The organism is Subsaximicrobium wynnwilliamsii, from assembly GCF_007997225.1.
Lineage (GTDB): Bacteria > Bacteroidota > Bacteroidia > Flavobacteriales > Flavobacteriaceae > Psychroserpens > Psychroserpens wynnwilliamsii.
This window is the reverse complement of the sequence record NZ_VORM01000007.1, coordinates 57,672-115,342: the sequence shown is the minus strand read 5'-3', so window position 1 is coordinate 115,342 and position 57,671 is coordinate 57,672. Positions and strand designations below refer to the sequence as shown.

45 protein-coding genes (1 of these 45 only partly in view) are annotated in these 57,671 nt (G+C 39.9%); 19 read left to right on the top strand and 26 right to left on the bottom strand.

All coding sequences use genetic code 11. From position 1 onward, the window contains the following. The 6 genes from ESY88_RS08600 to ESY88_RS08575 all read left to right on the top strand — a co-directional run. Positions 1 to 1,452, top strand: partial view of a hypothetical protein gene (locus ESY88_RS08600; RefSeq protein WP_147086469.1) — the 3' portion only. 312 nt of this gene lie to the left of the window's left edge; the window shows 1,452 of its 1,764 coding nt (coding positions 313-1,764); its start codon lies off the left edge, out of view; the stop codon is at positions 1,450 to 1,452. Positions 1,453 to 1,864: 412 nt separating this feature from the next. Beyond that, the gene (locus ESY88_RS08595; protein WP_147086470.1) at positions 1,865 to 2,812 is read left to right on the top strand and encodes a glycosyltransferase family 2 protein; all 948 of its coding nucleotides are present in this window, start codon (positions 1,865 to 1,867) and stop codon (positions 2,810 to 2,812) included. A gap of 429 nt (positions 2,813 to 3,241) precedes the next feature. Then, a complete protein-coding gene (locus ESY88_RS08590; RefSeq protein WP_189702557.1) occupies positions 3,242 to 4,114 on the top strand; it encodes a GNAT family N-acetyltransferase in 873 nt (290 codons plus the stop codon). Further along, positions 4,111 to 5,235 carry a DegT/DnrJ/EryC1/StrS family aminotransferase gene (locus ESY88_RS08585; RefSeq protein WP_147086472.1) on the top strand — a complete coding sequence of 375 codons (1,125 nt, stop codon included), beginning with the start codon at positions 4,111 to 4,113 and terminating at the stop codon, positions 5,233 to 5,235. The genes ESY88_RS08590 and ESY88_RS08585 overlap by 4 nt, the downstream gene beginning before the upstream one ends. After that, positions 5,236 to 6,534, top strand: coding sequence for an O-antigen translocase (locus ESY88_RS08580; protein WP_223270772.1), 1,299 nt, complete (start codon positions 5,236 to 5,238; stop codon positions 6,532 to 6,534). Continuing rightward, positions 6,527 to 7,375, top strand: a complete 849-nt coding sequence (locus ESY88_RS08575; RefSeq protein WP_147086473.1) for a phytanoyl-CoA dioxygenase family protein — start codon at positions 6,527 to 6,529, stop codon at positions 7,373 to 7,375. The genes ESY88_RS08580 and ESY88_RS08575 overlap by 8 nt, the downstream gene beginning before the upstream one ends. Positions 7,376 to 7,552: 177 nt before the next feature. Here ESY88_RS08575 and ESY88_RS08570 read toward each other — a convergent pair whose 3' ends face one another. Continuing rightward, the gene (locus ESY88_RS08570) at positions 7,553 to 8,692 is read right to left on the bottom strand and encodes a glycosyltransferase (protein WP_147086474.1); all 1,140 of its coding nucleotides are present in this window, start codon (positions 8,690 to 8,692) and stop codon (positions 7,553 to 7,555) included. A gap of 36 nt (positions 8,693 to 8,728) precedes the next feature. Here ESY88_RS08570 and ESY88_RS08565 point away from each other — a divergent pair, with 36 nt between their 5' ends. After that, complete coding sequence (locus ESY88_RS08565) at positions 8,729 to 9,808, top strand: glycosyltransferase (RefSeq protein ID WP_189702556.1); 1,080 nt, start codon at positions 8,729 to 8,731, stop codon at positions 9,806 to 9,808. A gap of 9 nt (positions 9,809 to 9,817) precedes the next feature. Continuing rightward, positions 9,818 to 10,234 carry a sugar 3,4-ketoisomerase gene (locus ESY88_RS08560; RefSeq protein ID WP_147086476.1) on the top strand — a complete coding sequence of 139 codons (417 nt, stop codon included), beginning with the start codon at positions 9,818 to 9,820 and terminating at the stop codon, positions 10,232 to 10,234. On the opposite strand, the gene ESY88_RS08555 is transcribed toward ESY88_RS08560, so the two are convergent. The 4 genes from ESY88_RS08555 to ESY88_RS08540 all read right to left on the bottom strand — a co-directional run bounded on the left by ESY88_RS08555 (position 10,211) and on the right by ESY88_RS08540 (position 17,074). Then, the gene (locus ESY88_RS08555) at positions 10,211 to 11,152 is read right to left on the bottom strand and encodes a glycosyltransferase family 2 protein (RefSeq protein WP_147086477.1); all 942 of its coding nucleotides are present in this window, start codon (positions 11,150 to 11,152) and stop codon (positions 10,211 to 10,213) included. The genes ESY88_RS08560 and ESY88_RS08555 overlap by 24 nt on opposite strands. Further along, a complete protein-coding gene (locus tag ESY88_RS08550) occupies positions 11,149 to 12,039 on the bottom strand; it encodes a glycosyltransferase family 2 protein (RefSeq protein WP_147086478.1) in 891 nt (296 codons plus the stop codon). The genes ESY88_RS08555 and ESY88_RS08550 overlap by 4 nt, the downstream gene beginning before the upstream one ends. Before the next feature lie 211 nt (positions 12,040 to 12,250). Next, a complete protein-coding gene (locus ESY88_RS08545; protein ID WP_147086479.1) occupies positions 12,251 to 13,972 on the bottom strand; it encodes a TonB-dependent receptor domain-containing protein in 1,722 nt (573 codons plus the stop codon). Between the two features lie 78 nt (positions 13,973 to 14,050). Then, entirely contained in the window at positions 14,051 to 17,074 is a 3,024-nt protein-coding gene (locus ESY88_RS08540) for a tetratricopeptide repeat protein (protein WP_147086480.1), read from the bottom strand. Positions 17,075 to 17,154: 80 nt separating this feature from the next. Here ESY88_RS08540 and ESY88_RS21695 point away from each other — a divergent pair, with 80 nt between their 5' ends. After that, the gene (locus tag ESY88_RS21695) at positions 17,155 to 17,283 is read left to right on the top strand and encodes a hypothetical protein (protein ID WP_262713095.1); all 129 of its coding nucleotides are present in this window, start codon (positions 17,155 to 17,157) and stop codon (positions 17,281 to 17,283) included. Positions 17,284 to 17,452: 169 nt separating this feature from the next. Here ESY88_RS21695 and ESY88_RS08535 read toward each other — a convergent pair whose 3' ends face one another. The 6 genes from ESY88_RS08535 to uvrA form a co-directional block, all read right to left on the bottom strand. Next, entirely contained in the window at positions 17,453 to 17,824 is a 372-nt protein-coding gene (locus ESY88_RS08535; RefSeq protein ID WP_147086481.1) for a DoxX family protein, read from the bottom strand. Between the two features lie 206 nt (positions 17,825 to 18,030). Then, a complete protein-coding gene (locus tag ESY88_RS08530) occupies positions 18,031 to 20,442 on the bottom strand; it encodes an alpha-ketoacid dehydrogenase subunit alpha/beta (protein WP_147086482.1) in 2,412 nt (803 codons plus the stop codon). Positions 20,443 to 20,894: 452 nt separating this feature from the next. Then, the gene (locus ESY88_RS08525) at positions 20,895 to 23,732 is read right to left on the bottom strand and encodes a gluzincin family metallopeptidase (protein WP_147086483.1); all 2,838 of its coding nucleotides are present in this window, start codon (positions 23,730 to 23,732) and stop codon (positions 20,895 to 20,897) included. A gap of 444 nt (positions 23,733 to 24,176) precedes the next feature. Next, on the bottom strand, positions 24,177 to 24,866 hold the full coding sequence (locus ESY88_RS08520; protein ID WP_147086484.1) for an LOG family protein: 690 nt from the start codon (positions 24,864 to 24,866) through the stop codon (positions 24,177 to 24,179). Between the two features lie 121 nt (positions 24,867 to 24,987). Further along, a complete protein-coding gene (locus tag ESY88_RS08515; RefSeq protein WP_147086485.1) occupies positions 24,988 to 25,155 on the bottom strand; it encodes a lmo0937 family membrane protein in 168 nt (55 codons plus the stop codon). Between the two features lie 323 nt (positions 25,156 to 25,478). Next, the gene (uvrA, locus tag ESY88_RS08510; RefSeq protein ID WP_147086486.1) at positions 25,479 to 28,340 is read right to left on the bottom strand and encodes an excinuclease ABC subunit UvrA; all 2,862 of its coding nucleotides are present in this window, start codon (positions 28,338 to 28,340) and stop codon (positions 25,479 to 25,481) included. Positions 28,341 to 28,526: 186 nt separating this feature from the next. On the opposite strand from uvrA, the gene ESY88_RS08505 reads away from it, so the two are divergent. Beyond that, positions 28,527 to 29,054 carry a hypothetical protein gene (locus ESY88_RS08505; protein WP_147086487.1) on the top strand — a complete coding sequence of 176 codons (528 nt, stop codon included), beginning with the start codon at positions 28,527 to 28,529 and terminating at the stop codon, positions 29,052 to 29,054. Positions 29,055 to 29,119: 65 nt separating this feature from the next. On the opposite strand, the gene ESY88_RS08500 is transcribed toward ESY88_RS08505, so the two are convergent. Continuing rightward, positions 29,120 to 29,848, bottom strand: coding sequence for a hypothetical protein (locus tag ESY88_RS08500; RefSeq protein ID WP_147086488.1), 729 nt, complete (start codon positions 29,846 to 29,848; stop codon positions 29,120 to 29,122). Between the two features lie 114 nt (positions 29,849 to 29,962). Continuing rightward, the gene (locus tag ESY88_RS08495) at positions 29,963 to 30,868 is read right to left on the bottom strand and encodes an ATP-grasp domain-containing protein (RefSeq protein ID WP_147086489.1); all 906 of its coding nucleotides are present in this window, start codon (positions 30,866 to 30,868) and stop codon (positions 29,963 to 29,965) included. Between the two features lie 325 nt (positions 30,869 to 31,193). Between ESY88_RS08495 and ESY88_RS08490 the strand changes: the two genes are divergently transcribed. From ESY88_RS08490 to ESY88_RS08460, 8 genes are all read left to right on the top strand, one after another. Further along, positions 31,194 to 31,961 carry an alpha/beta hydrolase gene (locus ESY88_RS08490; protein WP_147086490.1) on the top strand — a complete coding sequence of 256 codons (768 nt, stop codon included), beginning with the start codon at positions 31,194 to 31,196 and terminating at the stop codon, positions 31,959 to 31,961. Positions 31,962 to 32,213: 252 nt separating this feature from the next. Next, on the top strand, positions 32,214 to 33,623 hold the full coding sequence (locus ESY88_RS08485; RefSeq protein WP_147086491.1) for a leucyl aminopeptidase family protein: 1,410 nt from the start codon (positions 32,214 to 32,216) through the stop codon (positions 33,621 to 33,623). Between the two features lie 117 nt (positions 33,624 to 33,740). After that, positions 33,741 to 33,917 carry a hypothetical protein gene (locus tag ESY88_RS20950; protein ID WP_189702555.1) on the top strand — a complete coding sequence of 59 codons (177 nt, stop codon included), beginning with the start codon at positions 33,741 to 33,743 and terminating at the stop codon, positions 33,915 to 33,917. After that, positions 33,918 to 34,490 carry a hypothetical protein gene (locus ESY88_RS08480; RefSeq protein ID WP_223270771.1) on the top strand — a complete coding sequence of 191 codons (573 nt, stop codon included), beginning with the start codon at positions 33,918 to 33,920 and terminating at the stop codon, positions 34,488 to 34,490. It begins immediately after the preceding gene. Positions 34,491 to 34,653: 163 nt separating this feature from the next. Continuing rightward, positions 34,654 to 34,908 (top strand): hypothetical protein, encoded by a 255-nt coding sequence (locus tag ESY88_RS08475; protein WP_147086492.1) that lies wholly within the window; start codon positions 34,654 to 34,656, stop codon positions 34,906 to 34,908. A 101-nt stretch (positions 34,909 to 35,009) separates the two neighbouring features. Further along, positions 35,010 to 35,399 (top strand): hypothetical protein, encoded by a 390-nt coding sequence (locus tag ESY88_RS08470; RefSeq protein ID WP_147086493.1) that lies wholly within the window; start codon positions 35,010 to 35,012, stop codon positions 35,397 to 35,399. Positions 35,400 to 35,607: 208 nt separating this feature from the next. Then, positions 35,608 to 36,513, top strand: a complete 906-nt coding sequence (locus tag ESY88_RS08465) for a hypothetical protein (protein ID WP_147086494.1) — start codon at positions 35,608 to 35,610, stop codon at positions 36,511 to 36,513. A gap of 1,113 nt (positions 36,514 to 37,626) precedes the next feature. Next, entirely contained in the window at positions 37,627 to 38,826 is a 1,200-nt protein-coding gene (locus tag ESY88_RS08460) for an ATP-grasp domain-containing protein (RefSeq protein ID WP_147086495.1), read from the top strand. 302 nt (positions 38,827 to 39,128) lie between these two features. Here the strand turns inward: ESY88_RS08460 and ESY88_RS08455 are convergent, their stop codons facing one another. The 6 genes from ESY88_RS08455 to ESY88_RS08430 all read right to left on the bottom strand — a co-directional run bounded on the left by ESY88_RS08455 (position 39,129) and on the right by ESY88_RS08430 (position 45,969). Next, entirely contained in the window at positions 39,129 to 40,448 is a 1,320-nt protein-coding gene (locus ESY88_RS08455) for an alpha-amylase family glycosyl hydrolase (RefSeq protein ID WP_223270770.1), read from the bottom strand. Positions 40,449 to 40,647: 199 nt separating this feature from the next. After that, positions 40,648 to 41,850: a hypothetical protein gene (locus ESY88_RS08450; RefSeq protein ID WP_147086496.1), complete on the bottom strand. Its 1,203-nt coding sequence runs from the start codon at positions 41,848 to 41,850 to the stop codon at positions 40,648 to 40,650. Between the two features lie 6 nt (positions 41,851 to 41,856). Further along, positions 41,857 to 42,675 carry a type 1 glutamine amidotransferase gene (locus ESY88_RS08445; RefSeq protein WP_147086497.1) on the bottom strand — a complete coding sequence of 273 codons (819 nt, stop codon included), beginning with the start codon at positions 42,673 to 42,675 and terminating at the stop codon, positions 41,857 to 41,859. Positions 42,676 to 42,734: 59 nt separating this feature from the next. Beyond that, on the bottom strand, positions 42,735 to 43,832 hold the full coding sequence (locus ESY88_RS08440; protein ID WP_147086498.1) for a carboxylate-amine ligase: 1,098 nt from the start codon (positions 43,830 to 43,832) through the stop codon (positions 42,735 to 42,737). 59 nt (positions 43,833 to 43,891) lie between these two features. Beyond that, the gene (locus ESY88_RS08435) at positions 43,892 to 45,232 is read right to left on the bottom strand and encodes a histone H1-like repetitive region-containing protein (protein WP_147086499.1); all 1,341 of its coding nucleotides are present in this window, start codon (positions 45,230 to 45,232) and stop codon (positions 43,892 to 43,894) included. Between the two features lie 32 nt (positions 45,233 to 45,264). After that, complete coding sequence (locus tag ESY88_RS08430) at positions 45,265 to 45,969, bottom strand: esterase family protein (protein ID WP_147086500.1); 705 nt, start codon at positions 45,967 to 45,969, stop codon at positions 45,265 to 45,267. A 382-nt stretch (positions 45,970 to 46,351) separates the two neighbouring features. Between ESY88_RS08430 and ESY88_RS08425 the strand changes: the two genes are divergently transcribed. Continuing rightward, positions 46,352 to 47,005, top strand: a complete 654-nt coding sequence (locus ESY88_RS08425; protein WP_147086501.1) for a TrmH family RNA methyltransferase — start codon at positions 46,352 to 46,354, stop codon at positions 47,003 to 47,005. Positions 47,006 to 47,129: 124 nt separating this feature from the next. Here ESY88_RS08425 and ESY88_RS08420 read toward each other — a convergent pair whose 3' ends face one another. From ESY88_RS08420 to ESY88_RS08390, 7 genes are all read right to left on the bottom strand, one after another. Then, positions 47,130 to 47,912, bottom strand: a complete 783-nt coding sequence (locus ESY88_RS08420; protein WP_147086502.1) for a carboxypeptidase-like regulatory domain-containing protein — start codon at positions 47,910 to 47,912, stop codon at positions 47,130 to 47,132. A gap of 749 nt (positions 47,913 to 48,661) precedes the next feature. Further along, positions 48,662 to 48,874, bottom strand: a complete 213-nt coding sequence (locus tag ESY88_RS08415) for a hypothetical protein (protein WP_147086503.1) — start codon at positions 48,872 to 48,874, stop codon at positions 48,662 to 48,664. 158 nt (positions 48,875 to 49,032) lie between these two features. Next, a complete protein-coding gene (locus ESY88_RS08410; RefSeq protein ID WP_147086504.1) occupies positions 49,033 to 50,880 on the bottom strand; it encodes a DEAD/DEAH box helicase in 1,848 nt (615 codons plus the stop codon). Between the two features lie 1,074 nt (positions 50,881 to 51,954). Next, the gene (locus ESY88_RS21800; RefSeq protein ID WP_147086505.1) at positions 51,955 to 55,704 is read right to left on the bottom strand and encodes a T9SS type B sorting domain-containing protein; all 3,750 of its coding nucleotides are present in this window, start codon (positions 55,702 to 55,704) and stop codon (positions 51,955 to 51,957) included. Between the two features lie 67 nt (positions 55,705 to 55,771). Then, complete coding sequence (locus ESY88_RS08400) at positions 55,772 to 56,674, bottom strand: hypothetical protein (protein ID WP_147086506.1); 903 nt, start codon at positions 56,672 to 56,674, stop codon at positions 55,772 to 55,774. 64 nt (positions 56,675 to 56,738) lie between these two features. Beyond that, positions 56,739 to 57,011 carry a non-canonical purine NTP pyrophosphatase gene (locus tag ESY88_RS08395; protein WP_223270769.1) on the bottom strand — a complete coding sequence of 91 codons (273 nt, stop codon included), beginning with the start codon at positions 57,009 to 57,011 and terminating at the stop codon, positions 56,739 to 56,741. 42 nt (positions 57,012 to 57,053) lie between these two features. Continuing rightward, positions 57,054 to 57,629, bottom strand: a complete 576-nt coding sequence (locus ESY88_RS08390) for a non-canonical purine NTP diphosphatase (protein ID WP_147086508.1) — start codon at positions 57,627 to 57,629, stop codon at positions 57,054 to 57,056. Positions 57,630 to 57,671: the final 42 nt, after the last annotated feature.

Genomic DNA, 57,671 nt, shown 5'->3' with positions numbered 1-57,671 from the left:
CCAAAGACCTATTTATTGTTTGCGTTGGTCATGGTGCTGTTCCAGAATAATTACGGTTTTACAACGTTTTACCACAATCATCTTACCGCGCTACTTTGCCTGCTAACTGTTTTTACGCTCTTGAAAGCGATTGAAAAAGAATCTGTTATTTTGTATGTGCTCACAGGCATCATCATCATTTTTAACACCTTTACACGATTGCCAAATTTGGTGCTATTGAGTCTTTTGCTTGTCATACCCTTTTTCTTTCTTCTTTCTAAAAAACCGTTTGTATCAAAATCGATTCGGCCAATTGCTTTGGTTGTTTTGGGATGCTTGCTGGGTTTGCTTTCGGTTTATGGGATACTTATGGCAACAGGGCAATTTCAAGTCATGAAATCCATGTTCGTCATGTTGTTCGATTTGGGCAATACCGATGGTAGCGCGCATAATGTGGGAGACATTTTAAGGTCACAAGTTTTCAATTACAAGCAAATCGCTCGAACCTTCTTCGAGCTTGCGTTTATTTTGGGACTAGCGGTTTTGATCAAACACTTTTTGCCCAAACGCAGAGTGTTGGCTGTGGTTTTGAGTGTTTTTTTCGTGTCGTTGCTCATTGTTTGGTATGAAAAGCAAGGGATTGGCGCGGCTTATACCCTGAGCTATATTGGGTGTATTTGGACATTATTCAGTAGAAAAAAAGCTATTCATCTTAGGCTGATTGCGCTCTGTTCATTTTTGATCCTATTCACTTTGACTTTAGGTACTACAGGTGGAATGAAAAATAGTGGTTACATGGCCATTTGGTTGGGTCTGCCTTTGTTTTTTCTGGTCTTGCCTGAGATTTTTGGTTGTATTCAGTGCATTTTAAATAAGATATTCTCTACGGAAAAATTCAAGGTAAGCAAACCAGTATTCAGTCTATTATGGTGTTTTATCATTGCTTTTTTACTCTTGAAAACCTACCATATTTCCAACGAGGCTTATTTTGATGAAGGCAGCCGCTTAGAGAAAACCTATGCCATCAACAACAAATTTGCAAAAGGGATTTATACGAAACAGCGAAGGGCCGAAATTGTGAACGATTTATTGGCAGGATTGTCTAACTATGTCCAGCCCAATGATTATTTGTTTAGCTACGACCATATTCCCATGATTCACTTTTTGACCGAGACCCGACCTTATCCCTATAATTCCTGGGTGGGGATTTATGACGAAAATTCCTTCAGAAAAAAAATCGCTAAGGCCGAGCAGGAGATTTCCGTATTGCCAATCGTGGTGCAGCAAAAGTTCAATACCATCCATCGCTTTGCAGAACCTGATCCAAATTATATGGACGCTTCCAGCGCAAATACCATTTTGCACGCTGCTGCTTCGGTGTCGACCATGAACTCGTTTTTGGAGCGGCACAATTACCAAATCGTTTGGAGCAATGCGTATTTTAATATTTATAAAGCAAAGCAGGGTTTTTGAATTGACTTAGGACGAGATGACTTATGACCAATTATTTTATTGTTGACTTAGGACGAGATGACTTAAGACTAATTGTTTTTTTTGTTGACTTAGGACGAAATGACTTATGACGTATGACTAAAAAAATCTGTGGCTACTTTTAAAAATTCCAAATTCCAAAGACCTACACCCTAAATCCTACGTCCTACGTCCTACGTCCTACGTCCTACTGCCTACATCCTACATCCTACATCCTACATCCTAAGTCTTACAACCTTCGTCCTACGTCAAAAAGTCTTATGTCAAATAATTATAATTTTAGTCCACAATATGAGGCTGAGCATGAGCATGAAATTATTTCCGACATTTCCCCTGAACTTTTAATCCATAACTTATATCTTGTGCGCTTATTCATCCATCGAAAGTGCAGCACATGAAACCCACAAAAGACATCGCAGTGGTGATACCCGTTTTTAATGAAGCGGATAATCTTGACGAACTCTACAAGCGCTTAGTGGTTTCTGTATCTAAAATTTCTGAAAACTACGAATTGCTGTTTGTCAATGATGGCAGCAGTGATGCATCAATTCAAAAATTACAGGCCTTCTCTGAAGCGGATGCGCGTGTGTTTTACATCGATTTGAGCCGGAATTTTGGGCATCAGGTGGCGGTTTCGGCTGGTTTGGATGCTTGCCAGTCTAAAGTTGCCATCATCATCGATTCCGATTTACAAGACCCACCAGAGTTGATTCCGAAGCTGTATGCCGAATATCAAAAAGGCTTCAACGTGGTCTATGCCAAACGAGAAACCCGGGAAGGCGAGACCTATTTGAAGAAGCTCACTTCAAAACTTTTTTACCGATTGCTGCAACGGCTTACCAATTTTGATATTCCTTTAGATGTTGGCGATTTCAGATTGTTGGATGCTAAAATTGTTAGGGAATTACGCAAAATGCCAGAGCACAACAAATTCCTTCGCGGCCAAATAGCCTGGTTGGGCTTTAAGCAAACCCACGTCACTTTTAAACGCGAAGCTCGAAAGCACGGGACTTCTGGCTATTCTTACAGCAAGATGTTCAGCTTGGCCTTTGATGCGGTCACGGGCTTTTCAGATAAACCCTTATTATTGGTCACGCGCATGGGTTTTGTCATTTCATTGGTCTCCTTTGTTGTGATTTTGTTCGCTATGTTCTCGCATTTCATTCTCAAGGAAACCATTACGGGGTGGACGTCACTTATTATCAGCTCTTTGTTTATTGGGGGCATACAACTGCTTTCCATTGGTATCATTGGCGAGTATATTAGCCGAATCAGTACCAATGTGAAAAACCGACCGATGTACGTGGTGCAGGAGACGAATTTGGATAGAGGTGGAGAATAATGATTTATAATCAGATTATAGACCCTACCTACCGGCAGGCGCTACGCTGCTAGAATCTAGAATCTAGACTATTTGGAACTCATTGAGAAAAATAATGGATTTTTCATTTAGTTTGCTGCAATATTTATTTACATCCCAAAAAAAGTAAACTTTAAAATTTCACAAAACAGCTAAGCATTTACTAAAGTGGTGCTAATTAGAATTTTTAGAATTTCATTTGACATAGCCGAGACCGAATTAAATATCCCGAAAATTACTTTCGGCTCAAAACAGAATATGCTCCCACTAAATTCTTATTTTTGAAGCGCTAATCCTTAATCCGTCCTTGCCATTTTCACTGTAAAAATATATCTGCCAGAACAGCATCGAGTTTGGAACGACTTTGCAGCTCAGGCTAAGAATGCGCCATTCTTGTTTCAGCGGGGTTTCATGGACTACCATAAAGACCGCTTTGAAGATTTTTCGTTGATGGTCTACCGTAACGGTAAATTGGTGGCGCTTTTGCCGGCAAATAGAGTGGAAGCAACGCTATACTCACACCAGGGCCTCACTTATGGCGGATTGCTGCTGAAAGAAACCACCAAATTCCGGGATGTTATTTTTATGTTTAAGTCCGTTTTAGAGTTTTTGTCGGCACAAGCCGTAGAAACCTTAGCGCTTAAATTATTGCCTTCCATGTATAGCGCACAACCGAACGATGAGCTGAACTACCTTCTGTTTTTAACCGAAGCCCAATTGACGCGACGCGATGCGCTTTCCGTTTTAAATATGAATAACCGACCAAAAATCTCAAGAAACCGAATGGAAGGCGTTTCGAGAGGGCAAAAATACAATTTGATTATAAGGGAAGTCGATAGTTTTGATGAGTTCTGGAATGCTATTCTTACGAAAAACCTTCAGCAGAAACACGCTGCAACGCCGGTGCATTCTTTGGAAGAAATTTCAGCATTGAAAAAAAGTTTTCCCAAGCAAATTCGTCAGTTCAACGTGTATCAGGACAATCAGATTGTTGCGGGAACCACTATTTTTGAAACCGAAACACTTGCCCATTCGCAATATATTTCAGGAAATGAAGACAAAAACACTTTGGGCAGCCTTGATTTTTTACATTGGCACTTAATCGAAGACGTCTTTAAGCATAAGGCTTTTTTCGATTTTGGTACGTCTAATGAACATCAGGGAAAAAAAATTAACGAAGGCCTCCAATATTGGAAGGAAGGTTTTGGGGCGCGAACCATTACCCAGGACTTTTATAGCGTAAACACAAAAAACCACAAGCTTTTAGATACCGTAATGCTATGATTCCGTTTTTGGATTTACATAAAATCAATGCACGATTTGAAGATGCTTTTACAGCTAAATTCAAATCCTTTCTAGATTCTGGTCATTATATTTTAGGTCAGGAGGTAGAAACCTTTGAGCAAAATTTAGCCAACTATTGTGGGAGCAGGCACTGCATTGGCGTGGCCAATGGGCTCGATGCCTTGACGCTTATTTTTAAAGCCTATCTGCAATTGGGCAAATTAGCAGAGGGCGATGAAGTACTCGTCCCTTCAAACACCTATATCGCCAGTATTTTGGCGGTCATCAATGCGGGATTAAAACCCGTGTTTGTAGAACCCGATGCGCAGACATTTAATATGGCGCCTTCGGAAATTGAGAAACACATAAGCCCAAAAACAAAAGTGATTTTAGTGGTGCATCTTTATGGGCAATTGGCCGATATGGACGTTATCAATAGGATTGCAAAAGAGCAGGATTTGCTAGTGGTGGAAGATGCGGCGCAGGCACATGGTGCGGTAGCAAATTCCAAAAACGAAATTCCAAATTCCAAAATGGAAAAGGCGGGGAATTTGGGGAATGCTGCTGGGTTTAGTTTTTATCCGTCCAAGAACCTTGGTGCTTTGGGCGATGCGGGTGCCATAACGACCAACGATGGGGCTTTGGCCATTGCGCTACGTTTGCTTCGGAATTATGGCAGCTCCAAAAAATATGTCAACAGTACATTAGGCGTTAATAGCAGGTTGGATGAGCTACAGGCTGCGTTTTTAAATATCAAATTGAAACAGTTGGATGCCGATAATGAAAGACGACGTGCTATTGCTAAACGTTACTCTTCAGAAGTGAAAAACGAAAAAATCAGTTTACCTTTTTATGACGGTTCAAATAACCATGTGTTTCATTTGTATGTCATTCAGGTAGAAGATAGAGCGCATTTTATTAAGCATTTGGAGACAGAAGGCATTGGTTATCTTATTCATTATCCCATTGCGCCACATCAACAAGAAGCGCTTTCAGCTTACCAACATTTGAGCTTGCCAATCGCTGAAAAACTACAGCAAACGGTTTTGAGTTTGCCCATGAGCCCAGTAATGAGTGAGATTGAAATCGAAACCGTGATTGCATCCATAAACCGATACTAAGTGATCAACCTAAAAGCCCTTATCAAAAAAAACACCATCTTAAAGATGACCTCGTTTAACGCGGTGGTTATTGTGATTAGGTTGGTGATTTCGTTTTTTATTATGCGTTTTTTGGCAGTGACTTTGGGTGAAGCGGGTATTGCAAAAATCGGTTCGCTCCGTAATGTGGTTCAAATTTTGACCAGTACCTCGTCTTTGGGGACTTTTAATGGGATCGTAAAATACGTCTCAGAAAATGAGCAAGATCAAAATCGAATCAGTAAATTATTTTCGGCTGTCTTTATTTTTGGCGTGATTGGATCGGTTTTGTCTGGTGCTATCTTGTTTTTTAGTGCAACATATCTTTCAGTCAATTTATTTGGAGACGACAGTTATGTGACTTTGATTAGATGTTTGGCATTTTTACCACCGATTATTGGATTGAACCGTATTTTTTACGGTGTCATCAATGGTTTGTCCGATTATAAAAAATACGCGAAGATTGAGCTGGTCTCTTATCTTTTTTCCGCAGCATTACTTTTGATTTTCCTCTATTCTTTCAGCTTAAAAGGCGTGTTGTTCTCTATTATTTTGACACCCATTTTAAGTTTTGCCGTTATTTTAATGTTTTTCTACAAAAGACTTAGAAGTTACATTCATCTTAATGAGCTGAGTTTTGATCTGTCTTTTGCCAAACCCTTATTGGCCTTTACCCTAATGTCTTTTATATCGAGTGTGTTGATTAATTACATTGAGCTTGATATTAGAACCACCATTACCAACCGAATCAACATTTCTGAAGCGGGCTATTGGACCGCCATAAACTATTTATCTAAGAATTACATGGTGTTCTCATCCAGCATTTTTACCTTATATGTGATTCCGAAATTTGCTAAAATCCATACTGGGGTTGCTTTTAAAAAGGAAGTTTTTCATATTTACAAAACCATTTTGCCCTTGTTTGGTTTGGGAATGTTGTTGGTGTATCTATTTCGAAATGTAATCATTCAACTTGTATTTCCTGGTTTTGATGGTTTAGAACCGCTTTTTAAATGGCAATTGCTGGGTGATTTCGTGCGCTTGGCAACCCTAGTGATTTCCTATCAGTTTTTAGCTAAGAAAATGGTTTGGAGTTTTGTCGTTACCGAGTTGATCTCACTCGGACTTTTTTACGGATTGTCGAAATATCTTGTAGATATTTATGGTGCAGAAGGTGTGGTTATGGCGCATTTTTACAGGTATGCGATATACTTCTTTATAGTCATATTCGCGGTTTGGAATTATTTTAAAAATCAAGATAAAAAACAGAAAGATGCATAAAACATGTGAACTTTTTTTAGACGGAGAATCTTACCAATTTGAGGTTGAAGGTCATTTTTTTTGGGGAGAGAATGAGCTTCTTTTTAAGGCAGAAGATAATGTGATTTCTAAAATGCCTTGGAAAGGTGAGGGTTATGCCGTAGTTGATGCATTTTCAGAAGCGGAATTTGAGCGTTTAAAGGCCTCAATTACTAAAAACATAACAGACGCGATTTCTGAAAGCTTGCCAGATTTTGAGCCCAAGAATTTCAAGCTGGAACATTACCACAAAATCGTCACAAGCAAGGAGCTGCATAATAAAGTGATTGACCGCACTCGAAATCTTGAAAACAAGGATTTTGATTTTGATATTGACGCACTAGCCAAGCGATTCGGAAAAATCTTAGGCTATGAGTTGACCTCTTGGGTTGAAGAATTGCAGAAATCCCATATTCAAATACGATTGAGCAGGCCAAACTCTCTGGATATTAATCCACCCCACAGAGATGGCTATTTGAGCTATTGGGAAAATATCATTAACGTTTGGATCCCTATTGTTGGTTGCGATAAAAATTCCTCATTGCCTGTATATCCCAAAAGCCATTTAATTCCTGAGCATCATATTTTGAGGACGGCAAGCAAGGGGGCAAAAATAAACGGCAATACTTACTATGTGCCTTGTGTCTTAGAAACAAAAGAGGGTAAAATTAAAATGATAAGACCAAATCCCTCTCAGGGTAAAGCTTTGATTTTTTCTCCATTCTTGATTCATGGGGCGGCCGTCAATAAAAACGAAGATGTCACAAGAATCGCATTGGAGTTACGGTTTCCTAAAGTGAGGAATGGACTTAAGATGAATTAAACTAAGCCCAAAGTGTTACAATGAAGAACAAAAAATTATATTTAAAGTTAGCAGTCTTGAAAAAATCGAAACCTAAAATCACCAAATTCTTCCGTTTTAAACAGTCCTATTTATTAAGTCACATTGAATGAGATTAGGTGTTGCGCACTCACAACAGTAATGATAAGACCGAAACTTTCAACTTCCCTGCCATTTGTCCAAATACTGTTGTGCACAAGTAACATGACCGTGTTCTTTTCTAACAAATTCTCGGGCGTTTTTCGAAATGTTGAGCAGCTCTTCTGGGTTTAAAATCAACCATTCCAATTTTTTTGCGATCGCTTCGGCATCGGGAAGGGCGTTAATAACGATGCTATCTTCGGGCACTCCGTAATACTCCAACCATTCGTGTTCCGCTCCTGAGAACACCACCTTGCCCTTGGCCATTGCTTCGAGTGCATTATAACCTTGATCGTAAGAGAATACTTGATCCAATAAAATATGAGCAGCGTCAAAAGCCTTGATATAGGTTGCATAAGGTACACTTTCAACCCTAATGATTTCTATTTTTTCTGAATGCTTAGCCTTTATTAACTCTAAGGCGGCTTCAAAAACATCATTCCCTTTTTTATAATAATTGTTTCTATTGATTCCGTGGAAAATAACGATTTTGTCTTTAATCTTTAATTCAGAAAACGGAATCTGATCTGTATTGATGGCATGAGGGATCATCCCTAAATGTTTTGGATGATCTTTGAGCGGAATGTAATAATCCAGGTCAGATGAAATAACACCGTCAATTTGGTTATAGATATGATCGTGTAATGCTTTGAAGGCTGGTGTTATGTATTTTAGCCCCAATGAAAAATTTGATTCTGCTAAACGATTTTCAAAAAAAGGAGTCAAAATGGAATATTTGAATTTCTTTTCCATAGCATATTGAACGCTTGGATAGTCTGTGCCGCAGGACAACAAAAAGGATTTGCCATTCCAGGAATTCAATAAATCAAAAATGGCTTTCTCGGTTTCGGGTTGACAAATAAATGAAGATTCACTTATGAACTGAACTATATCATAACCGCTCAACTTGGGCTTTAACTTTAGAATTTGATTTTTTACGCTATTGGAATACAGGTCTATCTTGAAAATTTTGAATAGAGCAGTTCTTGTTTTTTTTAAAAACCAACCTGAATACTTATGCTTAATTTCAAGATCCACATCAACCTTTTTAAAACCATCGCTCAAGCCAACAACCAATGCCTCGTGTCCCAATGCTACAAGGCCTTCTTTAATAAATTTATGAGACCTATTATATTCGCCCACCAATAGTACTTTCATTTAAACTATATTTGGCATAAAGATAATTATTTGAGAATGTCTGGCACGAAAAAGATCTGTATCGTAGTCACATCTTTAGCAAAAGGTGGTGCAGAGCGCTCTTCCGCTATGTTGTCAAAGATGCTTTCTCAATTGGGTCATGAGATGCATTTGGTGTCTATTGTAGATGCGATTGTATATGAATTTGAAGGTCAGCTTCTTAATTTAGGGGCTTCTGAAAACCCGTATCCAAATTTTTTGTCCAGGGTCAATAAATTCTTGGTTTTCAAAAAATACTTAAAGAAACATCGTTTTGATTATGTGATAGACAATCGATCAAGACCCGCTTTTATTCGGGAGATCATCGTGTCAAGATGGCTTTATAATCCCAAAACCACTATTTATTGCGTGCGTAGTTTTCATTTGGAGACTTATTTTATCAATCCTAATTTTTTAGCAAGATGGATTTATAAAGACGCGTTTAAAATAGTGGGTGTGGCTAAAGAGATTGGACTAGAGATTGAGAACACTTACAATTTGCAAAATGTGACGAGCATTTATAATCCCATAGAATCGCTTCCTAAGCCATCTCAAGAGAATCCAATTAATGGCGATTATATTTTATTCTACGGAAGGCTGGACGATAAGGTCAAGAATATAAGCTTACTACTTGAAGCCTACCGTATATCGCAACTTCCTAAAAATGATATTAAATTGATGATTCTTGGTGATGGAAAAGATCTTGAAAACATCAAGGAAAAAGTTAGACAATTGGATTTTAATGGAATGGTTGAATTTCAACCTTTTTTGGAAAGTCCGTTTAACTATGTAAAACATTCAAAGTTTACGGTATTGACCAGCCGCTATGAGGGATTCCCTCGAACGCTTATTGAATCTTTAGCGCTGGGAACTCCTGTGATTTCAGTAGATTGCCAGTCGGGACCTAAAGAAATCATTACTCATGAATATAATGGTCTTTTAGTAGAAAACCATAATCCCACAGCCTTGGCACATGCTATGAATCGATTTGTGAATGATGAACATTTGTATCAAACCTGCAAGCAAAACGCCAAAAAAAGTGTCGAAGCTTTTTCCATGGAAAACATTGCCAAACAATGGCAGGAATTACTAAATTGAAAACCTACAATGAAAACTACTTTAAAGCATATTAAATTTGTTGGTATCCCTAATGTCCACGACCAACGTGGTAAATTGGCGGTTATTGAGAAGCATGTTATTCCGTTCAAAATGCAGCGTATTTATTATCTCTTTGATGTGCCAAGCGACGCCTATCGAGGTGGCCATGCACACAAAATACAGGAATCTGTGGTAATTGCCTTAAGCGGAAGCTTCGAGGTTGTTATAAAAGATGGTAAGGATGAACAGCGCATTATGCTCAACAAGCCCGATAAAGGCTTGTATATTCCTACAGGCATCTGGCGGGAAATCGAGAACTTCTCTTCGGGATCAGTGTGTTTGGTCTTGGCTTCAACGGAATTTGAAGAAGCCGATTACATCCGGGATTACGAGGAATTTCTTTTATCTAAACGCGCTAAAATATAAGCCATATCCAATGAGTTGCTGTTGCGATTTCTTCAATAAATTCAATAGTGGTTTTGGCAATTTTAAGAGTAATCGTTGTTTCGCATTTAAATTATCAAGATTAATCTCAGCTTTTAGTTGTTTGAAAGTACTAGAGTCTCCTTGACATTTGCGCTCTATGGCCATTGAAAACCGGTTGTAATCCATGTATTTTTTTAAGCTTTTACTGGATTTTTCTGCCTCCTTAAATTTGTTCAATAACTTTAAGCGATCTACTCGATGCTTAGATTGCGACAAATGATGTTCCTGTCCCGTTAAAACGTGAATGGCACTAATGTTTTTTGAAAATGCAATGGGTTCGTTTAAAGCCACGCGCATCCAAAGATCAGTATCTTGACCAGATTTCAAATTTGTATCGAATACACCATAAGTTTTGAATACTATTTTTGGTATTGCAGTGGCAGAGGTCCAAGCGATCGCATCAATCAAACTATTTTCGAAATAATCTGGGACGATGCCTTCAAAATCGCTTTCTAATCCGTTGAATTTTGCGGCTACGATGTGCCTTCCTAAATAACTTTTTTCATAAGCTTTGCAATACATCCCGCAATTGGGGTAGGTTTGATAAAGCTGCTTTAAATTTTCCAAATGATGTGGGTACCACAAATCATCAGCATCTAAAAAGGCGATGAGTGGGGCTTTGGCTTTTTCTATGCCGAAATTACGAGCGTGTGAAACGCCTTTATTTTCCGTAGTAAAAATGGAGATACGTTTATCTTCAAACTTTTGGACTTCCAATAAACTATTATCGGTAGAGCCATCGTTTACAATAATGATCTCAAACTCCTTTAATGTTTGCTTAAAAACACTTTCCAAGGTTTGGGAAATCTCGTTGGCTTTGTTGTAAAGTGGGATAACAATCGAAAATAACGGACTCATAGCTTCAAATCTTGCTCACAAATGTAACCCAATTTATAATATTGCAAGAGTGTAATATTTGGACGAGCACTCAATAAATTGATCGTCAATTGCTTTTTGCTGCGTCTAAATGTCCAAGCAACATAGTGATTCAATTTACAATATTTGAGCCTTTCGAAGGTATTCAATAAACTGTTTTCGGTTTTTTTTAGTTTGCCTTCTTGATTCAACTTTAGTAAGTTGTCAACTGCTTCTTCCACCTTGTTGAGATACGTGGCATTTGGTTCTAATCCCAAATGGTAAACTTCATTATCTATATGGAAGACCTTGAAACTATTAGATTTTAATAGTGCGCCTAAATAAATGTCGTAACCATAACCTTTATATTCGATTTTGGAATTTAATTTTAAGAATATAGTCTTCCGAATCATAAAATTTGCCGTGACCAACATTTTATAAGGCTTCCGATTTCTTGCCGATGCAGGCACGTTTTCCTTGGCGTTTCCGTATTCCCATCGCAACATCAAATTGGATTCTGGCTTCTCAGGTTTATAGGTAATACCACCATAAATGGCATCATATTCAGAAGTAGTGAACTTTAAATAATTACTGATAAAATCTTCGGAAACTGGCATGACATCAGCATCCAAAAATATTAGCCAATCGTAATTTGCCCATATTGCCAAGGTTTGTCTGGTAGCGTCGCATCCAGCATTACGGTTGGAAATCTCATAAGTAGTATGCGGAAGTTGAACGATTTCAGCATTGATCTGACTCATTTCAGGGTCGGAAAAATCATCAATGCAGATAATTTCAAAGCGAATCGCAGCCAATGCCAATTGCTTGTGCAAGCGCGTGACTAATGCGCGTACATCGTAATTATAAACCGGGATAAGAACTGAGAGCATTTGGTTGGTCTTAAAATTTAAAGGTAAAAAAAAGTATTAAGTATTAAGTACGAAGTATGAAGACAACTTTACAACTTCACGGTTTCAGTCTCAGTCTAAAGTCGTCTAGACGATAAATAACAAAGAAATTAGATGTGCTTTTTAATATTTCTCCTAGAATCTTCAGTATAATATGAATTCAAAAGTTCCCCTTCGGGGGATTTAGGGGGGCTCAAAAATCAAACTGATACGTCGCTCCTGCCAAAAATTGAATGCCTTGCACCGGATAATTCAACCAGCGCTGGTAATTAGTTCCCACCAAATTATTGCCCTTAACGAAGGCTGAAAGTCGGTCGCTTATTTTGTAACCTGCATGCACGTTGGCATCAAAGTAGCTGTCCAACGTGACGGTTTGGGGTTGGTTCAAACTTAACTGCGGATTTCTGCCTTCCGAGATTTGGTCTTTGCGCTCGCCCACGAAAAACAGGTTGGCACCTGCAAACCAATGTGCATCGATTTGATAATCCATAAAAACGGAAGCCTTGAGATCTGGCAAGTTCCAAGCTTCCGCTTCGCTATCGGTACTGTAGGCAAAAAAGGCGGCTTTGGCACCGAGTTTAAAGTTGCGGTTAAGGTCCACGTTCAATTCGCCTTCAAAAGAGAAGGTTTTAAGGTCATCGTAAACGACTCCGAAGGAATTGCCAAATTGATAATTCTTGCGCTCTGTGAGTAAATCTGGATTCGCCTTGAACAAGGCTCTGTTGTTTTCCGATAGGTAATGTCCCGTAACGATATAGCTCATGCTGTTGGACAATTTCCCCTTGATGCCTGCGGAAACGTCATAGGATTGATCGGTGGGTTGTACGAATAGGGTAGGTGCTACGAAGCGGTTTTCATCGGCAAAACCGAAGTAGGAATTTTGTTGCAATCCGCCCTCAATACCGCCAAAGCCAATTAATAGTTCATCAACCAAGCGATAGCTTGCAGTTACATTCGGATAGAAATGCAACTTGCTCTGGCTAGCTTCCGTATCATTAAAATAGACCAATCTAACCCCTAGATTCAAGGTCAAATCATCTTGGATAAATTGATAGCTCGGTGCGACGCCTAATTGGAAGTTGCCGTAGTTCAATTCGGTTTCAGAAAAATAAGTATGGTCAAAACCACCGCTGAGGTAATCGATGTTTACTTCTGTAGTAATGGTTTGGTCGTTCACGGGCACATCAAATTCCGAAGTGACCAAAAAGCGATTTTCTGCGGAATTCCTGCTGTCACCAAAACGTCTGAACAATACGGTTGCCTTATTGAAAATCCCATCCTCAAAATCGATATTGCCTCCAATGTTGGCATTGTAAAATGAATGGCCAACATCAAAAAACGGAAGCGTTTGGTCTGGCAGTCCGTACCAATTGTAACGCTGCAGTTCGTAACCACCTTCAAGTTTCCAAGTAAAATCCCGCTGTTGTTGGGTGTAATTGGCGCCCAATTCGGTTTCTCGAAAATTGTTATCGTAATTGATGCCATCGATATCACCTTGAGAAGAATGATGGCTAAAATAACCGCCAACACGCTCGTTTCGGCTCAATTGATGGTTGAGATACACCTCGCCAAGAATTGTGGCGTAAGTGCCTAAGCCCACCGAGGCGTAATTATCGTAAAGTTTTACAGATTTCTCCTTGTTCACGCCCGCAGCTTTACCCTTGGCAGGTGTGAATGTGGAAGCCACAGGAATCGAGAAAATGTTGTATTTGATGTCCTTTTTCTTCAAGTTCGTGGAATCGTTCAAATTAGGCGTTTCCTTAATCTTGAAAGCATCAGAAATGGTTGGTGTGTAGGCCTTGACCACATTGACCGTTTCGGTATCTATGCTGTCTTTCTCACGTTCTTGGGCGAAGGTGGTAGCGCTAACTACTAAAATAAGGGCTAAGAGTTTATGCTGGAGTCTGTTTGGCATCTGTTTTAATTCAATGTTCAAAGTTCAAGATTCAAGGTTGTGGTTGCGGTTGTAATTTGGAATTTGTTTTTTTGGAATTTAGTCGTTCTCCGTTTGTACTGAGGCATTGGTTTTTGCTTCTTCGGTCTTGATTTTGCTCAATTCTTGCTGTGCTTCGGTAACGACCTCCTCAAATTCAGTAAAGTTGGAAATCACACTTTCCAAAATATAGGTGGCTTGAAACGCATCTTTCAAGGCGTAAAAGTTTTTCGCCATGAGCACCAGACCTTTGGCGCTGTAATATTTATAGCTGCTATAATCTTTGGCCAGCTTTTGTACTGCGGTATTGGAAGCTTCAAAGTCGGCCTCCTTATTTTTGAAGTAGGCGTTGTAGTACAGGGCTTCCGCAGCTAAGGCACCCGTAGCGATTTTCTCTACTTTGGCATAGGCGTCCTTGGCTTTGCTTGGGTTGTTCGTTTTTATGGCCGAGCGCGCAATGATGATCTGTGCATCACTTTTGACCTTGTTATCGATTTTAGAGTTTTGCAGCGCTTTTTCTGCATAGGTCACTGCTTGGTTGTAATCGTTCAATTGGTAATAGGCATTCATCAAATTGGATTGCGCGTAGGTCACGTTTTGCGGATAATCAGCTTCCGTTTCCAAACGCTTCAATAGCGCTATGGCGTTTTTCCATTCCGACTTGTTCAAGTAGATATTAGATAATTTAACGATGGCCTGCTCGGTAAACTCGCCTCTGCTTGCTTTCACGACAGCTTCATAATGTGGTTTTGCGTTTTCTGGAAGTTGTTTTTTGTTGTACAATTCCGCTAAATAAAAATGGGATTTCGTAGCATGGATGCCGTTGGGAAACTCATTGATGTATTTATTGAACTGCTTGATGGCAGCATCGGTATTGTCGTCCAGATACTGTTTTTCGGCAGCGAGGTAAGCGGTATTGTCTAATTCGGAATCACTCACATTCACGAAATCCAAGGTTTTTACCCAAGTGGCATACTCATCAACCCGTCCCAAATCGATGTAAATCAAACGCGCCGTGGAGACCGCTTGATTGGCGTCTTCGGTATTGGGAAAATCGCTGGCCACTTTCTTGAATTTTGTCAATGCCTTTTCGTTGTCGTTGCTATTGTAAAACGATAAACCTTGTCGCAACAGGGCTTTCGAGACAAAAACACTTGAAGGATATTCTGCATTTAAACGGTCGTACAGCGCCAAGGCCTTGTCGTTTTGATTGGTTTTTATATACGAATTTGCCAATTCATACATGGCATCGTCCCGTAAAGCAGATTTTGGAAAATTATGGATAAAGGCGTTGAGTTCTTTCATTTTGGTATCGCCTTCACCTGTAAATCCGTAACTCACTGCTTTTTGGAAGGTCGCATAATCGGCTTCCACCTTGTTGAGCGCAATGGCTTTTTCATAGGCTTTGATGGCGTCTTTGTAATCGCTAGACACAAAATGACCGTCTGCCAAACGCAGGTAGGCATCGTTGAGTCGCAGTTGGTCTTTGGTCTTGGAATTGACAAAACTTTGGAAATGGGTCACAGATTTGCTATAATTTTTCAGCTTAAAATAAGTGTAACCTAAATTGTAGTCGAGGTTCTTGAATTCCTCTGCTTCGGAAGCTTCGCCATTCTGGGCAAATTGCTTAAAGCCTATGAGTGCATCGTTGAAATTACTGAGGATGAAATCGGTCTCTGCTTTCCAAAATGTAGCTCTTGTCGTAAAGATTGGTGTTTTAGCTTCTTTCATCGCTTTCTCAAAGAACGAGCGCGCTTCGTTATAATCGCCTTCATTGTAAAGTTCAATACCTCTAAAAAAAGCGACTTTTTGAAAGGCGACCCGGTTTTCGAAACTGTTTTTGTTTTCCAAAAGTTTGAGCGCTTCCTTGTAGTTTTTTGAAGTGATGTAGGAATCAATAAGTAAGGTTTCTACCTCATCTTTGAATTGGGTATTGGGGTATTTGGTCAAGTAACTGGTCAATACCTGTGGTACGGATTGGTAAGGGTTTCCAATCTCGTAACTAATTTTGGCATAATTTAAATAGGCATCCTCTTGGATTTTAAGATCATAATCCATTTGAGAGGCATTTCGAAAAGCGTTTAAGGCTTCCTGTTTCTTGTTGAGGTTGATGTAGCTTTCGCCCAAATGGTAATAGGCATTTTGTGCCACGCTGTTGTCACCACCAATGATCTTGTTGAATTCTGAAATCGCTTTTTCAAAATCGTTTTGTTTGTAATAGGCGTAACCCAGTTGGTAATAATCGGTGTTGTTCCATTTGCCCTTTTTGCCTTTGTATTCCTTGAGATACGGAATCGCCTCATCGTATTTTTGAAGGTTGAAATAACTCTCACCAATGATTTTTGAAAGTTCCGATTTCTCTTGCGGACTCCCTTTTACCGTCTGTGCTTTGGCCAATTGAATGGCTTCCTCGAACTTGCCCAATTTGAAGTTTAAATCGGCTTGGTAATAAGACAGTTTTTCCTTGTATTTTTCTTGGTCGCTTACTTGATCAAAATAAGTATTGGCCTTTTCATAATCGTCACCTTCATAAGCCATAAAGCCAATGTAATACTTGGCTTGGGAACCATACTCGGTGGAGGTTGTGACTCGGTTTAAATATTTTTGGGCGGCAGTTTCATCCTTTGTGGCATATAAGCTATAGCCATAATTGAAGTTGAAACGGTCACGTTCAGACCTGGCGATGCTATTTTCATCGACCTTATCGTACCATTTTCTAGCATAGGCATATTTGCCATTCGCGAAATAATAATCGGCCACGTCCAAAAACGCGGTATTGCGTTTGGTGCTGGTTGGGTAATCATTTACAAAATCTTCAATAAGCGCATCGGCGTTTTGCTGATTCAAGCGCACTGCACAGTTGGCAATATAATAGGCGCAGTCAGATTCCAACGTTTTGTTGGGCGCGTCTTCCTTGATGTTTTCAAAGAGCGATTGTGCCGCTTGGTATTGTTTGTTGTTGTATAGCGTTAGTGCTTTTTGGTAGTCTACCAATTCGTTGGTATAGGTTGCTGATTGTTGTGCAAAACTGAAATTATTCAGCATAAAGAAACACAATGTGAAGAAGATTGTTCTGATTGCCATTAAGCCCGATTTTTTGTTAACGAACCCATTGGGATGAGTTCAAGGTCAAAGATAATTTATCTCTTAGCATAACGAAAAAATTGGCAGATAATTATGAAGGGAGGGGGAATGAAGTTGAAATGGAAGTTGAAGTTGAAGTTGAAGTTGAAGTTGAAGATGAAGATGAAGATGAAGATGAAGATGAAGATGAAGATGAAGATGAAGATTAAGATGAAGATGAAAATCTCGCAGATCTGCCTGCCGGCAGGGGCGCAAAGTGCAACGCTATATAAAAAGCGGTTGAAATTTAATTCAAGTCCATTTGTTAAATTGTAGATGATTTTGTTGTCTTAATACTTAGTACTCCCTACTTAATACTATTATACCGAGACTGAGAACTCACTTTCTATCCACCGAAAACTTTCCAGGTCCGGCCAAGAAAATCACGATAAAAGCAATTAGATACAACAAGGCCATTTCTTTTTTCGCCAATGGATCGGCGGCATGCACCATAAAAGCGGCGACTGCCATGGTTATGATTGAAGGAATCGCTGCCCACTTGGTCTTAAGACCAATGATGATTAAAATAGGGGCAAGGACTTCACCAATCAAGGCTAAAATCAAGGAGCCGGTGCCGCCAATTCCCAAAGGATCTGGAAAACCTGAAGCATCGGTAAGCATGCTAACTTTAGGGATGCCATGGGTTAGCATTAGGCCTCCAAAGCCAACGCGTAAAATCAATAGCGCTAAATCGTTGAAATTCTTATTCATATTATAGTTAAGATGGGTTGGTGGTCAAAAATACACTATTTTTCGAGTTGTCTAGTTTCAGAAAAATCTTTACAAATTTGATTTTTTATCAGATTTAGGTAGCTATTTCCGAAACATTGAATTTCAACGTTATCTTCTCCCGACAGTTATCGGAATCAAATTCAAATTCTCCCGATAAGTTATCGGGATTGATTTTGGATTCATCTTTATCTCAATTTCGGAAAATCATTAGGATTTACTTCGTGCATGACCTCATAAACCGCTTCAAACATATCCTCTGCGGAAGGTTTTGAGAAATAATCGCCATCAGTACCATAAGCGGGACGATGTGGTTTTGCAGTTAATGTTTTAGGTTTGCTGTCTAAATAGCGATACGCATTTTGTTTATTGAGAATAGCATCCAGCAAATACGCTGAAGCACCTCCAGGCACATCTTCGTCAATAATCATCAAGCGATTGGTTTTGGCCACACTCTTAACGATATCATGGTTGATATCTAAGGGTAACAGGGATTGTACGTCAATCACTTCCGCATCGATGCCAACTTGCAAAAGATCCTTGGCAGTTTGAGTTACCATATTCAAGGTAGACCCGTAGGAGACCAAAGTAATGTCTGTACCTTCCTTAACGGTTTCAACAACACCAATTGGGGTTTTAAAACGTCCTATATTATTCGGCATTTTTTCTTTGAGACGGTAACCATTTAGACATTCGATAATGATAGCAGGTTCATCGCCTTCTAATATGGTGTTGTAAAAACCGGCAGCCTTGGTCATGTTTCTAGGTACCAAGACGTGAACGCCTCTTACAAGATTAATAATGCCACCCAATTGTGACCCAGAATGCCAGATGCCTTCCAAACGGTGCCCACGGGTTCTTATAATCAATGGTGCTTTTTGCATCCCTTTGGTACGGTAATGCAGGGTCGCTAAATCATCACTAATGATTTGTAATGCGTATAAAATATAATCGAGATATTGTATTTCGGCAATGGGTCTCAAGCCTCGCATGGCCAAGCCAATGCCTTGTCCTAGAATGGTTGCTTCCCTAATGCCAACATCTGCCACGCGAAGTTCGCCGTATTTTTCCTGAAGGCCTTCTAGCCCTTGGTTGACATCCCCAATATTACCTGCATCCTCACCAAATACCATGGCATGCGGGTAGGTATTGAAAATCGCATCAAAATTATCCCGAATTATGATTCTACCATCAACATCTTCCGCATTGTCGTTATAGGTTGGTTTTGTGCCTGCAATATTCAAGGCCGCTTTTTCGGAGCTGCTGTGTAAATGTGAGCTGTATTTAGGCTGAAGGCTTGCTATATAAGCAGAGATCCAATCTTGTAATTTTGTTTTTTCGGCGGAAGTTTCGTTGAGCACATAGCGCAAGGTCTTTCTAGCAGTCGATAGAATATCACGTCTTATGGGTGCATCAATACTCGTTAAATCGGAAATATACTTGTCTATAAAGGCCTTATTTGCACTTGTGTTTGCTAAAGCTTTCAGTAATTTAACGGCTTCTGCCCGGTCTTTTACAATGGGATCCAAATAGGCGTCCCATGCTGCTTTTTTGCCTTCTCTAACTTTTTTCTTGATGTTTTTGTCTAAGGTGTCCAATTCCTCTTCAGTGCCTATGTTGTTTTCAATCATCCAATGGCGCATCTTAAGGTTGCAATCGTGTTTGGCTTCCCAATCTAAGCGCTCCTTGTTCTTGTAGCGTTCGTGTGAACCAGATGTGGAATGCCCTTGTGGTTGGGTCAATTCCTGCACGTGAATCAATACGGGAACATGCTCTTCGCGCGCAATTTTTTCAGCAGTCTCATAAGTGTTTACCAGCGCTGTATAATCCCAACCTTTCACACGTAGGATTTCATAGCCATTGCCATGCTCATCACGTTGAAAGCCTTTTAATATTTCTGAGATGTTTTCTTTTGTGGTTTGGTGTTTGGCGTGTACCGAAATACCGTAATCGTCATCCCAAATGCTAATGACCATGGGGACTTGAAGCACACCTGCTGCGTTGATGGTCTCAAAAAACAGACCTTCACTGGTACTGGCATTGCCTATGGTTCCCCAGGCGATTTCATTGCCATCGTTGGAGAATTTTGTGGTATCGATGCCTTTGACGTTTCTGTATATTTTTGAAGCCTGTGCCAGACCCAAAAGTCTCGGCATTTGGCCAGCAGTAGGGGAAATGTCGGCACTGGAGTTGCGTTGTTCGGTCAAATTTTTCCAAACGCCGTTTTCATCCAAACTGTGGGTGCCGAAGTGACCGCCCATTTGACGTCCAGCACTCATAGGATCGGCATCAATGGACGCATGACCATATAAGCCAGCGAAAAATTGCTCAATGTTGAGCTCATCAATGGCCATCATAAAGGTTTGATCCCGGTAGTAGCCAGAACGAAAATCGCCATTTTTGAAAACTTTTGCCCAGGCCAATTGCGGAACTTCCTTCCCATCACCGAAGATGCCAAATTTAGCCTTGCCTGTCAAAACTTCGCGACGACCCAAAAGACTACATTCCCTGCTGGTGACAGCAATCTTATAGTCGTTTAAAATTTCGCTCTTGAAATCTTCAAAAGTGATGTCTTCGGTAGTCTTGAGTTTTGTGGACATGGTGTGGATTCTTGTTTGCAAATTTAACTAATCTTTACAGATTCTACAACCTTGTGAAATGTTATAGAACCGACAAAATAGTAAGAATAAGTCGGTTTTTCATGATTACGCTTGCGAATTCTCAATTATTGAATATAATGTTAAGAATATCTTAATGATTTTTGAGTACGAAGAACGAAGTGTAAACTACAGATAACAGATAACAGGGAACAGGGAACAAAGAACAAAGACTTGATGGAGCGAGTCGATGCGCATTTTACTGAAACCAGAAATTTTTGCTGTTGGATGGAACTTAAAGAATTGAAAATTCTCAGAACCAAATGCTAAGAATTTTGAACTTTCAGAACATAAAGACCCTTCAGTTGAAAACCGATTAACAATACCGCCCTTCAATTAGTTGAAATCTAGTCTTAATACTTGATACTAAAAGCACAGCGTTCTTAATTCCATTTTCAATACCATTTTCTGCGGAATAGCCCCAACAAGGCCCCAGGATCTAAAGTGAATTTAATACGTATTTTCTGGTCGTAATTGGGCTGTCCAATTTCCCAACCTAAGTTGGAGTAGATAGGGAAATAAAGTTCAAAATAATCGGTTACCAAATCGAGCTTGATGCCAGAATCATAAACAAACGCCGGGTTGTCGCCTTTGCTTTTTACCAAACCAATGTCGCCATAACCTTCGATGTATTTCCAAATGGTGGTGCTGGCGTTTCCGGTGACCATCCATTGGTTGGCAAATGGCGTTTCAAGCCTTGATTTGAAACCCCCTTCTGCAATGATAATTTGCTGACTGAAGATTCCAGAATCTTCCGAGCGCCCTAAATAATTGTAATCAAACAAATAATCGGTTGGCCGGTCTAATGCAAAGCTGAAATAATTGGAACTTAAATCGGTATTGTTGTATAAAAATGTGCCTGCGAAAAAACGAAGGTTTAATTGACGGTTGCTTTCTGATAGTTTACGATATTCATAATTGATGGCGACTTTACCAAATTTTTGAGCAAATTGCACATCGTAATACCATTTTGAGAAATTGACCAATCCAGGATCCGATTTGACGAATCTAATATTGAGCACGCTATAATCAGGTTCATCCAAATCCTCAATAATGGCATTTTCGCCAATGGTTCTGGAAATGCTCAAATAACGAAAATTCAAATAACTGGACTCATTAGACCTAAAGTCGTCCTTGTTGCGAAAGCCAAAACTGAGGCTGGGTGTAAATACCGTAACGAAAGCGTCTTCCGCGAAAGCGTTATATTTTCCACCAAAACCATAATTTATATAATAAAGACTGGTGTTCTCTACATTGTGGGTGAAAGACACAGATCCTCCACCCGTTAAGGATTTGGATTTTGTGGCGTACTGGGGAGAAAGTTTATAGTTCAAACGTTTCCGCAGTAAGGTTTTATTGTAAAATTTCGCGCCTAAGGTAAGTCCGTCATAAATATTGTTGAATTCGACCAAGGGCATCAAGAATACTTGGTTGTAATATGGGTCTTCGATATCTTGGATCACCCGAAATTGAAAGGGTTTGTTGTTAAACGGAAAGCCTTTGAGCGATTTGTAATTATCCCGAAGGTTGAGTTCTGGGATGCTGTTGTCAAAATTGAGCGCTAATCGATCAATGCTATCTCGGGCAATGGTAATGGTCTTTTTATGGTCTATGTTCTCAATCCAGGTTTTGGATAAAATGGAATCATTATTTAATGCAAAAAGTGAGACTGGCATGCTGTTGTCTCGCTTATTGTGAATGGTTAAGGTCACAGAATCCTTGGTTTTTTTGAGGTCTTGGATTTTGTAATCTAACTTCTTACTCGTGGCCACATAATCTGTGAAGAACCAATTGACGTCTTTAGGGGTGTTCTTTTTGAGTTGGTTTTCAAACTTTTTAGAACTTGTGATTTCAACCTTGTTGTTTTTCAAAAAATCTGAAATAGTGCCTTCTACCACTTCAGAATTCACAAAATCATCTAGGTAACGCAGCCCAATCCCAGCTTTGTATTTGTTGGCGATGTTGGCATTGAATTTTATGAGCGAATCCTTAGACATGGTCAATGGTTGGTCACGGTTGGTGCGCACCATTTGCATGTAGAACAGGTTGAACTGGTCGTTATATTCTAAATCGGCCGCGTGAAAGGAGCGGATGCCCCAGATATCGGCCAAGGTGCCTATAAGTTTAGTGTCGGGATAAAAACCTTCCACATACTTCATGAGGTAATAGATTTGAACGCCATCGCGCAACCAATAATCTTTTCTGGGGTTAATGAGCAGTGTGTTTTCCAGGTAATTGTTCAAAGCGGTTTTGAGTAGTTTCAGCTCATACTGGAAACGGTCTGGAAAGGGACGTATAAAATCGGGCAGCTGATTTAAGCCATAAAGCGGGTCTTTTTTATAATCGTTTTTGGTGATCAATAAACGCTTGTGTGGGTAAGTGCCAAGATTTTCAGTGATAAATTGCGTGATTTTATCAGTGGCCAAAGCTTTTTCCTCTATGGAGATTCCTTTGGTGGCCATATTTGAAACGATCGTGAAATCATCGGTCTGCACGAATTTGTATTCTGAAAATTTACTGAGGATCAAGCTCGTGTTAACGCGTTGCTTCCCAGATAGTTTGTAAGTCTGGCGCAGAATGGTTTGTTGGATATCTTCAGTATCAAGCTCAGAAATCAACTGATATTCCAAAGGAAAAGAGATTTCGAGATTAATATCTGAAGGCGGGATATAGAGATCATCCAGGTTTTTGTTGCTATAGGTTTGCCAAGCTCCATCGTAAACCGCAGGGGTAAGGTACCAATATTTAAGATGGTAATTGTTGAGGTCGTCAACACCATAACCTGTAAAGGTGGCATCTGGCACAACAACGGTATAATTTAAAAAGAGCTCATAAAAGCCATTGGGGGCCAGCGGTGTTTGCAGCGCTACCTTAATCACGTCTGGATGCTCCCTTTCACTAGAATAATCTAGGCTGTTCCCGAGGCTATCTTTTAAAACGGTCAGCACCGTGTAGCCGCGTTGATCACTTTTTGCAAAATGAAACTTGTCGTTGAATTCTTCTGTGAATCGTTCGGCTAACGGTGTTTTTTTGGTGGCGTAGGCGCTATTCCAATCATTGAGGTAAATAAAGTTGAGCGTATCATTAGACGTATTTTCATACCTGATTTTCTGAGCTATCTGAATGGTTTTCTTAGAAACATCAAAATCGGCTTTAAGGTCGATACGGTTTTGAGCGCCCACAACGGACGAGCAAATGAACACGGTAATAATGAGGGCAAACTTGAGTTTCAATGCGCTTTTAAAAGATTTAAAGGATTCTGTTTTTGATTTTGCATGGCAATGTAATATAATCTCTTCGCTTAAGAAGATGTATTAACATATCTATGTAACGAAATTTTGCTGGCTTTGGTTTTTACAGGTAAATAAAAATGCGGGTTGGTTTTGGTCAAGGGTAGTAGCTTCAAATGCTCTTAACAAGAGTTTTTTGTACGTTAATTTTTTTCACTTCTGAATTATTCATCTCATCAAAAACCATTGTCTACGCTAAGCAGATCCCGTTGTTAGACCTCAATTGAGAATGTTGGCATATAACGGAAGACTCTAGTTTAAGAATAAAAGACAGATCAACTTGAACACGATAGTTCCACATCGGAGTTGCTTTTAAGCTTGTTCACAGGCATCGAGTTTTGGCGATGATCTTTTAGAACTCACGACAACATAGAAACGGACTTGGTTTTAGAAGTTCGGACTCAATCCGTATTCTTTATAGAAATCGTCTAGAATGGTTATAATTTCATCGGCTGTATCCACGACATGTATAAGCTCAAGATCCTTGGCGCTCACGTTATTGTTCGCTTCCAAAAGTGTGCTTTTTACCCAATCCATTAAACCGTTCCAAAAATCGCTACCCACTAAAATGATAGGGAATTTTTCAATCTTGTTGGTTTGGATGAGCGTGATCGCTTCAAAGAGTTCGTCAAGCGTGCCAAAGCCTCCAGGCATAACCACGAAGCCTTGCGAATATTTCACGAACATGACTTTTCTTACAAAGAAGTAATCAAAATCAAGACTTTTATCGCTATCAATATACGGGTTGTCATGCTGTTCAAAAGGCAAATCGATATTTAGTCCTACGGAAGTTCCTCCGGCGATGTGCGCACCTTTATTTCCAGCTTCCATGATGCCTGGTCCGCCGCCCGTGATGACACCATAACCGTGCTCAACGATTTTAGTGGCCACTTCCTCAGCCAGTTTGTAATATTTATGGTCGGGTTTGGTCCTTGCAGAACCGAATATTGAAACGCAGGGTCCAATCTTGCTCAGCTTCTCGTAACCATTGACAAATTCGCCCATGATCTTAAAGATTGCCCAAGAATCATTGGTTTTTATAAGGTTCCACGCTTTGCTCTGTTGTTCTTTTCTCATTATAATAAGGATTGTTAAAGTCTATGCAAAGTGGCAAATTTAAGCAGATTGTATTGAATAGGCACAAAAAAAGGCAAGCTATCTAAAGCTCACCTTATTAATTTTAAAGTTTAGTTTCTTATTACATTGCACTGCGTCCTGAAATGATATTGTACAGGATAATAATTACCGCAATGACCAATAAAATGTAAATTAAATTACTCGATCCCAGACCAGGGATAACGCCTAATAATCCGAGTAGCCAAACTATTATACAAACAGCGGCCACTAACCATAGAATACTTCTCATAATTGATCGTTTTTAATGTTAGAGACCAAGGTAGCAAAATAAATTTAACATTTGCACATTATTAGTATTTGAACAAAAAAATTATTTAAAAAAGGACATTTTAACTGAATTATTCTAAAAATTTTAAGAATTCAACTTAAATAATGTTTCAAACAACAATTACAAGACATTGGGTTAAGGCCTAATTCTTAGTTCATTAGTATCGAGTTTCAAGACGCATCAATTATCACAATCAAGTCTATTCTCTTTTGTCTTTTTTCTAACCTCTAACTGTCTATATTCTAGTATCTAGCATCTAGCATCTAGCATCTAGCATCTAGCATCTAACGTCTATCCTCTATCTCCAGTTTTCTCGATTTCAATTCCTTCTTTAAATATTGTGCGGTGTAGCTTTTCTTGTCTTTAATGAGTTCTTCCGGCGTGCCTTTAGCAACTACTTTTCCGCCTCCTTGCCCGCCTTCGTAGCCAATATCGATAAGGTAATCACACATTTTGATGACATCGAGGTTGTGCTCGATAATAAGAACGGTATTGCCTTTGTCGGCTAATTTATTCAGCACCAACATCAAGACTCTTATATCCTCAAAGTGCAGTCCTGTGGTTGGTTCGTCAAGAATGTAAAAGGTGTTGCCTGTGTCGCGTTTGCTCAATTCCGTGGCCAACTTTATGCGTTGTGCCTCACCGCCAGATAGCGTGGTGCTTTGTTGCCCTAAAGTAATGTAGCCTAAGCCAACATCAACGATGGTGCTTAGCTTTTGATGGATTTTTGGGATGTGCTCAAAGAATGCCACCGCTTCATTCATGGTCATGTCCAAGACGTCGCTAATGGATTTGCCTTTATAGCGAATTTCCAGGGTTTCCCTGTTAAAGCGCTTCCCTTGACAGGTTTCGCACTCGACGTAAACGTCTGGGAGGAAATTCATCTCAATAACCCGAACTCCAGCACCTTGGCAGGTTTCACAGCGTCCGCCCTTGACGTTGAAACTAAATCGGCCTGGTTTGTAGCCGCGAATCAGCGCTTCTGGAATCTTGGCAAATAAACTTCTAATCTCGTCAAAGGTCTTCGTGTAAGTCGCGGGATTGCTTCGTGGCGTTCTCCCAATTGGCGATTGGTTGATGTCAATGACCTTATCAATATGCTCCAAGCCCTTGATGCTCTTATAGGGCATGGGTATTTTAACACCATTGAAATAGTGCGCATTCATGATGGGGTACAAGGTCTCGTTGATGAGTGTCGATTTTCCGCTACCTGAAACGCCGGTGACGCCAATCATTTTTCCCAAGGGTATTTCTATGGAGACATTTTTAAGGTTATTTCCCGTGCAGCCTTTCAGTACGATTTTTTTTCCGTTGCCTTCCCGTCTTTTCTTTGGCACAGGGATTTTTCGTTTTCCGTTGAGGTAATCGGCAGTGAGCGTGTTGTGTTCCAACAATTCCTTTGGTGTGCCAGTGCTGATGATCTCACCACCATATTTCCCAGCTTTTGGGCCAATATCAATGACATAATCGGCACGTTCAATCATGTCTTTGTCGTGTTCTACCACAATAACCGAATTACCGATATCGCGCAACGCGGTTAAGGAATTGATCAGTTTTTCGTTGTCACGCTGATGCAATCCAATGCTGGGTTCGTCTAAAATATAAAGCACGCCCACCAATTGGGAACCAATTTGTGTGGCCAATCTAATGCGTTGGGCTTCGCCGCCTGAAAGTGATTTTGAGCCTCTATTTAAGGACAGATAATCCAACCCGACATCCAGTAAAAATTGGATTCTGCTTTTGATTTCCTTGATGACCTCTTCCGCGATTTTGAATTGCTTATCGCTCAAATGCTTATGTAAATCCTTAAACCAGGCGGAAAGATCTACAATGTCCTTCTGCGCCAATTCAGCAATATTTAAGCCGTTGACTTTGAAATACAGGGATTCCTTCCGAAGTCTTGCGCCTTCACAATCTGGACATTTCACTTTATCCATATAGTCTTTTGCCCAACGTTTTAGCGAAGTGGTATCGGCATTTTCGTATTGGCTTTCTATAAAATTGGCAACGCCTTCAAAATCTATTTTATATTCCCGCGTGACGCCTAAAGTTTTACTTTCTACGGAAAACTTATCCTTGCCACCAAATAAAATCATCTGTTTGGCTTCCTTCGGGATGTCCTTATACGCATCGCTCAATTTGAAATCGAAGCGTTGCGCAATGGTTTCGAACTGCTTAAAAACCCAACTATTCTTCTGTGGGCCATGAGGCGCGAGTGCCCCGGCTTTGATGGAGATGGAATCGTCTGGCACAATTTTATGCTCGTTCACTTTATAGAGCGTTCCTATTCCGTTGCAATTGGGGCATGCGCCTTTAGGGGAATTGAATGAAAAATTGTTCGGCTCTGGATTTGGATACGAAACACCAGAACTTGGGCACATCAAATTCCGACTAAAATACCGCGCTTCGTTGCTGTCCTGGTCCAAAACCATGAGCACATCGTCACCGTGGTACATGGCTGTGTTGATGCTTTCTGCCAAACGCTTATCGTTATTTTCGGTATCGTCGATTTTAAGTCGGTCGATCACGATTTCAATATCATGTATCTTGTAACGGTCAAGCTTCATGCCTTTGACGATGTCTTTGACCTCCCCATCGGTGCGCACTTTCACAAAACCCTGTTTGGCGATTTGTTCAAACAACTCGCGGTAGTGTCCTTTTCGCGAACGTACCACGGGTGATAGCACGTTGATGCGTTTGCCTTGGTAGCTTTCCTTGATGAGGTCCTTGATTTGCTCATCATTATAACTTACCATCTTTTCGCCAGTATTATAACTATAGGCATCACTGGCACGTGCATAGAGCAGGCGTAGGAAGTCATAGATTTCGGTAATCGTGCCTACTGTGGAGCGTGGTGATTTGCTGGTCGTCTTTTGTTCTATGGCAATTACAGGGGAAAGTCCGTCGATCTTATCAACGTCGGGACGTTCCAATCCGCCAAGAAACTGACGCGCATAAGCCGAAAAAGTTTCGATATAACGTCGCTGGCCTTCCGCATAAATCGTATCAAAAGCCAAGGAGGATTTTCCGCTACCAGATAAGCCTGTAATCACCACCAATTTCTCACGTGGGATACTTACATCAATGTTTTTAAGATTATGCACTCTGGCACCTCTTACCTCAATAGCGTCGTCAAATTTGCTCATAAAATGTCTTGAAAATTGCGTGTTTTCTTGGCAAAACGGCTGTTTTGTTTTGCGAGGTTGCAAAGATACTGATTTAGATGTTAAAGTCTTGTGAAGTTTAATCTTGGATTTCTTATACTTGTGTGACGAATAAGATGAAATACTAACCCATTTCTCAAATTATTGGGAACCTCAATTACGGCTAACATGCAACTATTAGGAATAGGCTCAAGAATAAACCACAGCGACTTTGGAAAAGGCGTGGTGACGAACATTACCTCCAAACATTATTGGGTCACTTTTATGGAAAACGGACTCGAAACCATTGATATCGACAGTGACTTTGAGGTCATTGAAGCTTGTGAGGATGAGGTGGATTCAGTAAGTTTTGCTGAAGTGGAAAGCAGTCTGGTTCAAATTTTAAAGCGTTGGAGCGATGTCTCAGAAGTGGTGCCAATTGCAGATAAATGGAAAGGCGGAAAACTCATCCTGGAGCCGGGCGAAGCAGGTTTACAAGCGAAAGAGCTCCCAATTGACAGTTTTTTCCATAAAATAACCATGGTTCGCGACCGATTGCGCGTGATGGAACAAAAAATCAACGCCAGTAAAAATCTTGACGAACAGGAAAAAATAGATCTACAGCAATACTTGACAAGAAGCTACGGCAGTTTGACCAGTTTTAATGTGTTGTTCAAGTTGAAGAATCAGCAGTTTGTGGGACAGAAAACGAAATAGTTTTCAGTCTCAGTTGAATGGTATTAAGTATTAAGACAACGCAACAACAAACAACATAAAACCCGTTACTCAATATTCCGTGTCGTCTTAATATCATCGATCTCGATACCAAACACAAGAAATTTATGAAAGGTTGGGAGTTGCGCGCCAGTACTGGTTGTGGTCCAGTTGCCCCAAGAGGCTTCGAGTCCGTCGATGGGGAGAATATCCACCCACATTTGAAAGCTTTGCGGTTTTCCGGAAGCGTCTAAATGCCAGAGATAAGAATCGCCAGGAGTGCTGCCTCCGTTGGTGTAGGTTACAAGCAGCGCATCATTTTTACCTTCAGATTTAACCAAGCGACGCTCGGTGCCAGCATCAAAGACTTTGTAGGGTGCGACCAGCCAAAAGCTATCATTGTTAAATAAGTTGACTGCTTTTTCGATGAGTTCTTGTCTAGCTTCGCCTTCAGTTTGGCTTTCACCCTCAAACGCTTTACTGTTGTTGTGATTATCAAGATCGAGATTGACTTTGAAGTTTTTCCAATACACCTCGCACGTGTTTTCAGCCTTGTTCCATTTGAAGTGCTGCCTTTTTTTGAAAGTAAATTCAATATAATCTGTTGCCATGTAAGCTTCGGCATTCAAACTTCCCAACATTTTTTCAGCCAATGCATCTGCTGCTACACCTTCTTTTCCGATGGGTAAATCTTCGTTGTATTTGAAATACATAAAGGCAAAAAGCAGCAGCGTTGGTAGTGTGAAAAAGAGAATAACGCCTCCAATGATTTTTAGGACTTTTTTTGGTTTGGCCATGAAATGGATTTTTTTGATTTACGATTTTACGATTGACGATGTTTGATTTTTGATTTGCATCTCAAATAGCAATAGGCAACGAAAACAAAAGGCTCCTTTTGTATTTAGGAACGTTTAGGCGCCTATGCGTTGTTTTATTCCCTTTGCTAAGACCATCGCAGCATTAGGATGGTACCTAAACCAAAGCTCGGGCTCGATGAGCTCAAGTTCCGATAGGGCGATTTTGCCTGAATTGTCCTCAAAAACGTCCACTCTGGCGTAAATGGGCAACTCAGGGCAAGCTTTTACACATGCTTCGGCGAAGTCAATTTCAGCTTCCGATGGGGTGTAATTTATCACACTTCCACCAAAATCATCTTGAACCCTAAAATCACCCGCTTTGGCTTTTTTCAAAACCGCATGTGAGAAGCTTCCGTTGAATACCATCATGGAAATTTCGCCTTTCTCAACGATATTATGTTGAAATGGCTGCAATAGCATCGCTTCATTGGCGATGAGCTCCTGAAAAATAGCCTCGTGAGCGGCTAATGTTTCCGAAGTTAATTTATAAGTATGCCTTGCCGCTCCAGAAATACAGGGTTTTAATACGGTTTCGTTCCAGTCGAGAATGTCATGCAATTGGCTCAAGCTTACCTTGGCGCCTTTTTCAATAAAATGACTTTCAGCAATAGGAACGTTGTTTTTCTGAAGCTCCAATAGATAATGTTTGTCAATATTCCATCGGATAATGGCGCCAGAATTCATCAAAAGCGTCTGTTTGGAAATGCTTTCCACCCACTGAGAAAATTCGGCAAAGCGTTCAAAATAATCCCAAGTACTTCTAAACAAGACCGCCTTGGTGCTGCTCCAATCAAAAAACATATCGTCCCAAGCGAGCCGCAGCGTTCTGAGCCCCAATTGTTCCAAAGCGTGATAGACCAAGCGGTCTTCATAATACACATTGCGTGTGTAGGTATCGGTTTTTGAATCGCTGAGGTAGCGATGGTCGGTTAGGATGACGACGTCGTAAATTGGGTTCATGCCTTGGTGATTTCGGTAGTTCTTCTGTTGGTTTTAAGCTGAAAAACACTTTTTTCGTTCCTGCTTAATTCCAAATCAAATTTATGACAAAGGAAGTTCTTATCATCATTTTGGCCTCATTTTAGTCTCTATAGATTCTGGAGTTGCAATTAATAAAAGCCTAAAAAAGATAAAAACTTGAAAACAATGTTTATCATTGAGTTGATGTCTGGTCTAGATTCTTTTATAACCATGCTAATTATCAACACTAAGTTGTTAAAATATATATGCATTTTGTTATTTAATGCCATAAAACACTAATTTCGTTGACCCTAAAATTTTATACATGACAGTGATGGAATTTGATCCTATCATCGAAGTGCTTGAAGAAGCTTACGAAATCCCGCAACTCAACGCGACCCGAAAAATTTCGGCACTCTTGCCCTATGATTATCATTATACCGATAAGCGCTACCCGGTGCTTTATTTACAGGACGGTCAGAATTTATTTAATCCACAAGCGCCTTACGGCGATTGGGCGATTGATAAATCCATGGCAAAGCTGGCTGAGGAAGGCTTGAGTGATATGATCATCATCGCAATAGATCATGGCGAAGAGGAACGTGTCAACGAGTATTTGCCCTATTACCACCCGCGATTTGGTCAAGGTAAAGGCAATTTCTACATTGAGTTCATGGTGGAACGTTTGATCCCCTACGTGAACAAAAATTTTAGAACGCTTCCCAACTTTGAAAACACCGGGATTGGTGGCAGCTCCATGGGCGGTTTGATTAGTTTACATGCCGGACTTTCAAATCCAGGGGTGTTTGGGAAGATGATGATTTTTTCGCCGAGTTTATGGATTTCAAAAACCATTTTCAATAACACCAAATCCTTTACACCGCTGCAGAAGTCGAAGATTTATCTATACGCAGGCGCCAAGGAAAGCCTTGAACATCTGCCAAACGCGCAAAAATTGAGTGGCATCATCAAGGAGAAAATGGTCAAGGGGCATCACATTGATTTTCATTTTTCAATCAACGACTTGGGCAACCATGCCGAAGTGCACTGGCGTGAAGAATTCCCGAAAGCCGTGAAATGGCTTTACTTTTAAATCCCGTTGTTTGTTTGAAATCCTGGAGACAACTCAAGAATTAATATAGTATTTCATCGTAAGTTTTGATGATGGCTCTTAGTTTTGTTAAACTGATTAGACACGGTAATTTGATCTATTTATAAAACTTTGATTGTTTAACAATATTCGTCTTTCCCGAAAGCATTTGGGGTTGACTCTAGAGTCGCAGCGCCTGCCGATAGGCAGGGTCTTGGTTCTCCTTTTAGATACTAAAAATTTTAAAACAAAAAAATGACATACACACAACATAACAAATTAGACGACTCAAAGGATTTTATTGTAACCTGCAAAAAGGCAGATCTCACAAGTATCCAAAAATTTCTACCCATTGAAAAACCAGATTTCGACGGAAGTTTTGCTAACTATCAATTGCTCTACGGAAGCAAAGGCAACCGTATTTATATTTTGGGATTGGGCGAGGAAAAGCAGGCTGCACAATTGGAAAACGCCTTTAGAAAATTGGCTTTCGAAACCCAAAAACATTGGGGTAAACACATTCAGGTGTATGCGGAAGGATTTTCTACGGAAGCCATCAAGAAGGCCGTCATAGGTCTTGAAATGGCACAGTATGCCATTGGCGAATTCAAGAGCGAAAAAGAGCCGCAACGCAAAACCGCCTTGACCTTCGTGTCTTCAGAAGATATCAAAACCAGCTTAGCAGAAGGTAAATTCACTGGTGAAACCATAAACAGCATCAAACATTTGGTCGATGCACCACCAAACATCAAAACGCCAGAATTCTTAGCCGAATGGGCTGAGAAATCGGCCAAAACAGAACATTACAAATGTACCGTTCTGCATGAAAAAGAGTTGAAAGACCAAGGTTTTGACGCGGTGCTTTCCGTAGGAAAAGGGAGCGTGAATAAACCCGTGGTCATCATCAATGAGTACCAGGGCAAACCTGACACGGCGGTTGATATTGCCTTTGTAGGCAAAGGGATTACCTTTGATTCTGGAGGCTTGTCCATAAAACCATCCACCAATCTGCACTATATGAAAAGTGATATGGGTGGCGCAGCAGTGGTGTTGGGTGTGGTGGAATTGGTAGCGAAATTAAAACTGAACATCAATATCGTAGGCATCGTCGCTTCCGCAGAAAATGCGGTGGACGGCAATAGCTACCGACCTGGAGATGTCATTAATTCCTATTCCGGGAAAACCATTGAAATCATTGATACCGATGCCGAAGGACGCTTGGTTCTCGCCGACGGTCTGAGTTATGCCGTAAAAAAGATCAAGCCAAAGTATCTCATCGACCTCGCTACCTTGACTGGAAGTGTGGTACGGACTTTAGGCTATTCCGCCGCAGGCATGTTTACCAAGAATCAGGAGATGGCGCAGCAATTATCCGATTTAGGCACTAAAGTACACGAACGCGTTTGGCAACTGCCACTATACGAAGATTTTGAGAGTGATTTGCATTCCGATATTGCCGACATTCGCAATCTCAGCGGAAAGCCCATAGCGGGCGCCATCAACGCCGCCAAGTTTTTGGAGTTCTTTACCGAGTCTCATGAGAATTGGATGCACTTAGACATTGCCGGTGTTTCTTTTGGAGATTCGCCCTATGCCAAAATGAAATCGGCCTCAGGTTATGGGATTCAATTGATGGTTGAGTTTGTGAAGGCGAAGGCGGAGTGAGATTGAAAGATTTTATTATTTTTACGAAAGGATAAAATGTGGGTAATCGAGAAAAAATTAAAAGACTAAATTATAAATACTAATAAATATTTATTTTTGAGACTAATTCAGTTGATTATGGAGAAAAGACAAACAAAATTGCTTTTAGGCTTAGCAAAAAAACTTAATAGTCAGAAAAGAAGTAAAGAGGTTGCTTTAAATTCTCTTAAATCTGCTGGTTTATTAACTTCATCAGGAAAAGTAACAAAGAATTTTCCTAATTTGAATCGAGTTCTCTCGAATTCCGCTCAATAAATGTATAGCTCTAAATCCAACTTAATTATTGGATTTCACGGCTGTGACGAATCTGTAGCCAATAAACTTCTAAATAATCCTAATAATATAAAAATAAGCGACAAGCCGTATGACTGGCTTGGCCACGGAGTTTATTTTTGGGAAAATAATTATCAACGCGCACTAGAATGGGCAAAGTACAAACAAAAACAAGGCAAGCTTGAGAAGGCATCCGTAATTGGTGCTGTCTTAACTTTAGATTATTGTTTGGATTTAGTGGACAGTGAGTTTATAAATGCGCTTTCAGTTTATTACAAAGCAATGGAAGATGATTTTGAAATGAATAATAAAGATTTGCCAAAAAATTCAGATGTCGCCAAAGATGAGCATAAAGATAAGCTTATTAGAGAATTGGATTGTGCAGTTATAGAATATATGCATCAAAAAATCGATGAGCAATATTCTTCTGATATTGAAACCAATGGATTTAGTGATTTCAAAATTTTGATTCTGCGAGAGGAGTTTTCACGGAGGGTGGTCCAGCTTTTCCGGGAGCTGGTATTCAGAAAAGAAGCCATATTCAAATATGCATAAGGAATATGAAATGTATCAAAGGTATATTTGTTCCAAGAAAAGAACTAATCATTTAGGTGCTTACATAATATAGTGGCTATAGATTTTTGTTTGTGCAGGTCTTTGCTGAAAGTTCCCATGGAATTTGCAACCTTATTACAAGATGAATTAGCGCGTTTGGCAACTGCCACTATACGAGGACTTTGAGAGTGATTTGCATTCCGACATTGCCGACATTCGCAATCTCAGCGGAAAGCCCATAGCGGGCGCCATCAACGCCGCCAAGTTTTTGGAGTTCTTTACCGAGTCTCATGAGAATTGGATGCACTTAGACATTGCCGGTGTTTCTTTTGGAGATTCGCCCTATGCCAAAATGAAATCGGCCTCAGGTTATGGGATTCAATTGATGGTGGAGTTTGTGAAGGCGAAGGCGGAGTGAGATTGAAATTATTTGTTATTTTTGTTCAGATTGACTGAGTTGGGCAACTGTTAACCAAAACTGCACTTTAATAATCCGGATTCTAAAAACTGACCTGAATTATGATAATAGCAATTGCAAAAGGGGTTGTAATAGTGTTCGGTGTTTTTATAATTTTTATGGGGTTTATAATGCTTTTTTATCCAAATCAAGCGAGGAGCACCTTAAGAAAAGCCGGTAGTACAAATTTCATAAATTACACTGAAATAACAATCCGACTTATCCCAGCGATTTCGTTGATATTATACGCTGATTTTTCTAAATTCCCTGGTGCATTTAAAATTTTAGGATGGATCATGGTTATAACTTCACTAATACTGTATGCTGTTCCCAGAAAGACCCATCATGGATTTTCAATGAAAAGTGCAGATATACTCAAACCGATTTGCTTTCAGTTAATTTCACCCTTTGCTTTACTTTTTGGCGGATTAATTCTCTATAATGCATTTTGAGAGAAAGTTATTGGTTGCCATTTGAAAGTAAAAACGGAAGGTCTTTTTGCTTAATGCTCAAGGTTAACTGATTTATGGCCTCTTCTAACCCACTTGAGAATTCTGGAGCATCCAAACTCATAGATTTTATATTCGGTTTTTATTCACTAAATTAGTTGCACAATCAAGTAACTATTTTAATACTACATCTTAGGCAGCATATAAGTGAATGACTAAAACAAAGAATATTATTTCCGCCCTTTTCAATAGCCTTCTGTCTGAGCACACCCGAGAAAAAGTAGAAAATGTAATTCTTTACATTGCGCTCGCTAGTTTCTTTATTCACTTAGCAGCAATCTACTTATTAAAATTTGATATCATAAATCTGCCGTTTGATTCAGAATTGCTAAAAAGTCCTATATCAGCGGTTTACACCCCGTTTTCATTTATTCTTATTTACGAGGTTTATCTCTTAATTTACTATTTACCAAAGTCCTTCACGACTTATATCACGAAGCAGTATGAAATTATCACACTCATTATCATACGTAAGTTGTTTAAGGATTTATCGGCATTGGAGCTTACTGAAAACTGGTTTGAAATCAAAGGAGACTTGCAATTTACCTACGATATAGTTGCTTCGCTTTTACTCTTTTATTTAATATATCTATTTCAAAAACAAGGACAACAAAAAGCAGTGCAAGAAGCAGATAATAAACCTTTTATTGAAACATTTGTTAAAAAGAAAAAGCTGATTGCTGTTATTTTGGTGCCACTGTTTTTCTTCATGGCGCTGTACACGCTTATTGATTGGTATATTGGAATCTCGCTTTCCGCTAATGAATTAGAGCCGTTTGAAAGTATAAACAACCTCTTTTTTGACGAGTTTTTTACCATACTCATTTTGGTGGATGTTGTACTGCTCTTGATTTCTTTCTTTTATACCAACCAGTTTCATAAGATCATTAGAAACTCGGGATTTGTTATTTCAACTATTTTAATCCGAATGTCGTTTAGTGTAAGCGGCTTAATTAGTACCATTTTAATTGTTGTGGCTGTTTTGTTTGGATTGGCAATTATCGCCATCCATAACAAATACGAAAAAAACGCGCTACCCAGCAAAGAGATGACTTAAAAAACCAGCATTTTTAAGCGAATACAGTAACGAGGTTTTCATACTAAACTAACCCGGATTTAGCTTTTGAAGTCGCTTCCTTTAGCGAGGTATTTGCGATAGCTATCAATGCCAGTTTTCATGCTTTTTATTGGTAACTAAGCAGCAAAAAGCAACAGATTCCCTAATTTATAATTTTGACATCAATACTTCTTTTGCAAATGTTTAAGAGGTTTTTCATTGGATTATAAAGTGCTTTAGACGGTATTTCCAAGAATCCCTTTTACGTATTTTTATACTTTTTCGCTTTCCGTTTTGGTTCTTTCTGATGATTATATGAATCTATAAAAATCAAACTTAAGGGGTATGTAATTATTGCTTACATTTATACCAACCAAAATTCAAAAAACAATATCATGGCAAAAAGTCAAGACGCAAAAAAGAATGTCAAAAAGGAAGCTACTAAAACTCCTAAAGAAAAAAAGGCAGAAAAGAGACTAAAGAAATCTAAGTAATCGCTTTCTCAAAAACAGCCACAATAGTCTGTATAATAGACAATGTGTCCCTACAAGTCCCGATGCGTCGGGACTTTCGGGTTTCATCTTCCTGTCTATAGGCGGGTGAAGTAATTTTATTTGCATAAATCCTGCCTAACCTTAAGAAAGACCGCTGTTGTAAAACAAGTTTTCTTCATTCAATATTTCGACAGAAAAAACTCAAGGCTGACTCAATACTACTGGCTAAAATACTAAGAAGCGCAAGCAAATTAGAGTTGTGGGAATTAAAGACCGCTGTGAGTTCGTTTACTCTAAAAGCCGTGATGGTCATCAATCGATTAAGTGCCTAGCTTTTACCTCAATCAATACTGAAATTTAGGACATTTCAAAATTTGAAATTCTGAGTTTATTGCTTGCTTCTAGGAGCAAAAAAAAGCGTCTAATTAGCGCCGTCTTTTTGACATTGCCTGCTCAGATAAAACCCTTTTCAAATAAAAAATAATATCTTTAGCTTGAAGAATTTTGTAAAAACTAAAATTTTAACTTTTTTTATACAACCCACAACCCACAACCCACAACCCACAACCCACAACCCACAACCCACAACCCACAACCCACCAACCACAAATCAGAAACCATGTCAAAACAAGCACTAAATTTCCTCTGCATCACCACCTATTTTAAAGGCGAAGATTTTCTAAAAAGCTGCAAGGCCGATGGCAATAAGGTGTTCTTATTGACCAAAAAGAAGCTCGAGCATAAAGCTTGGCCATGGGAAGCGATTGACGATGTGTTTTATATTGACGACTGGGTCCAAAGTGATATTACCAAGGGCATTGCTTATAAATTGAGAACTTTAAAGTTTGACCGTTTTGTGGCTTTGGACGATTTTGATGTGGAAAAAGTAGCCTTGTTGCGGGAGCATTTTAGAATGCCAGGCATGGGCCGAACCACCGCGCATTATTTTAGGGATAAGTTGGCCATGCGCATGAAAGCCCAAGAGGAAGGGGTTAATGTACCAGAATTCACTTCGTTGTTCTATAATGAAGATATCAATGCTTACGCCGAACGCGTGGAAGCGCCTTGGTTATTGAAACCACGCATGGAAGCCTCTGCCACAGGCATCAAGAAAATCTATTCTAAAGACGAATTGTGGCCCATTATCGATGCACTAGGCGACGAACGCGACAATTATCTCATCGAAAAATTTGCACCTGGAGACGTTTATCATGTTGACGGACTAAATTTGGAAGGTAAAGTGATTTTCTCAAGAGTGAGCAAGTATTTAGACACGCCTTTTGAAGTCGCACATGGTGGCGGCATTTTTAGATCGGCCAGCTGCGAGGTGGGCACAAAGACCGAAAAAGGACTGCAAAAAATGAATGCCCAAGTGATGAAAGCCTTCGGGATGCAGTTTGGCGCGTCGCATACCGAGTTTATAAAATCCAAAGCCACGGGCGAATTGTTCTTTTTAGAAACCTCGTCTCGAGTGGGAGGTGCCAATCTTGCCGAAATGGTGGAGGCTGCGTCGGGTATCAATTTATGGGGCGAATGGGCAAAAATTGAATCGGCAAATCTGCGGAAAACCACCTATAAACTTCCAAAACTGAAGCATAAATATGCAGGTATCGTAGTGTCATTGAGTCGCTATGAACACCCCGACACCTCGAGTTTCAATGATGATGAAATCGTATGGCGCATGCATAAAGAATGGCATATCGGTTTAATCGTAGCCTCCGATTCCAGCGAGCGCGTCTTGGAATTATTGAAACAGTATTCACAAAAAATAGCTTCAGAATTTCATGCAAGTTTACCCGCACCAGATAAGTCTTTGTGAATTTTATACCAATCTGAAAATTTGTATTAATATTTCAATACATAGTGTCTAACTAAAAGTATTTTAAAGTTGAAAAACCCTTTCGAGGCATGGGTTTTAAGAGCTTACCAAATTGACACTTTGTTTTATGAAACTATTTTTATCGAGAGTGATCGGGCGTTTTTACTACAAATTATAAGTACTAGGTAATACCAAGTCTTGGTTCTTGCAGTCCCGATCTATCGGGACGGTCTTGATTCTTTTTCAGACAACAATGATTTTAATAGGTGTTTAGTCATCGAGATTTGAAGCTAATGCCCATTCTAAAAAGGTTTTTTCACATAAATGCGATATTCCCAAGCTTTGAGTTCTAAGCTTGTGTTCTCGGCAAAACGCTTATTTTCAGTTGTACCGAATTCTGAATAATCACCCACAAACAAGGGTTCTTTAAAAGTAATAGTCTGTGTTTTATCAGAAAAATTGAAAACAGCAAAAACCTTGTCGTCTTCATTTTGTCTCACAAAGCTAAACACCGCATGTTCTGTATTGTTAGGAACCTTAATCATGGTTGAACCCCATTTGGCGTGCCATAAGGCAGTATTGGTATGCATGAGCTTGAACAACTCTTTGTACAAATCACCAATCTCGTCCTGCTTCCAAACGATAGGGTCTTTTTCGAAAAATGCTAGTCGTTTGTCGTTTCCTGCTTCTTGACCGTTATAAATCAAGGGCATGCCTTCACCAACCACCGAAAGTGCGATGGCAGCTTCAAGCCCATTACCAAATTGCTCGTACATGGTGCCTTCCCAAGCGTTTTTATCGTGGTTGGACACAAAAGTCATGCGCATGCTGTTTTTGGGGAACGCACTCTCGTTCCACGAATAGTAGATGTAAAGCGCATTCACATCGGCCTTTCCCGTACAAATTCTATGTACGGCTTCGTTCCAGCTCCAAGCATAAGTCATATCGAAAGCTTCGGCGTGCAAATCCCGAGATTCCCATTCGGCCAGCATAAAGACGGGTTTTATGGCCTCCAGTTCTTTTCTGGCATGATTCCAGAATTCCACAGGTACAAAACCTGCGACATCACAGCGATAACCGTCAATATTCGCTTCCTTTACCCAGTATTTAAGCGCTTCGGTCATGTAATTTCGCAGCTCGGGTTTGCTGAAGTCTAAATCAATGATATCGCTCCAATCCCACCAAGGTGTGGGTCTAAAATCGCCTTTGTAATCGCGCTCATACCAATCGGGATGCTCATTGACCAAATCATTGTCCCAAGCCGTATGGTTGGCCACCCAATCCAGAATCACGTACATCCCTTGTTTGTGGGCGGCATTCACAAAATTTTTGAGGTCTTGTAAATCACCAAATTCGGGATTCACGCTGTAATAATCTTTTATAGAATACGGACTCCCCAAAGCCCCCTTCCTGTTTTTCTCGCCAATGCTATGAATGGGCATCAACCAAATAATGTCGGCACCCAATGCTTTAAGTCGAGGCAATTGCTCTTGCGCGGCCATGAACGTGCCTTCCTTGGTAAATTGACGGGTATTGAGTTGATAAATACTGGCATTCTTACTCCATTCAGGATGTTGGAGCTTAACGTATTCTTGAGGCTGGTGTGGGTTTGTTGGTTCCATAGCGTGCGGTTTTTCCATTGGGCGTTCAGAATAGTTTTGGCAGGCGCTAAATAGCGATAACACAAGAATTATAAAGAAGGAATGTTTCATTTGAAAAGCAGAATTATAGTTAGTAAAAATTAGGGTTCTGATGCGTTGCGAATCTTCTGAAGAAAAATTTCAGTGATTCAAAATTCAACAGAAAAATGGCGACCAAAAATTAACCTTCAAAAAAGCCAGTGCTTCCACCAACCCAAGTTTTGTCTTTATTGTATTTAACACCAACCATTTCGCCTTTGCTCAAACGCATGAGATTGCTTACGATTTCGGTTTGGTTTGTTTTTGAGTTGTGCATCAACATCATCCTAATTTCACATTTAGCGGGCTCATCCATGGTTTCAATAACTGGTGCATAAGCCACTTTCTCTTGTAAAAGAAAGTTGGATTTATTGGTGATGGCATCAATCATGTCTCGAGTCACATGAATCTGTACGCCGGCGCCTGCAAAGGAATACAAGGGCTTCAGCACATAATTTTCAAGATCTGAAGGGATGTTTTCCAACTTATCTAAATAATAGGATTTTGGCACATAATCGCCTTTCAACAATGGCATGGTGTATTTACTGATGCGATAAAACCAATTGGGGTGCCCAATCCATTCCACATCCACCTCGTCCTTAAAGCTGAATTCGGTTTTTAGATCCTTCCGTTGGTGCAGTTCGTCAAAAATAATGCGGTTATAAATCTTGCGCACGTTCACTTCATTGCCACTTTCATCTAAATAGTATAAGGTTTTCCCGCGTTTTTTCAAGTTGGTTATACAAAGCACTTTGATCCCTAGTTTTGCTTCCGTGGCATAAAAATCGATGGCAGTCGCTTGTTTTTCGGGTTCAATTTCCAAAAGAATGACCTGTTTTGGATCGGTCTGTCCTACGATTTCATTTCGAAGTAATGCGATGTATTTTTCGGGTGTCATGCCGTTTAAATGTTGGGAATAGCTTTCTGGGATCACTTCCCCAAAATGTTTGCGGTACATGCGACCCAACAATTCCTGAAAAAAGTAGAGTGACGGAAAGCCTTGCAATTCAATCAACTTCGGCGTTAGTTCGCCATGTTCATCCTTGCAAATCCCAAAATCAAGCTGAATGAATTTGGACTGCGCATCTTCATTGGGCACGATGGTGTTTTTATCGAAAAATGCGCCATCGGTGAGTTCCTTGAAATTGGGTTGGTTGATGACTTTCATGATGTCATCACAGGCAGCGACTAATTTATCTTGTAATGTCTTCGGAATGAAAGCTGGTGTTTCGGCAATTTTAAATTGAACCGTATAATCAAATTGCGCATTGATATCTGCTAAAAAGGCTTTGTACTTTTCTTCGGAAAAATGGGCGTTATAAGCTTTTCTATTCTTCGGAATCATCTTAGTCTAAGAAATTAAGGATGCTGAAACTTGTTTGATGGCTTTGCCAATAAATTTTGGTAGAATTGTATTATAGGTCAACGTGATTTTTTCTGGGTCGTCCATTTGGGTCATCATATTCTCATATTTTTCCTCCCCAAAATTGGTAATGACCTTGCGTTTGTTTTCTTCAGCCAAGAAATAGGCCTTCATCCCAATGGGGTCGGCTTCTGGATGAAATTGGGTGCCCACAAACTCCTTAGAAAATCGAACGGCCATTATTGCACGTTCATATTCAACATGAGACCGTAATTTTTCCAGACTTAAGATGGAAGCACCATGTTCTTTAAACACCTTTAATCTTGGTTGGATCAATTGCCAATCGCGAGAATCGACCGCAAAAAACGGATCGCTCAAACCCTCTAAAAGTGTATCTTTTAGGCCTGCTTTGGTTTTATGAATGGGTAAAATTCCAAAAGAAGTGCTTCGTCTTGGTTTGATGCTGCCCAACTCAAAATAATCGCACATCACTTGAAAGGAATAACAAATGAAGAACACGTGTTTTTTCTGATAGTCGCTTTGTTTATTGAAATCCCACAATTCTTGCATCAAGTGCAAATAGGGTTTGCGCCATGCCCCTTTATCCAACGGACTCCCAGGACCACCACTTGAAATATAGATATCGAAAGAACTATCTGGTAGTTCTTGTTTTGATCTTACGTCAAATATTTGATAATCGACATCTTCCTCAAAAAGCGTGACAATTTCTTTGATACAACGCAGACCCTGATTGGGTTCGCCGTTGTTCATGTCTAGAATCGCCAGTTTAACGTGTGCTTTTTTCATGTATGTTTTGGGTTTGAAAAATGGCTAATCAAAGATTTCAGCCATTTTGCAAAGATAACTTATTCTGTGCCTAAAATAGTTTGTTCTGTGATATAATCTACGACTTTAACGAGGTCGTTTGTTTTCTCAAACACAGCTAATTGGCGATCGGCTCCTGTGCCATTTTTCATGATGTTGCGAATGTTTTCAATGTCTTTTCGAGAGCCCAATTCGTCAACCACATCGTCCACAAATTCCAAAAGTTCTTCCATGAGATCTCGAGTATCGACTTCACATTCTTTTCCGAAGTCAATCATTTTGCCATCGAGACCATAACGTCCAGCACGCCATTTGTTTTCATTGATGAGCGCTCTGTGGTACAACATGAAATTAAGGTTTTGAGTTCTCAATTTATATAATTTGACCACCAGAGCCTGGATTAACGCGGCAATGCTCAAGGTTTCATCAATGGTCATTGGCACATCACAAATGCGAACTTCCAAGGTTGGGAAGAACGGATGGATGCGAATGTCCCACCATATTTTCTTGGGATTATCGATACATTTCGTTTTAATCAATATGTCTATATAATGCTCATATTGGGCCACCGTGTCAAAAACGCCTGGAATCCCTGTTCTTGGAAACTTGTCAAAAACCTTGGATCTAAAGGATTTGAAACCGGTATTTCTACCTTCCCAAAAAGGGGAGTTGGTGGACAAGGCATAGAGATGCGGTAAAAAATAACGCATGGCATTTACGAGATGCAAGGCCAATTGTTTGTCTTCAATGCCAACGTGTACGTGCAAACCAAAAATGAGGTTGGAACGCGCGGTATCTTGCAGCTCGTTCACGATTTCATCATAGCGCGGATTGGGCGTGATGAGCTGCGTCTCCCACTTTGAAAAGGGGTGTGTCCCGGCAGCACCAATCTTGAAACCAAGGTCCTTGGCAATGCCAGCGATGGATTTTCGAAGGTGTGTGATTTCAGTACGAGCCTCGTTGATGTCTAAACAAATATTGGTGCCTACTTCTACAACTGCTTGGTGCATTTCGGCCTTGACCTGCTCATTGAGCAGTCGAGCCGCATTGCTAACGATTTGTTGGTCATGCGAAATCAGTTCTCTGGTTTCTGGGCAAATGACTTGATACTCTTCTTCTATACCTAATGTGAACTTCATAGACTATGATGGTTTATGAGGTTTTGATATGAAACTACATTACAAAACCTTAAGACAAATTATTTTTTCTTGGTTTTGGCAGCAGCGCTCTTGGCAGGTGCTTTTTTAATTGCTGGTTTTTTTGCTTCGGAAGCTTTTAAGACTGGCTTCTTGGCAGCTACTTTTTTTAGGGCAGTTTTCTTGTCATCGCCTTTTGCGGTTGCTTTTTTAGCACTTGGTTTTTTATCAGTGGTCTTTTTTGCGACCGGTTTTTTAGTTTCCGCTTTTTTTGCTTCGGAAGCTTTTAGGACTGGCTTTTTGGCAGCTACCTTTTTTAGGGCAGTTTTCTTGTCATCGCCTTTTGCAGTTGCTTTTTTAGCACTTGGTTTTTTATCAGTGGTCTTTTTTGCCACCGGTTTTTTAGTTTCCGCTTTTTTTGGTTTTGCTTCTTTTGCTGCTGCCTTTTTGCTGCCTACTTGATCGGTAACGAAACTTCCCCAAGTGAGATTCATCTGGCCTTTTTTGTATTGCTTGGCTTTTTCAATGGCCATGGTGGCGGCGTTCTCAACAATCCAATCAAAATTATCTTGTCCTACAGAATGGATGTCGGCATCTGGTGCTGGGTTGCAGAAATCAATCGCATAAGGTATGCCATCTCTTACTGCAAATTCCACAGTATTGAAATCGTAACCCAAGGCTTGGTTCAACTTGATGCAGTAATCGTGAACGGTGTCCAATATTTTTTGATCCACTTTGGGGCCGTCAATGACATAGCGCAAGTGGTGTTCATTTCTCGGCTCGTATTGCATGATGTGCACCTTATTGGTGCCCAGAACATAACATCTAAAGTATTCTTTAAAATCGATTTCTTCTTGAAGCATCATTACCAAATTTTCGGTTTCGCCATGTTTTTTCCAAAGGTCGTCTGGGTTTTCAACACGGTAAACGCTTTTCCAACCACCACCATCATGGGGCTTCATGTAGGCAGGAAAGCCGATGGTATCGAACATCTTTTCCCAATTAAAAGGGAATTTCATGTTTCTAAAGGAATTCTCATTGGTATCTGGTGGACGATGGGAGGACGGTAAAATAAATGTTTTTGGTACCGGGACACCAATTTTTTCCGCTAAGGCATTATTAAAGAACTTTTCATCTGCACTCCACCAAAATGGGTTGTTGATTACCGCAGTTCCTGTAATTGCAGCGTTTTTCAGGTAAGCCCTGTAAAAAGGAACGTCTTGTGAAATACGATCAATGATGACCGCATACTCGTCACTTTTAGCTTGCTCAACGGTTTCAATGGAAACCGCTTCGGCCATCATGTCTTTAATGTTTTCGTCTTTTATTCTTTGATTGACACGGTCGATGAACGCCTGCGGAAATGTGTTTTCTTGACCAAATAATATGCCTATTTTTCTCATGGTAAGTTTTATTTTATAGTTAATCTCTTTTTTTATATTGTAGATAGGTAATGCGGAAACATCTGCCTCCATATTGGCCAATCGTGTTCTGCCCATTTGCGCTCGTCAAACCAAAACGGGATGTTCTTGTCGCTCAAAATCTTTGCTAGGCGCTGGTTTGCTTCCAAACAAATATCCCATTCGCCAACACCCAAAATGATGTTCATATTCCAAAGGTCGGGATGATTGCTGCCAGGTAAAAAATCTACGGGGTTGTTGAAAAACACATTGTCATCATAATAGCCATCCATAAAGGACTTGATGTCAAATGAGCCACTTAAGCTGAACATGTGGCTTACTTTTTCAGGATGTTTGAATGCGAAATTTGCAGCGTGATACCCGCCAAAGCTTACGCCAGCAACGGCGACTTTATCCAAGCCTTTTTCAATGCAAATGGACGATACCACTTCGTCTAAAATGAATTTATCGTACCACATGTGATTTTTAACCCGATCGGCAGGATGCATGTTTTTATCGTACCAACTCAATTCGTTGATGCTGTCTGGGCAATAGATTTGAATGATACCAGCCTCCAAAAACCAGCGTGCCGAATCGATAAGCTTGAAGTCTCTGCATTCATAAAATCGGCCACTGGTGGTTGGGAAAAGAATCACTGGATAACCAGCATGTCCAAAAATGAGCATTTCTATATCCTTGCTTAAAGTGGGGGAGTACCATTTGTGATAATCTTCTTTCAATAGTTTAGTTTTAAATTGGTTATGCTGAAATGTTGCACACGATATTAATGCATTATGTTGAACTTATTGTATTTGGTTTGGTGTAGGAAGTAGCAAACGTAAATAATGGGGGCGAATCACGATCTAATACTACAATATCGTATAATTAACTTAAATACCACAGTCTTGATAGGGGAATCTCCAATTTTTATAGAATCCCCAAAGATTAAGAGTATAATTTAATGATTATTCAATTTTGAAAACGCTAGAGATTTCGTTTTGATTTATTCATAAATATCAATTGTTAAATGCAGGATTTTTTTGGATTTTATAAGCACATTATGATTTACATTTCAGAGATTTTTCTTAAAGACCAGCCGAACATTTCCTACTTTTGAACACTATGATTGATATAGCACTTCTTGAGCACCTAGAGGGTTTTTTGACGACCTCACGTATTGAAAGGTTTAAGCGGATCATCGCCCAGCGTACAAGACATTTTTGTGTTGCGACTGAAGATGTATTCCAATTGCACAACACCAGTGCTGTGATGCGAAGTTGTGATGTGTTTGGTGTTCAGGATGTTCATATAGTTGAAGAGCAAAATGCCAAGCAAATTGATAGTGAAATTGCAATGGGCTCCCAGAAATGGGTTGATGTGTACCGCTATCAATCTGTGAAGGATAGTCTTAACCATCTAAAAGGGGAAGGTTATCAAATTGTGGCTACCACACCGCACGAAAATGATAGTAACTTGCAAGATTTCGACGTAAGCAAAAAATCCTGTTTTTTCTTCGGAAGGGAAACCGAAGGACTGTCTAAGGAAGTTATTGCTGAAGCAGATGCGTTTTTGAAAATACCAATGTATGGCTTTACAGAAAGTTTGAATATCTCGGTCTCAGCAGCCGTAATACTGCAACATTTGACTGCGCGCTTGAGAGAAAGTGACGTCAAATGGCAATTAACCGAAGCACAGCAATTGGAAAAACGCCTAGATTGGTGCAGAAAAACCATTAAAAGTAATGAGGCAATTGAGGCACGGTTCTATAAAGCTTAGGATGGATAATCAAATAGGATAAGACAGAAGTTTTAGTGCCTGAAAGTTGTAAAGCCCGGATCATGAATTTGGAGCAAAGGTCTATAAACCTGTATATTTTGCTTGAAGCAACTTAGACCTGGCTTTAAAACCGTCCAGATTTATTCCTGTTTAGGATCTTATATTCCTCATAACATTCGCTTATGGCATCGAGGATTTGAAGGTCATTGGCACTTCTTATAAAATCTTTGGAGTAGTTGCACTGGTTTACGATTTCATCCAAATCAAAACGATCCACTTGAAGCAGCACCAAAAGCATTTCCCGATCAAAACGAGACGCGAGTAGATTTCTAATCTCGTCATCTTCCTTCATTTTCCGAAGCTTTCTAAGCTCGTTTGGTTTTTTTCCGAAGACATTGTGTAAAAAATCGGCAGGATTGAAAATAGCGCCAATGACCTTACTTACGGCATTTGGCCTGCGATCACCAGCTTCGTATCCGGAATTTGGAAGACCAGATATACTATAACGGTAATTGGATTTGATGGGCACTTGTTTGACGTCCACTTCCAAGTAGCCAGTCAACTTGAGTTGGTTAACAACGACTTCTTCAAGCGCTAAAGCAAGCTCTGTCATCCCGATCTTGGTTTCGCCAAACTTAAGCCAGTCATTAGTGACACGTACTTTGATCGATTTATAGCCAATATAAGATAAATGCAGGGTATCGTTCAATTGTGCTTTGATTTCAAATTCGCCTTGATCGTTCGTCGCGGTGCCTATTACCTGATTAAGATTGACAATGTTAACGCGGTCTATGGGCAAATCGGTGCTCAAGTCAATCACTGTCCCCTTGACCGAAGTGTCTTCTTCTTGGCCAAAGGAAACCATTGACATAAAGAGCGTAAAAAATAAGGCGATTGGCTGTTTCATGAAATTTATTTGCGCGTTAAAAATACTAAACTAAAGTTGAAGTATGGGACATGCCTTTGAATTTGACTAAAAATTAACTAAATAACGCAGTCTACAGTCTGCAGTCTTCAGTTGGCAGACCTCAGTCCTTATGGAAACTGAACTCGAATTTCAAATTTTTAAATGATGACCACTTCATCATTCGGCACTCAAAATTCTTTATTCGTTATTCCGTCTCCCGTCTCCCGTCTCCCGTCTTCCTCCCGTCTTCCGTCAAGTTGAAACTTCAATCCAACGCCACTTCATCATTCGGCGTTCAAAATTCTTTATTCGTTATTCCGTCTCCCGTCTTCCCCCGTCTTCCGTAAAGTTGAAACTTCAACCAAAAACCACTTCATCATTGGGCGTTCAAAATTCTTTATTCGATATTCGATATTCCGTCTTGCGTCTTCCGTCTTCGGTCTTCCGTCACTCGTAAAGTTGAAACTTCAATCTAATTCCACTTCATCATTCGGCATTCAAAATTCTTTATTCCGTCTTCCGTCTTCCTCCCGTCTTCCGTCTCCCGTCTTCCGTAAAGTTGAAACTTCAACCAAAAACCACTTCATCATTGGGCGTTCAAAATTCTTTATTCGTTATCCCGTCTCCCGTCTCCCGTCTCCCGTCTCCCGTCTCCCGTCTCCCGTCTCCCGTCTTCCTCCCAGCTTCCGTCAAGTTGAAACTTCAATCCAACGCCACTTCATCATTCGGCATTCAAAATTCTTTATTCGTTATTCCGTCTTCCGTCTTACGTCTCCCGTCTTCCGTCTCCCGTCTTCCCCCGTCTTCCGTAAAGTTGAAACTTCAACCAAAAACCACTTCATCATTGGGCGTTCAAAATTCTCTATTCGATATTCGATATTCCGTCTTGCGTCTTGCGTCTTCCGTCTTCCGTCTTCCGTCTTCCGTCTCCCGTCTCCCGTCTTCCTCCCGTCTTCCGTCAAGTTGAAACTTCAATCCAACGCCACTTCATCATTCGGCATTCAAAATTCTTTATTCGATATTCAAAAAAATGTTCCAACTGCAAAAGCAAGTTGGAACATTTTATATTTAAGTTCAAAGTTCAACAATCGTCAATCGAAAATCGTCAATCAAAAATCCTCTAGTCTCTGCGTCTAGAACGTCTTGGTCTGTCTGATGCCGAGCTGGTTTCAGTGCGTCTAGAACCTGCGCCGCTTCCGCTTGCGCTTCGTCTGTCTTTTCGGTTACCTGAGCCAAAGCCAGAACCAGAATCGCTGCGTCTTCCGCCAGAACGTCTCTCGCCTCTTGGGCTATCATCACGTCTGCGTTTTCCGCCGCCACCGCCGCTATTGCGACGACCGCCGCCAGAACGACCGCCTTTATCTTCGCTGACTTCAACGTTGACAAAGCGTCCTTCATATTTGAAATCGGTAAAGAAGGCCAATATTTTTTCTTCGTTTGCTTTTTCAGTATTAAAGAAAGAGAAACTGTCTTTCACGTCCACTTTAAACACGTCATCGCGACCTAATTGCAATTGCTCCTTTAAGAAATCTTTCAACTGCATCCAATCAAAACCATCTTTTTTACCCACATTTATGAAGAAACGGGATTCATTACCGCTGCCTCCATAGTCACGACCACCTTCCGAATCTCTAGAAGACGTGGCGATGCTGTTAAGATCCTTGGTTTTTTGATAGTAGTTGAAAAATCTGGAAAATTCCACCGAAAAGAATTTCTTGATCAGCTCATCCTTATCTGTATCCACAAACAAAGCGTTGATGCTATCCAGATATTTGTCAATTTCATTATTGACTTTCGTAGTATGGATTTTATTGGCGAGAGACATCAATTGAACCTCACAAATATCAATACCACTTGGGATTTCCTTTTTCTCAAATTGTTTCTTGATGATACGCTCGATACTCTTGATCTTACGCACCTCACTTTTAGAGACAATAACCATAGAAATACCTGTTTTACCGGCACGTCCTGTACGTCCAGAACGGTGTGTGTAAATTTCGGGTTCGTCTGGCAATTGGTAATTTATGACGTGGGTAATATCATCAACATCAATACCTCGAGCCGCCACATCGGTAGCCACGAGCATTTGTATTTGCTTGTTTCTAAAGGATTTCATAACCAAATCACGTTGGTTCTGGCTCAAATCGCCGTGTAAGGCGCCAGCACTGTAGCCATCTTCGATAAGATTTTCTGCCACTTTTTGGGTATCGCGTTTGGTACGACAAAAAATAACTGAAAAAATATCAGGATTCGCGTCACACAAACGTTTTAAAGCTTGATAACGGTCACGGGCAGTTACCAAATAGTATTCGTGAGACACTTGGTTGGTACTTTCGTTTTTGTTGCCAACGGTGATTTCTATTGGGTCGCGCATAAAATCTTTAGCGATTCTTGACACTTCCTTAGGCATGGTTGCAGAAAACAACCAAGTATTCTTCTCTTTTGGAGTATGGGAAAGGATGTCTGTGATGTCCTCATAAAAGCCCATATTGAGCATTTCATCGGCCTCATCAAGCACCGCATATTCAATTTTTGAAATGTCAACCATATTACGGTTGATCATATCCTTCATACGACCAGGAGTCGCAACGATAATCTGTGAACCACGTTTAACCTGACGTGCTTGATCGCTAATGCTTGCACCACCATAAATGGCAGTTACATTAAGACCTTTGCAATATTTGCCGTAGAGCTTAATCTCATTGGTGATCTGTAAACACAGTTCACGGGTAGGCGATAGGATTAGACCTTGTGTGGTACGACTGTCTATGTCGATTTTTTGCAGCATGGGGAAACCAAAGGCTGCGGTTTTACCGGTTCCTGTTTGCGCAAGGGCAACGAGGTCGGTATCTTTTTCCAATAAAATTGGGATGGCTTGTGCTTGTACGTCACTAGGGGTTTCAAAACCTAGGTCATTGACAGCATTTAGCAGGTCTTCGCGAAGACCGAGTTCTTTGAATGTGCTCATTCGTTTTTGATTATATGTATTCGATTATGATCTTTGTGTGTTACAAAAGAAGCGAATCGACATACTAAACACTTAAACTTCTAGCGAACACATCCTCACTCTGAGGAATTTATAAATCCGACGCATCGGAATTTTTCAAGGTGCAAAGGTAATCTTTTACTTGTTAACTTTACCAAATATCTGCTTTTATTTATTTGTAGAATGATTTGGGCGCCTGCCTGTGCGGTAGGCAGGATTCAACACGCTCTCGCAAGTCGCTTTTTTTTGCTTTCAAAGTCTTTGGAAAAATCGAAGCAAGGTCAAGCAAAAAAGAGCTCCAACAATTGCTCCATCGTTATCGCGGGGATTGGAGATTTGGATGGTGATTTTAAAATTGTAAAAAAATTATTTTTGCAATAATGATGATGAATTTGTTATTTTTTCGGGCGATTTAACACGCTCTCGCAAGTCGCTTTTTTTGCTTTCAAAGTCTTTGGAAAAATCGAAGCAAGGTCAAGCAAAAAAGAGCTCCAACAATTGCTCCATCGTTATCGCGGGGATTGGAGATTTGGATGGTGATTTTAAAATTGTAAAAAAATTATTTTTGTACTAATGATGATGAATTTGTTATTTTCTCGGGCGATTTAACACGCTCTCGCAAGTCGCTTTTTTTGCTTTCAAAGTCTTTGGGAAAAATCGGAAAAACGTCAAGCAAAAAAGAGCTCCAACAATTGCTCCATCGTTATCGCGGGGATTGGAGATTTGGATGGTGTTTTTAAAATTGCAAAAAAATTATTTTTGTACTAATGATGATGAATTTGTTATTTTTCGGGCGATTTAACACGCTCTCGCAAGTCGCTTTTTTGCTTTCAAAGTCCTTGGGAAAAATCGAAGCAAGGTCAAGCAAAAAAGAGCTCCAACAATTGCTCCATCGTTATCGCGGGGATTTTAGAAATGAACGGCTTTTCAGTAGAAATAAAAATTTTAAAGCGCTGTTTTAGTAAGCTTAGGTAGCCGTAAAGTGATTGATAAATAGAACATTTTTTTTGACTTCAATGTCGAAATTTACCGGTTCAAAAATAGTGGTTATCCTAATTATCTTTTCAAGCTAAAATGCCCACTATAACTTTTACCATTTTCACGCTCCAAGGTAAACCAATAATCACTATTGGGTAGTGGTCTCCCGTTAAAGGTGCCGTCCCATCCTAGTCCGTCAGGTCTTAGTTGCTTGATCAACTTGCCATAGCGGTCATAAATGAATGTTCGGTTTTGAGGTTCTTTTTCTGAATTGATCAGCTGCCAGAAATCATGATAACCGTCATTGTTGGGAGTGAAAAATTTCGGGTAATACAATAGGTAAATTTCCTCACTTACAATTCCGCAACCATTTTTATCCCGAACATATACCGTATAGTCATCAATGTCAAGATTATTGAATGCATTGGAATCTTGGTAGTCAAATCCATTTAATGAAAACTCGTAGTCCCCATTGCCATCAACAAAAATAATGACCGCATTATTGTCTTGAGACCAATCTGAAGTCTCAACTTCTGTAATAGTTGCTATGTTGGATTTTACAACTGTAAGTGTTTTTGATGTTTCACAGCGTAAATCTCTATAAACATTGGTAACAGTTAGGTCATAGGTTCCTTCGGTATCGACAGTTATGGACGGTGTGGTTTCTCCTGTTGACCACAAGTATTCATCATATCCAGCATCAGCAACCAATTCAACCGTGCTACCTTCACAAATCGGCCATTGGTCATCCATCAATAGAACGGGTTGCTCCATGACCTCAATTTGAAAAGAGCTGGTCGTAAAACAATCTGGGAAAAGTGCGTTTTCAAGCCTTGCATAAATGGTTTGTGGATTTTCAGTGTTCATGAAATCTGTATTTAGGGCATTTGCATTCGCTTCCGCGTCATTTAAAGATAGATGATAAGAAATCACATTATCTGATGTTGATTGACTATTTAAAATAGCTGTATTTTGTTCGTTCAAATTAATTGTTTCCATACCATCATTGCTCTGGTCATCGCAAACTTGAACAGGCTCTGGTGCATTGGCAAGTGGCAAATAATGAACGCCCAATTCAAAGCTTGTTATATCAAAACAATCGGTATTACTGTTGTTTTGAATTCTTGCATATATGGTTTTTGAGGTGGTATCTACAACATAATTATCGGGCAGCGCATTGATATTTGCATTGGCATTTGAACTATCGTCAAAATACAGAATGCTAAACACATCTGGATCTTGCCCGTTTAGAATTTGTGCGTCGTAATTGGACAAGGTAAACGTATGTACTCCGTCATTACTAGCATCATCACAAACCAAATCATCCATGATGATGCCTGCTTCTGGTTGTTCACTAACCCTAAAATTAATTGAGGTTTCGTCATAACAAAAGGTGCTTAAAGCATTCTGAATGCGAACTGTTATGGTTTGGGAAGTTGTTAGAAACGGATTTTGCAAAGGACTCGGCAAAGTGTTTCCGTTTTCATCACTATAACTAACTAGCATTCCTGTTTGCCCATTTAAGACGCTGATTTCAATACCTGAAGTGTCAAATGCAAATTGGCCGTCATTGTCGGTGTCACAGGCGGTAAAGTTTGAAACAGGATTGGCCATAGCAGCAGCGTCGAGAATAAAGCTTATTTGTGTTTCGTCAAAACAAGCGCCATCTGGATCTTTTGATGTGGTATTGGTAACCTTTGCAGTAATAATTTGGGAGTGAGTAACAAAGGGATTTGGCAATGGGCTTGTTAAGGCATTTCCGGTTTCATCGGTATAGCTTATTATAACATCGGTTTGACCACTCAGTAAAGTGGCCTCAATATTTGAAGTATCAAACGCTTGTGTCCCATTGCCATCATCATCACATAATTTTAGGGCTTCTACGGTATTGGCAATTGGTATGCTTTCGACATGTAATGTTATGTGGTGCCCCAATCCTAAGCAGTCATTATTATCTGCATTTTCTACTCGTACAAAAATATCCTGTAAGCTAGGATAGCCTATATTTTGATAATTGCTAATGTCGTCAATTGGATTCATTTCAGCCAATGCATCTTCTTGGTTTCTGTGGTAATTGATGGTGAGTTGTTGACCTGTTGGAAACAAGGCCTGTATTTCAGTATTGACCGAGCTGAAGTCAAAGGTTGCAATACCATCTGTAACATCTGCACCATCATCGCATTGGTAAAAATCCATTGTAAACGTGTTTGGTATTTGTGTGGTAGAAACCATGAGATCGATTTGAGAAATGGCATAACAGCCATTGGTGTTTTCTACTCTTGCCCAAATTGTATCGGCGCTAACAATATCATTGGGATAGACTGAACTATTTTGAATCGGATCGCTGGCGTTCACTGCATCTAATGCCGACTCGTAGTATGTAATTATTTCATTTAAGTGGTTCACAGAGATTTCCGCATTCGCCTCCTCGAGATTAAAGCTACTAAAACCATCTAGGTCATCGTCGCATTGTCTTAATTCTACTATCGGAGCAACTGCGGGAATTTCATAAACGCTGATGGTCTTGGTATCTACTGAGTTGTCCGCACCAGAGGTTACTGATAATGAGACATCATAATCCCCAGCAGTCTCGTATGTATGGGTTGGGTTTTCTTCTGTTGAGGTTGTACCGTCGCCAAAGTCCCAAATTAACGAATCAAAAGTTTGGGAGTTGTTCATACTAAACTGTATCTGCTCATCAACGCAACTGTTATTAGCCTGAAAGCTCACGTTAAAAAATGACTGTATAAATGTGGGTAAACCCAGCATACATTTGCGATCTTGTAAAAAAATGCCCTCCTCCTCATAATCGCACCCTACTCCTTGAGTATTTGGATTATGGATAATATCCAAATGATATTGCAACGTTTTAGCAACATATATTTTTCCATCTGGTCCTAATTGAAGAGATGCATAACCTATATTGGAAATATTACTCAGTGTAATCTTGGAAGCAATTATATCTGATTCATTGTTACTCTGTAAATCAAACTGATAGACCCCACCGTAGAACCCTATATAAAGTAAATTTCCATTTGGTGAGAATTCAACGCCGTAAGAGTTTACGCTGTTATCTAAGGTCATCTGGTTATTAATAAGCCCAGTTTCATTATCAAAATCAAAAATTTGCACTTCTCCGCCTCCAGCTACTGCAAGTCGACTGCCATCAGGAGATATTTTTATTTGACCAGAATTACCAAAATAACCCATGTTGAATCCAGCTGCGCTTACTGTGGGGCTAGTACTTACTCCCCCAGCGGTAATTTCAAAAGCTATAAATTCATCTGAATTATGACGGTGGCTAACAACCCAATAACCCGTTTCATTTGCATTTAATACGGCTATTACTTTCTCCTTAACCATTGGTTCCATAGGGATATTTTTAGCTGAGGTCACATCGCCAAAACCGCTATTAAGAGCCATGTCAACTATAGAATACTTAAGCCCTTTAGTAGTCACCCCATCGCTACCTACAACATCAACTGTAAATAAGTAATATTTACCAAAATCATTTGGTTTTGGAACTGCAATCGCAGAATGTGTACTTGAGAAACTACCGTGTAAATCATTTCCGTTAGGCATCACTTCATGAATACGGTTATAAACTGTAACACCATCCGTATAAAACAATAAATTTCCATCGGGGTCAGAAATTGTTGCACAGCCCTCATCAGTATGTAGTGCGCCATCGAGAAGTAACTCTGGTGTACCAGAACCAAAATCCAATCCAGCGTTATAGCCAAAATACCAAATATTGGTTTCGCCTTGGGCCTTGACCGAAAAGTGAAATAAAGAAACTATTATCAATATATAAAGTGAACGATACATAATTCAAAAATAAGAAAAAGGATGTTTCAATAAGAAACTTACTTTCAGAAATGTTTAATGCTTAACTTTAATTATTAAAGTTGTACTCTTTTTTCTCAAGAACTTTACCATAACCGTCAGTTATGTAATCAACCCTTCCGTGGTTATCATAATAAATGTAAGATTCTTCTTGACGTTCGTTGACTCGGTTAATGACCCTACCGCTATCATCGTAAAATGTTAAACTCAACATGGCATTTGGTAAGCGATTATATAATTTCATTAATTCTAGTTTGAGAACTGAAGTATTCAGGTTTTGTAGTTGGGCATAAGTGATATCTAATTCGTTTACTACATCTATGTATTTTGCATTGACTACTGAAGCTACTTCATAAAGGTTGGCGTATGCCCTCAAGCTCGAGGAAAAAACGTTCTTTCCATTATTCAGTTCTAGTGAATTGCCAAAGTTATCTACGTAAGTTGTTTCTCCATTGACCAGCAATTGGTTCGTGCTAGGGCCTGCTAATTTCTTATTAACATAAATTTTACCTCCTGAATTTACCCAAATATTACGCTCAATTCCAATTATCTCGTTATCAATTTTTATCTTAGTTTCATAGGTGTCTAATAGCATATTTTTATCTCGAACATAACTGTATTGCTCATGTGCATATCGCACATCTTTTTGTTCAGTTTGTCCCTTACTATTTGTTTTAGATATAGAAGATATTTGACCTTTAGGATTATTAGAATAATTGGTAAGGATCTCGACTGAATAACTTTCAAAAAATAACTCGCTTTTCGAACTTATCAAATTTGCATAATGGCTTAAATATAACTGTAAAGAGCCATCCTTACCACGTTTTGCGGTCGTGATTGCTCCCTTGCAGATGCCGGTAAAGGTTTTTGTTTTTCCGCTGAGGTATAGGGCGATTCTCTTTCTGCGTCCATCTGCGAAATCTGCGGGAACTATTAATTCATTCGCTGCCATTTAGTTCCTGCTGTTGTTCTCGGATTTTTTTTACATAGCTGGTTTCCGCAGAAATCTTATTTACTTATAGTTTTGTAAGATAAGCTACCAATTGCCTTACCGCTTTACCGCGATGGCCAACCTCATTTTTTTCATCCAAGGAGATTTCCGCAAAAGTCTGTTCAAAGCCTTCCGCCTTAAATATGGGATCGTAACCAAAACCATCCTTACCACGTTTTGCGGTCGTGATTGCTCCCTTGCAGATGCCGGTAAAGGGTTTTGTTTTTCCGCTGCGGTATAGGGCGATTCTCTTTCTGCGTCCATCTGCGAAATCTGCGGGAACTATTAATTCATCCACTGCCGTATAGTTCCTGCTGGTTTCCGCAGAAATCTCATTTACTTATAGTTTTGTAAGATAAGCTACCAATTGCCTTACCGCTTTACCGCGATGGCCAACCTCATTTTTTTCAGCCAAGGAGATTTCTGCAAAAGTCTGGTCAAAGCCTTCCGCCTTAAATATGGGATCGTAACCAAAACCATCCTTACCACGTTTTGCGGTCGTGATTGCTCCCTTGCAGATGCCGGTAAAGGTTTTTGTTTTTCCACTGAGGTGCAGGGCGATCACAGTCTTAAATTGTGCGTTTCTATTGGGTTTGTCTTCGAGATTGTTGAGCAATTTGTCCATATTATCATTGGCATCACGCTGCTTCCCGGCATATCGTGCACTGTAAATGCCTGGTTCGCCATGTAAGGCCTCAACTTCTAAACCCGTATCATCTGCAAAACAATCGTAACCATAATGGGTCTTGATGTAATCTGCTTTTTGCTTGGCATTGCCTTCAATGGTGCTTTGGGTCTCTGGAACGTCTTCGGTGCAGCCAATAGCCTCCAGACTCAAAAGTTGAATTTTTTTGGGTATGAGCGATTGTACTTCCTTTAGTTTATTGGGATTGTTGGTGGCGAAGACTATTTTCATTTTTATTGATTTCAGTGCAATTAAATTTGAATTACTACAGTA

Excerpts from the sequence above, each read along its gene's own strand:
- ESY88_RS08400 (WP_147086506.1), bottom strand. The coding sequence starts at position 56,674 with ATGGCAGCGAATGAATTAATAGTTCCCGCAGATTTCGCAGATGGACGC.
- ESY88_RS08490 (WP_147086490.1), top strand. The coding sequence starts at position 31,194 with ATGACAGTGATGGAATTTGATCCTATCATCGAAGTGCTTGAAGAAGCT.
- ESY88_RS20950 (WP_189702555.1), top strand. The coding sequence starts at position 33,741 with ATGGAGAAAAGACAAACAAAATTGCTTTTAGGCTTAGCAAAAAAACTT.
- ESY88_RS08420 (WP_147086502.1), bottom strand. The coding sequence starts at position 47,912 with ATGAAACAGCCAATCGCCTTATTTTTTACGCTCTTTATGTCAATGGTT.
- ESY88_RS08410 (WP_147086504.1), bottom strand. The coding sequence starts at position 50,880 with ATGAGCACATTCAAAGAACTCGGTCTTCGCGAAGACCTGCTAAATGCT.
- ESY88_RS08530 (WP_147086482.1), bottom strand. The coding sequence starts at position 20,442 with ATGTCCACAAAACTCAAGACTACCGAAGACATCACTTTTGAAGATTTC.
- ESY88_RS08455 (WP_223270770.1), bottom strand. The coding sequence starts at position 40,448 with ATGGAACCAACAAACCCACACCAGCCTCAAGAATACGTTAAGCTCCAA.
- ESY88_RS08570 (WP_147086474.1), bottom strand. The coding sequence starts at position 8,692 with ATGAAAGTACTATTGGTGGGCGAATATAATAGGTCTCATAAATTTATT.
- ESY88_RS08515 (WP_147086485.1), bottom strand. The coding sequence starts at position 25,155 with ATGAGAAGTATTCTATGGTTAGTGGCCGCTGTTTGTATAATAGTTTGG.
- ESY88_RS08575 (WP_147086473.1), top strand. The coding sequence starts at position 6,527 with ATGCATAAAACATGTGAACTTTTTTTAGACGGAGAATCTTACCAATTT.
- ESY88_RS08470 (WP_147086493.1), top strand. The coding sequence starts at position 35,010 with ATGATAATAGCAATTGCAAAAGGGGTTGTAATAGTGTTCGGTGTTTTT.
- ESY88_RS08565 (WP_189702556.1), top strand. The coding sequence starts at position 8,729 with ATGTCTGGCACGAAAAAGATCTGTATCGTAGTCACATCTTTAGCAAAA.
- ESY88_RS08540 (WP_147086480.1), bottom strand. The coding sequence starts at position 17,074 with ATGGCAATCAGAACAATCTTCTTCACATTGTGTTTCTTTATGCTGAAT.
- ESY88_RS08500 (WP_147086488.1), bottom strand. The coding sequence starts at position 29,848 with ATGGCCAAACCAAAAAAAGTCCTAAAAATCATTGGAGGCGTTATTCTC.
- ESY88_RS08440 (WP_147086498.1), bottom strand. The coding sequence starts at position 43,832 with ATGAAGTTCACATTAGGTATAGAAGAAGAGTATCAAGTCATTTGCCCA.
- ESY88_RS08425 (WP_147086501.1), top strand. The coding sequence starts at position 46,352 with ATGATTGATATAGCACTTCTTGAGCACCTAGAGGGTTTTTTGACGACC.
- ESY88_RS08465 (WP_147086494.1), top strand. The coding sequence starts at position 35,608 with ATGACTAAAACAAAGAATATTATTTCCGCCCTTTTCAATAGCCTTCTG.
- ESY88_RS08585 (WP_147086472.1), top strand. The coding sequence starts at position 4,111 with ATGATTCCGTTTTTGGATTTACATAAAATCAATGCACGATTTGAAGAT.
- ESY88_RS21800 (WP_147086505.1), bottom strand. The coding sequence starts at position 55,704 with ATGTATCGTTCACTTTATATATTGATAATAGTTTCTTTATTTCACTTT.
- uvrA (WP_147086486.1), bottom strand. The coding sequence starts at position 28,340 with ATGAGCAAATTTGACGACGCTATTGAGGTAAGAGGTGCCAGAGTGCAT.
- ESY88_RS08435 (WP_147086499.1), bottom strand. The coding sequence starts at position 45,232 with ATGAGAAAAATAGGCATATTATTTGGTCAAGAAAACACATTTCCGCAG.
- ESY88_RS08480 (WP_223270771.1), top strand. The coding sequence starts at position 33,918 with ATGTATAGCTCTAAATCCAACTTAATTATTGGATTTCACGGCTGTGAC.
- ESY88_RS08485 (WP_147086491.1), top strand. The coding sequence starts at position 32,214 with ATGACATACACACAACATAACAAATTAGACGACTCAAAGGATTTTATT.
- ESY88_RS08520 (WP_147086484.1), bottom strand. The coding sequence starts at position 24,866 with ATGAGAAAAGAACAACAGAGCAAAGCGTGGAACCTTATAAAAACCAAT.
- ESY88_RS08495 (WP_147086489.1), bottom strand. The coding sequence starts at position 30,868 with ATGAACCCAATTTACGACGTCGTCATCCTAACCGACCATCGCTACCTC.
- ESY88_RS08445 (WP_147086497.1), bottom strand. The coding sequence starts at position 42,675 with ATGAAAAAAGCACACGTTAAACTGGCGATTCTAGACATGAACAACGGC.
- ESY88_RS08545 (WP_147086479.1), bottom strand. The coding sequence starts at position 13,972 with ATGCCAAACAGACTCCAGCATAAACTCTTAGCCCTTATTTTAGTAGTT.
- ESY88_RS08595 (WP_147086470.1), top strand. The coding sequence starts at position 1,865 with ATGAAACCCACAAAAGACATCGCAGTGGTGATACCCGTTTTTAATGAA.
- ESY88_RS08550 (WP_147086478.1), bottom strand. The coding sequence starts at position 12,039 with ATGCTCTCAGTTCTTATCCCGGTTTATAATTACGATGTACGCGCATTA.
- ESY88_RS08460 (WP_147086495.1), top strand. The coding sequence starts at position 37,627 with ATGTCAAAACAAGCACTAAATTTCCTCTGCATCACCACCTATTTTAAA.
- ESY88_RS08560 (WP_147086476.1), top strand. The coding sequence starts at position 9,818 with ATGAAAACTACTTTAAAGCATATTAAATTTGTTGGTATCCCTAATGTC.
- ESY88_RS08505 (WP_147086487.1), top strand. The coding sequence starts at position 28,527 with ATGCAACTATTAGGAATAGGCTCAAGAATAAACCACAGCGACTTTGGA.
- ESY88_RS08450 (WP_147086496.1), bottom strand. The coding sequence starts at position 41,850 with ATGATTCCGAAGAATAGAAAAGCTTATAACGCCCATTTTTCCGAAGAA.
- ESY88_RS08555 (WP_147086477.1), bottom strand. The coding sequence starts at position 11,152 with ATGAGTCCGTTATTTTCGATTGTTATCCCACTTTACAACAAAGCCAAC.
- ESY88_RS08390 (WP_147086508.1), bottom strand. The coding sequence starts at position 57,629 with ATGAAAATAGTCTTCGCCACCAACAATCCCAATAAACTAAAGGAAGTA.
- ESY88_RS08590 (WP_189702557.1), top strand. The coding sequence starts at position 3,242 with ATGGACTACCATAAAGACCGCTTTGAAGATTTTTCGTTGATGGTCTAC.
- ESY88_RS08535 (WP_147086481.1), bottom strand. The coding sequence starts at position 17,824 with ATGAATAAGAATTTCAACGATTTAGCGCTATTGATTTTACGCGTTGGC.